The sequence below is a fragment of the Variovorax guangxiensis genome (genome assembly GCF_003952165.1).
Classification (GTDB): domain Bacteria; phylum Pseudomonadota; class Gammaproteobacteria; order Burkholderiales; family Burkholderiaceae_C; genus Variovorax; species Variovorax guangxiensis.
In genome coordinates this window covers 168639-224114 of the sequence record NZ_RXFT01000006.1, presented here as the reverse complement: position 1 = coordinate 224114, position 55476 = coordinate 168639, and the positions used below count along the sequence as shown (strand labels likewise).

The following is a 55476-nucleotide window of genomic DNA, read 5'->3' as shown; positions in this document are numbered from 1 at the left end:
GCAGCAGCAGCACGGCCGGTGCCGTAGGGTCACCGCATGCCGCGTAGTGCACCTGCCCCACCGACAGGTCGGCGAATGCGCGGCGGATGCTGCTCATGACAGGGTCCGGTCGGCAGGTGCGCGCCACAGGCCCGCATGCCGCAGCTCGCCGAGCGTGCGCGAGAGCACGTCGCGCCGGTAGGCTGCGACGTCGCGGCCCTCGTAGTCGTAGAAGCCGCTGCCGCTCTTGAGGCCGAGCCGGCCCTGCTCAACCATCTTCCCGACGATCGCCGGCGCGGTGTAGCGGCCCGCATCGAGCGAGGCCGACATCTCGCGGCTCGCGTGGTGCAGGATGTCGCAGCCGCCGAAGTCGATGAACTCCACCACGCCCAGTGCCGCGAAACGCAGGCCCAGGCCGTAGCGCGTGGCCTTGTCGATTTCTTCCGCGGTGGCGGCGCCCTCCTCGATCATCCGCGCGGCCTCGTTCATCACCAGTGCCTGCAGGCGGGGCACGATGTAGCCGGGCGACGCGCCGCAGACCACGGGCAGCTTGCCGATCTCTTCCATCAGCGCCTTCGTGCGAGCGAGCACCGTGGCGTCGGTGCCGGGATGGCAACTGAGCTCGACCACGGGGATCACGTAGGCCGGGTTGAGCCAGTGCATGTTGAGAAAGCGCCCCGGCAGCCGCACCAGCGACGCGAGCTGGGTCACCAGGATGCTGCTGGTGGTCGAGGTGAGGATCGCGTCGTCGCGGCAATGGCGGTTGAGCTGATCGAAGGCTTCGCGCTTGGCTTCCATGGTTTCGGGCACGCCCTCGAACACGAGCTCGGCGGCGGCCAGTGCCTGCGGGGCGGCAGCGGCATCGACCAGATCGACGCGCGCGGCGATGTCGGCGATCTTCGACTCGCCGATCACGCCGAGCTGCGCGAGCCCTGAGAGGCTGGCTTCGATCTCGGCCTTGGCTTCGTCGCGCAGCCGCGCCCATGCTTCGTCGGTGCGCTGGCGCAAGTCGATTAGCGAGATGCGGTGGCCGGCATACGCGAAAGCAATGGCGATGCCGCGCCCCATGCGGCCCGCGCCCACGGCCGCGAAGCGAGGCAGCGAGGTGGTTTCATTCACCATCGTGGAGCCTCTGCTTGAGCTGCGCGGTACTCAGGCCGGCGAAGCCCAGGCTCTCGAAGGTACGGGGGCCGCGCCGCAGGTCGCGCCCCAGAAAGCCGCCGACGATGGCCAGCAGGCCGTGCGCGATGGGCGCATCCACGCCCGCATGGCGCGCGGCCGAGGCGAGGAAGGCGAGGCCGAGTTCGGTGTCCTCGGTGATGTAGCGGTGCGTATGCAGGTCGATGTTCTCGCGCCAGTCGCCCGACTTGACGAGCTGCTTGTGCGCATCGCCGTACATCCACTGGTCATTGTTGTAGTGGTCGGCCAGCGGATAGTGCGGCGAGCCCTGCCCGAAGGCTTCGCGCACCGCGATGCGCTCCTGGTCGAGCCGGTCGGTCACGTCGCGCACGGCGCGCTGCGTGCCCTCGTTGTGGATGTCCCAGCGCTCGAAGTGCTGCAGCGGCGCGGCGTTCATCACCATCAGCGGCGGGTGGATGACGGGACCCGCGTTCATCAGCGCGCCCGAGAGCGCGTCGCCGCAGCCATGCACCGCCGGATAGGCCCTGCGGATCACCTCGATGGCCTGCGCCTCCTTGCGGGCCGGGTAGACGCCGGTCGGCAGGCGGATCGCGCGGATGGTGACGTTGACTTCGCGCTCGCCGTGCTTGCGCGCCAGGTAGGGCAAGGTGCCGGTTTCGGCCCAGGCCACGTCGGCGCGGCTGCCGGCGTCCTTCACGGTGCGCGCCATCACGTAGCTGCCGAATGTGCCCGGCGGCAGGAAGACGACCTGGCCGTCGACCAGGTGCGGCGCCATGGCGAGCGCGATGTCGTGCTGGGCGATGGCAGGAGTCGGTATGACGATCAGCTCGGCGCCCTGCATGGCGGCGCCGATGTCGGCGGTGGCGAGCGCGATGGGCACCTCGCGCGAGCCGTCGGCGTCCTTCAGCGTGATCGCGCCGGCGCGCAGCAACGGCTGCAGCGCTTGGGCATCGCGGCGCCACAGGCGCACTTCATGACCGGTTTCAGACAGGTCCGCGGCAGCCGCGTAGGCGCCATGGCCACCCCCAAGAATCGCAATTTTCATGTCGAAAGTCGAAAAGCAGGTGTCGATGAACCGGCAGTCGAGATACGACTCCGGGGAAGCGATGCGCCATTACATTACTTTTCATCGATTCAGATGTCAATCAAACTCGACAGGGGCGGCGTGCTCGGAAACCCGGAACGCGCCCGAAATGAAAAAACCCGCGCTCGTGAGAACGCGGGCTTTCGCAAGGATGGGAGGGCGCAGCCGTCAGGCTGCGTTCCCGGAAGGTCAGCGGCCGGGCTTGAACGCGCGCTTCTGCGCATCGCGGGGCACGAACACCTTGCCCGGGCCGCCATGGCCGGCGCCATTGCCGCGGGGCGCGAAACCGCCGTCGCCGCGGCCGCCGCCGTGACCGTGGCCGCCGCGCGGAGCGCTGTCGCCCCAGCCCGGCTTGCGGCCATAGCCGCCGCCGTTGCCGCCTTCGTCACGGCCGCCGCCGAAGCCGGCGTTCTGGCCCTGGTAGCCGCCACGCGAGCCCGATGCACCGGGGCCGCGCGAGTTGCGGTCGTTGAAGCCGCTGGCGCCGGCATAGCCGCCGCCATTGCCGCCACGGTAGCCGCCGCCACCGCCGAACTTGCGGTCACGCGAGTGACCGTCGCGACCGCCGCGGCCACCGAAATCAGGGCGCGACTGCGGCATGCGTTGCTGCGGTTCCATGCCGGGGATCACCTCGGCCTTGAACTGCTGGCGGCTGTAGTGCTCGATGTCCATGATCCGGCGGCGATCGCGAAATTCCGCGAAGGTGACGGCGATGCCGTCCCGGCCCGCGCGGCCGGTGCGGCCGATGCGATGGGTGTAGTCCTCGGCCTTCATCGGCAGGCCGAAGTTGAAGACGTGGGTGATGGTCGGCACGTCGATGCCGCGCGCAGCCACGTCGGTGGCCACCAGGATCTGCACCTGGCCGTTGCGCAGCGCCATCAGGCGGCGGTTGCGCAGGCCCTGGCTCAGGGCGCCGTGCAGCGCGACGGCGCTGAAGCCGTCCTGCTGCAGGTCGTTGGCGAGGCCGTCGCACTCGACCTGCGTGCTAGCGAACACGATGGCCTGGTTGATGCTGGTGTCGCGCAGCCAGTGGTCGAGCAGCTTGCGCTTGTGCTGGGCGTTGTCGGCCCAGAACAGCACCTGCTTGATGTTGGCGTGCTTTTCCTGCGGGCTGTCGATGGTCACGCGCTGCGGCTCGCGCATCACGCGGGCAGCGAGCTGCTGGATGCGCGGCGCGAAGGTGGCGCTGAACATCATGGTCTGCTGGCGTTCGATGGTGAGCTGGTTGATCTCGGCCAGGTCATCGGCAAAGCCCAGGTCGAGCATGCGGTCGGCCTCGTCGACCACCAGGAACTTGACCTGGTCGAGCTTGATCTGCATCGAGCGCTGCAGATCGAGCAGGCGGCCCGGCGTGGCGACCACGAGGTCGGCGTTCTGCAGGCGGGCGATCTGGAGCTGGTAGGGCATGCCGCCCACCACGTTCGCGATGCGCAGGCCGCGGCAGTGGCGAACCAGCTCGATGGCGTCGTGTGCGACCTGCTGCGCGAGTTCGCGCGTGGGGCACAGCACCAGGGCGCCGGGCGTGGCGGCCTTGAAATGGCGCGCGTTGGTCGGATCCTTGCGCTTCGGCTTCTTGGGCGGGGCTTCGCCGCGGGCGGCGGCCTCTTCGGCCAGGCGCTGGAACTCGGCCCGGGCAGCCGCCTCGGCTTCGGCCTGGCGCTTGATGAGGGTGTGCAGCACGGGCAGCAGGAAGGCTGCGGTCTTGCCCGAACCGGTCTGGCTGGAGACCATCAGGTCGACGAATCGCGTCGACTTGGCTGCGCCGTCCTGATCGCCCATGGCGATGGGAACGACCTTTTCCTGCACGGCGGTGGGTTGGGTGAAGCCCATGTCCGCGACGGCGGCGATCAGCTCGGGAGCGAGGCCCAGCTTGGCAAAGCCGTTGGGCGCGCTCGGTTCCTCGGCTGTGGCTGCTTCGGGAGCGGCGCCGTCCAGCGCTTCGAGGATGGGAGCCTCGGACACGGTGTCCGTGGCGGCGGTGAATTCGTTGTGGGTAGCGGATTGCACAGGCGCGAACTCGCCCTGCGCTTCAAAAGCGTCGGTCATGAATTTCAATCTCAAACGCGAGCGCCGCCGTGGACGGCGCCCCGTTGGGTGGTTAAAAACATCAACCATCCAACGACATTCAACTCCGGGCGGGTGCCCGAGGCTGCGGCCCTTTTTGATCAGCAGATGCTGCGATCGGGCGCGGTGTGCAAGATAGGGAGATGCGAGAAACGCTCACCGGGCTCAAATTTGCCCGCCCGGCCAGCGAAGCCTGCGATTATGGCACGGATTCGGGGTTTTACCTAATTCCGTGCCTCACTCAATCTGCCAGGCGCAGGAAGGTTTCTCGGTAGTGCGCCAGCTCCTCGATGGATTCGTGCACGTCGGCCAGCGCCGTGTGGGCCTGCTGCTTCTTGAAGGCGTTGTAGGCCGCCGGTTTCCAGCGCTTGGCCAGTTCCTTCAGCGTGCTCACGTCGAGGTTGCGGTAGTGGAAGTACGCCTCGAGCTTGGGCATGTACTTGACGAGGAACCGTCGGTCCTGTCCGATGGTGTTGCCGCACATGGGCGAGCCGCTGCGCGGAACGTACTTTGCGATGAATTCCAGCAGTTGCTGCTCGGCGGCGGCCTCGTCGAGGGTCGATGCCTTGACCTTGTCGATCAACCCGCTGCGACCATGGGTTCCCTTGTTCCAGGCGTCCATGCCGTCGAGCACGGCGTCGCTCTGGTGGATGACGAGCACGGGGCCGTCGATACGGGGCGTGAGGTCGGGGCCGGTCACGACCACGGCGATTTCGAGCAGGCGCTCTTTCTCGGGGTCCAGACCGCTCATTTCGCAGTCCAGCCAGACCAGGTTCTGGTCGCTTTTCTTCAGGGTCGGGGCGGCTGCGGAGGGCGTCGGGTCAAGGGATTCAGGCATCGCAGGATTGTCGTCGAAGGGCTGCGGCCCCGGATAGCGAGGGCTAAACTCGCCGATCCATGTCCTATTCGCTCATCTTCACCATCGCTTTCGCGGCCGCGATCGTCGCGGGCCTGCTCGTGAAGTTCTGGCTGGCCACGCGACAGGTCCGCCACGTGGCGCAGCACCGCGGCACCGTCCCTGCAGCCTTCGCGCAGACCATCACCCTCGCCGCGCACCAGAAGGCGGCCGACTACACGATCGCCAAGGCGCGATTCGGCCTGGTCGAGATGGCATGGAGCGCGGCGCTGCTGCTCGGCTGGACCCTGCTCGGCGGCCTCGACCTTCTCAACAAGCTCCTGCTGGGCTGGATCGGCGGCGGCATGGTGCAGCAACTGGTGCTGCTGGCAGCCTTCGCGGCCATCGGCGGGCTGCTCGAGTTGCCCTTCACGCTCTGGCAGACCTTCAGGCTCGAGGAGCGCTTCGGCTTCAACAAGATGACCTGGAAGCTCTGGCTGGCGGACACCCTCAAGTCCACGCTCCTGGGCGCGGTGATCGGACTGCCCATCGCCGCCCTGATCCTCTGGCTCATGGGCGCAGCCGGCCAGCTGTGGTGGCTGTGGGCCTGGGGCGCCTGGATGGGCTTCAACCTGCTGCTGATGCTGATCTACCCGACCTTCATCGCGCCGCTGTTCAACAAGTTCCAGCCGCTGGACGACCCCACGCTCAAGGAACGCGTAACGGCCCTCATGAAGCGCTGCGGCTTCGCGGCCAAGGGCCTGTTCGTGATGGACGGCAGCACGCGCAGCGCCCATGCCAACGCCTACTTCACTGGCTTCGGCGCCAGCAAGCGCGTGGTGTTCTATGACACGCTGCTGCGCCAGCTGAATGCCGGCGAGGTCGAAGCAGTGCTCGCGCACGAGCTGGGGCACTTCAAGCACCGTCACATCGTCAAGCGGCTGATTGCGATGTTCGCGCTGAGCCTGGCTGGTTTCGCCCTGCTGGGCTGGGTGTCGACGCAGGTCTGGTTCTATGCCGGCCTGGGCGTGCAGCCCAACATGACGGCGCCCAACAGCGCGCTGGCGCTGCTGCTGTTCATGCTCGCCGTGCCGGTGTTCGGCTTCTTCGTAGCGCCGCTGCCCGCGCTGCTGTCGCGCAAGCACGAGTTCGAGGCCGACGCCTATGCGGTGGCCCAGACCAGCGGCGCCGACCTGTCGGCCGCCCTGCTCAAGCTCTACCAGGACAACGCTTCGACGCTCACGCCCGACCCCGTGTTCGTCAAGTTCTACTATTCGCATCCCCCGGCCTCCGAGCGCCTCGCGCGCATGGCAGCCCCGGCCTGACCCGGCCGCGCCCCTCACTCGAAGAAGCCCATCATGAGCAGCATGTTCAATCCCAAGGACTGGAAGAACCTCCCTCCCCGCAAGGCGCTGAGCGCCACCGAGATCGTGTCGGGCCTGGCGCGCCTCGACGGCTGGAAGCTCACAGGCGACGGCGCCGATGTCGCCATCGAAAAAACCTTCAGCTTCGCCAACTACTTCGAGACCATCGCCTTCGTGAACGCCCTCGCCTTCGTGGCGCACACGCAAGATCATCATCCCGACCTGTCGGTGCACTACAACCGCTGCGTGGTGCGCTTCAACACGCACGACGTGGGCGGCCTGTCGACCACCGACTTCGACTGCGCCCGCCAGGCCGACGCGCTGGTCGGCGCCGCGCCCGCCGCCTGATGGAAGGCGCCCTTGGCTAAGCCCGGCCGCGCCGCGCCCGCAGCCGCCGCTGCGAAGGCACTCCACGAAGGCCTCGTCGTCGCCAGCCACGGGCGTCACTGCCTCGTCGAAACACCCGCAGGCGAACGGCTGATCTGCCATCCGCGCGGCAAGAAGAGCCAGGCCGTGGTCGGGGACCGCGTCCACTGGCAGGCCAGCGAGGACGAAGGCACCATCGAGCAGGTGCTGCCGCGGCGCAATCTCTTCTACCGGCAGGACGAGATCCGCACCAAGTCATTCGCGGCCAATCTCGACCATGTGCTGATCCTGATCGCCGCGGAGCCGGAGTTCTCCGAACATCAGCTGGCCCGCGCGCTGATCGCCGCCGAGGCCGAGCGCATCGCGCCGATCATCGCGTTGAACAAGAGCGACCTGGTCGAGCCCTTCGAGCGCGCCTGGGCCAGGCTGGCGCCCTATCGACGCATGCACCACGGCGTGCTGCCGCTGTCGCTGAAGGCTTCGGCGGAGGCGGACCGCGCCTCGCTGATGAAGCTGCTCGCCGGCAAGTCCACCCTGGTACTGGGCCCGTCCGGCTCGGGCAAGAGCACGCTGACCAACCTGCTGGTGCCTGGCGCGGCCGTGCTGACGCAGGAGATCTCGCAGGCGCTCAACTCCGGCAAGCACACCACCACGAGCACCACCTGGTACTGGATCGACGAGGCCCGCACCACCGGCCTGATCGATTCGCCGGGCTTCCAGGAATTCGGCCTGAACCACATCGCGCCGATGCAGCTCGCCAGCCTCATGCCCGACATCGCCGAGCACGCAGGCGACTGCAAGTTCTACAACTGCACGCACCTGCACGAGCCGGGCTGCGGCGTGATCGCGAACGTGGAAACCGCCGACGTGCCGGGCGCCATCAGCGCGAGCCGCTACAGGATCTACGGCGAGCTGTTCGAAGAACTCAGCCAGAAGCGCTACTGAGCGCAGCCGGCCGCAGGCTCAGCCGAGCCAGACCCGGTACGACTGCCAGGTCGGGTCGAAGACCAGTTCCATCGTCGCAGCCAGATCCATGTCGTCCTGCAGCGATTGAGCCTGCGTGATCGCGCTGTCCGGATCGGTCACCTGGAAGTGGATGGTGCGCACGCCCTCCTCCAGCACCACGTGAGTGCAGCAGCCGGCCTCGTGCACCTGCAGCCGCGCCGTCAGCCGGTCTTCATAGCCGCGAGCCTCTTCCAGCTCCTCGCCCGATTCGACCGGAACCGCCACGGACAGGCGATGGCACAGGTCGGCACGGCCCACCAGCGCGGTGGCGCTGTCGTTGCGCATCACGATCATCTCGATCTCGCGGCCGTCCTCGGCCGTGCGCGTCGCGCTCACACCCGACCAGGCATGCTCGCCCGGCGCGAACACGCCGGTGTGGCCCAGTTCGTCCCGCCAGCAGGCGTCGAACAGGGGGACGAAATCGTCGAGCGGCACGCCCTTGAAACCAGCCTGCGCATCGGCCTCCACGTAATCGACCGCGCCCACCTTCACAGCGAAGTCGTACTCGCCCAGGACGTGGTCGAGCATGATGAGGCTCATGTGGCGTGCGTGGTCCTGCATGTCCATCGGGATCGGCTTGGCGAAGCCGATCTCCAGCGCCACCCGCCCGCGGTAAGGCTCGTGCTTGACCAGCACCTCGGAGTTCGCCAGTTCGAAGTTGTTCATGCGCATGCCGAAGCCATCGCTCGCGCGCTGGCGGAAGGCTTCCACCTCCACACGCGGCAGCCTGGGGCTGGACTGCACCAGCATCATCAGGTCCTCGAAGTCGTCCACCGAGCCATGGGCGGTCAGCACGAGCTTGAAGACGGGCGGATCGCCGGCCACCTCGGCCGCCAGCCTCGGGAAATGGGGCTCCAGCAGCTGGTTCAGCCCCTCCATCAGCTCACGGGCAGGCAAGGCCCGCAGGCTTTCGAGCCGGGTGCTCACGGCCTCCCAGAAGGCGGCGCAAGCCTCGGCGCGCGGATCGGAGTCCTGGACCGGCATGGGTTGGGAATCTTTCATGGAGTCGAGTCGAGGATGTCCTGCAGCCGCTGCACTAGCACGCTGCATTGCTCCCGCGTACCGATGCTGATGCGCAGGTACTGCGCGATGCGCGGCTGCCTGAAGTGCCGCACCAGCACTGCGCGCTCGCGCAGCGATGCGGCCAGTTCGGCCGCATCGCGCTTCGGGTGGCGCGCGAAGACGAAGTTGGTCTGCGAGGGCAGCACCTCGAAGCCCAGGTCCTCGAGCTGGAGGGTCAGGCCCTCGCGGGTGTCGACGATCTTGCCGCAGGCCTCGCGGAACCAGGCTTCGTCCTCGAGCGCGGCGACGGCGCCCGCCGAGGCCAGCCGGTCGAGCGGGTACGAATTGAAGCTGTCCTTGACGCGGACCAGGGCGTCGATCAGGTGCGCCTGCCCGCAGGCAAAGCCCACGCGCAAGCCGGCCAATGCGCGCGACTTCGAGAGGGTTTGGACCACGAGCAGGTTGGGGTACTTGCGGATCAGCGGCAGCGCGCTCTCGCCACCGAAGTCGACATACGCCTCATCGACCAGTACCACGCGATCGGGGCAGGCTTCGAGCAATTGCTCGATGCGCGACAGCGGCAGTCCGATGCCCGTCGGCGCGTTCGGATTCGCGATGACGATGCCCGCGCACCCCCGGCGCGCACGAACCGCGAGTGCATCGACGTCGATGCCCAGGCCCTCGTCCACGGGCTGCTGCTCGCAGGCGATGCCGTAGAGCTGCGCATAGACCCTGTAGAAGCTGTAGCTCACGTCCGGCATCAGCAGGGGGGCGGCCTGCTGGAAGAACGCGAAGAAGGCGTGCGCGAGCACCTCGTCGGAACCATTGCCGGCGAAGACCTCGCCGGGCTCCAGGCCATGCCGGCGGGCGACGGCCTCGCGCAGCGCGAGCGAGGTGGGATCCGGGTAGCGCTCCAGGCCGTCTTCGGCGGCGCGGCGGATGGCTTCCACCGCAACCGGCGATGGCGGATACGGGTTCTCGTTGGTGTTGAGCTTGACGAGGTTCGCGATACGCGGCTGCTCGCCGGGCACATAGGGCTCGAGCGCGGCGATCCGGGGGCTCCAGAAGGCCGGTACCGGCTGCTGCTGTTGCTGGGTCATGGCTTCGCTTTCGCTCAGCCGAGCAGGCGAGCCAGGGTCAGCAGGGCCAGCAGCACCATCCACATCACCACCGAGCGCCAGACAAGGCCCACGACGCTGCGCAGATGGCCTGGCTCGGGTTCGCGGCCCGGCGTGCTGCCGCTGTCGGTGCGGCGGCCATCGGCCAGCGATTCACCGGCCTGGGCGCGCGGCAGCGGGTCGGCAACCGGGATCGGCCGCAGCGAGCCGCCGCCCAGACGCACATTGACCGCTCCCGAGGTGGCCGCGAGGATCACCCCGTCGTTCTCGTTGGGAAAGCGTTGCGCGTCGTTGCGCCAGCAGTCGATCGCTTCCTCGAAGCTGCCGACCACCGCGAAGCCCAGCGCAGTGATGCGCGCGGGCAGCCAGTCGATGGCGTGCCAGGCGCGGTCCGCGGCCTCTTGCACCGAAACACTGGAAGGCTGGACCGCGGCGCCGTTCTTGTGTGCCCAGTAGCGCGAGACGAACTCGCTCATCCGGTAGAACACGGCGCCTGCGGGCCCGAGGCCGACGGCCGCGATGATCGAGAACCATGCGAGCACGCCGAACACGTGGCGGTGCGCGGCGATCACCGAATGCTCGATGACGTGGCGCACGATCTCGCTGCGCGGCAGATCTGCCGCGTCGACACCCTGCCAGTGCGCCAGCAGCGAGCGCGCCAGGGGCTCGTCGCCTTCGTCGAGCGCGTCGCGGATGTCGGTGAAATGGTGGCTGAACTGCCGGAAGCCCAGCGTGACGTAGAGCACCGCGATGCTCCAGAGCACCGCGAAAGGAAGGCCGAGCGTAAGTACCAGAAGCCAGTGCACGCCGAGTGCGCCAATCGTGGGCACGAATACAGCGAGCCCCCATGCGATCCATCCGTGATGCGGCTTGCCCGCGTCGAAGTTGCGGCTGGTCCAGCGCGTCCACGCAAGCACCGCGCCGTACACGGGGTTGTGCGGGCCCAGCGGCCGCACCTGCTCGATCAGCAGCGCGCACAGGATGGCAAAAAAGCTCATCCTTCGATGATAGCGAGAGCGCCTGAAGGTTCAGGCCGCATTCAGGCTGGGCTCAAGCCGCCAGAAAACGGTAAAGATTGCGCAGCATGCCGGCGGTCGCGCCCCACACGAAGCGCTCGTCCGGGCCGTCCTGGTAAGGCATGGAGTACCACTGGCGCCGGGTGCCGTCGGGTGCTGGCACGGTGTGGTGACGATGATTGGCCGGATCCATCAGCCAGGCGAGCGGCACCTCGAAGGCATCGGCAACCTCGTAGGGGTTGATGGTCAGCTCGAAATCGGGCTGCACCAGCGCGACAACCGGCGTCACGATGAAGGAGGTCACGGTCGTGTACGTCGGCAGGCTGCCGAGCACCTCGATGTATCGGGCCGAGAGGCCGACTTCCTCCCAGGCTTCGCGCAAGGCGGCGGCGGCGATGTTGGCGTCTTCCGGATCGACGCGGCCGCCGGGAAAGGCGACCTGGCCCGAGTGGGTCGACAGGTTCGAGGTTCGCTCGGTGAGCAGCACGGTCGCGCCCTCCGGACGCTGCACGATCGGCACCAGCACTGCAGCCTGGGCCGGAACGCGATCGGTCATGCGCGGCTCGCGGCGCAACTCGGGCGTCCAGGCGGGAGGGGTGGCGAAACGCGTGCGCAGCGCCTGTGCCGTCAGCTGCTCCGCAGCCACCGGCGGCAGTCCCTCGACCTCACCAGCCACGAAGGGCACCTTGCGCGGGTCGAATTGCATCAGCGTGGGCGGCGCCACGGCGTTGACGATTTCGGCGGAGGCGGCCTGCGGGGAAATGGATGAGTTGGTCAAGAGATGAAAGGTACCGGGGTCGGGGTTGAGTGAAACAGAGCGGAAGTAGAGCGGAAAAACGGAAAGTTGTCGCTGAGCGGGGGCAACAACGCAAAAAGCCGCCAGAACGGCGGCTTTTCTTGCACGACAGGAAGGCTGCTTTACGCGGCCGTCGCAGCCGTCGACTTGCTCGGCAGCTTTTCCTTGATGCGTGCCGAACGGCCGCTGCGGTCGCGCAGGTAGTACAGCTTGGCGCGGCGCACGTCGCCACGGCGCTTGACTTCGATGCCGGCGATCAGCGGGCTGTAGGTCTGGAAGGTACGCTCCACGCCTTCGCCGCTGGAGATCTTGCGCACGGTGAAGCCGCTGTTGAGGCCACGGTTGCGCTTGGCGATCACGACGCCTTCGTAGGCCTGCACGCGCTTGCGGGTGCCTTCGACGACGTTCACGCTGACGATGACCGTGTCACCGGGCATGAATTCGGGGATGGTCTTGCCGAGACGGGCGATTTCTTCCTGCTCGAGGGTCTGGATGAGGTTCATGATTTCCTGAAATTCGATCGTGCCGGGCTACACAAAAGGCGCCTTTGGCTTCCATGGGAAGACCGGGCGCGGCCGGACAGAGGATCGGGGAACCCGGGATTATAGCTTTTTTTTCAGCGCGGCCTCATCGGCCTTGCCAAGACGTCCCGCCGCACGGGCCGCGTCGATGATCTCGGGGCGCCGCCCGGCCGTGATGGCAAGGCGCTGGTCGCGCCGCCAGCGCTCGATCTGCGCGTGATGGCCCGAGAGCAACGGCGCCGGCACGCCCTGCCCGTTCCATTGCTCGGGCCGCGTGTAATGCGGGCAGTCGAGGAGGCCGTCGAGTGCCGGATTGAAGCTGTCCTGCACATGGCTGGCCTCGTCCCCGAGCACGCCCGGCTGCAGCCGCGCCACCGCATCGAGCAGCGCCATGGCCGCGATCTCGCCACCGGAAAGCACGAAATCGCCAAGACTGATCTGGTGGGTGACGCGCGCATCGATGAAACGCTGGTCGATGCCCTCGTAGCGGCCGCACACCAGCACGGCGCCCTCGCTTGCCGACCAGCGCTCGACCACCTCGTGCCGCAGCACCTCGCCGATGGGAGAAAACAGGATGACCGGCGCTTCGGTTCCACGCGCGGCCAGCGCCGCGTCGAGGCAGTCGGACAGGGGCTCGGCCATCATGACCATGCCGGGACCACCGCCGAACGGCCGGTCGTCCACGCGCTTGTAGTTGCCCTGCGCGAAGTCGCGCGGATTCCACAGCACCACTTCGACCTGCTTCGACTCGTAGGCGCGGCGCGTCACGCCGCTGGCCATGAAGGGCGCGAAAAGTTCGGGAAAGAGCGTGAGAACGTCGAAGCGCATGCCGCGCGGGGCGCCGGTCAGTAGTCCGGCTGCCAGTCGACGGAGATGAGGCGCCCGGGCAAGTCGACCTTGTCGACGAAAGCCGAGACGAAGGGCACCATCCGCTCGATGGCCTTGCCGCCTTCTTCGGCGGCAAGCACCAGAGTGGTCTGCGGGCCCGTTGCGAGCAGCTCGCGCACCGTGCCGAGCGCCACTCCTTCGCGGTTGACCACGGACAGGCCGATCAGGTCGACCCAGTAGTACTCGTCGTCGCCGGCCGTCGGAAAGCTGGAGCGCGGCACGAACACGCGCGCGCCGCGCAGCGCCTCGGCGGCGTTGCGGTCGGGCACGTCTTCGGACGTGGCGACGATGCAGTCGGAATGTTCCTTGGCTTCGCGGATCGCGAGCCGGAAGGCTGTGCTCGCCGAGGCTCCGGGAGCCTGCAGGAACCAGCGCTTCGATGAGAAGAGCGCCTCGGGCTGGGCGCTGTGGGGCAGGACCTTGAACCAGCCCTTGATGCCCCAGGCATCGGCGATGCGCCCTACTTCGATCGCATCCGCCGGCAATTCGGCGGCTTCGAGTGCGGGCAGCATCGCCGTGCGGGCGGCTTAGGCCGCCGCCTTGGGAGCTGCGGCTGCAGCTTGCTTGATCAGGCGCAGAACGGTCGGCGAAGCTTGTGCGCCGACGCTCTTCCAGTACGCCAGACGGTCCTGGGCGATACGGATGCTTTCTTCGTTTTCCTTGGCGATCGGGTTGTAGAAGCCCAGACGCTCGATGAAACGGCCATCGCGGCGAACGCGCTTGTCCGACACGACGATGTTGAAGAACGGACGGCCTTTGGAGCCGCCGCGGGAGAGTCGAATGACGACCATGATTTATCCTTGGGTGGTCAGCAGGCCTCGTGGATTGGAAAAGGCCCGCTCACAATGTTCTTCCAGCGTCGAGACACGCGACTGGCCACCCGGCCAGCGACACGCTGAAAAGCCCGCGATTATAGCCCGACCCGCGTTTTTGTCCGAATTCCGGCCTCACGCCATCCGTTTCACCCGCATGCCCCTCGCCATCCGCCCCTGCACCGAAGCAGACATCGCGGCCGTCACGGCCATCTACGCCCACCACGTGCTGCACGGCACCGGCACCTTCGAAACAGAGCCTCCCTCCCCCAGCGACATGGCCGCCCGCCGCGCGGACGTGCTCTCCAGGAACCTGCCGTACCTGGTTGCCGAGGAAGACGGAAAAGTGTTGGGTTTTGCCTACTGCAACTGGTTCAAGCCACGCCCCGCATACCGTTTCTCTGCAGAAGACTCGATCTACGTGTCGGAGTCAGCACGCGGCAAGGGTCTGGGCGCCAAGCTGCTGGCGGCGCTGTCGCAGGCAGCCGAGGCAGCGGGCGTGCGCAAGCTGATCGCGGTGATCGGCGACTCGGCCAACGCGGGCTCCATCGGCGTGCATCGCAGCCAGGGCTTCTCGCACGTCGGCGTGCTGAAGGACTGTGGCTGGAAGTTCGGCGAATGGCGCGACGTCGTATTGATGGAAAAGGTGCTCGGCGAAGGCAGCACCACCAGACCCGAATGAAAAACAAGACCGTTGCCGCCTGGCTCTCCTTCCTCGGCGGCCCCCTGGGGCTGCACCGTTTCTACCTGCGCGGCATGGGCGACTGGCTCGGCTGGTTGCTGCCCATTCCCACCGCGCTGGGCGTCTACGGCATCGAGCGCATGCGCATGTACGGCGTGGACGACGGATTGAGCTGGGCGCTGATCCCGCTGCTGGGCTTCACCATCGCCGGCTGCGCGCTGATGGCCATCGTCTACGGCCTCATGACACCCGAGAAGTGGAACGCCCGCTTCAACGCCAGCGCCCCGGCGGATGCCGAACCCGGCCGCACCAACTGGTTCACCATCGGCGCCGTCGTGCTGGCCCTCTTCTTCGGCAGCACGATCCTGATGGCCAGCATCGTCTTCAGCTTCCAGCGCTACTTCGAGCACCAGATCGAAGAGGGGCGGAAGATTTCGCAGTAGCCGCCGTCAGAACAGCTGCATGCTGATCCAGTAAGCAATAGCCGCCACGAACGCCGAAGCCGGGATCGTGAAGATCCAGGCCCAGACGATGTTCCCCGCCACGCCCCAGCGCACCGCGCTCGCGCGCTGCGTGGAGCCCACGCCGACGATGGCGCCGGTGATGGTGTGGGTGGTCGACACCGGAATGCCCAGCGCGGTGGCCAGGAACAGGGTCAGCGCGCCGCCGGTTTCGGCGCAGAAGCCGCCCACGGGCTTGAGCTTGGTGATCTTCTGGCCCATGGTCTTCACGATGCGCCAGCCGCCGAACATGGTGCCCAGCGCGATCGCGGCATAGCAGCTCACGATGACCCAGTTCGGAGGCGCCGATTCGCCGGCGGAAGCGTAGCCCGTGGCGATCAGCAGCATCCAGATGATGCCGATGGTCTTCTGCGCGTCGTTGCCGCCGTGGCCCAGGCTGTAGGCGCCGGCCGAGACCAGCTGCAGCCGGCGGAACCAGCGGTCGATGCGCGACGGAGTGGCGCGGCGGAAGCCCCAGGCCACCACGACCATCATCAGCGAGCCCAGCAGGAAGCCCAGCAGCGGGGAGACAAAGATGAACGCCACCGTCTTCCAGATGCCGGAGGCGACGAGGCCGCTGGTGCCGGTCTTGGCGATCACGGCACCCACGATGCCGCCGATCAGCGCATGCGACGAGCTGCTCGGAATGCCGTAGTACCAGGTCACTAGGTTCCAGCTGATGGCGCCGACGAGCGCGCCGAACACCACGTGCACGTCGACCACCCCGGGCTGGGCGATGCCCTTGCCCACCGTGGCGGCCACGCTCAGATGAAAGATGAAGATCGCGACCAGGTTGAAGAAGGCCGCGAAGACCACGGCCTGCCCCGGCCGGAGCACCCCGGTGGAGACCACCGTCGCAATCGAATTGGCGGCGTCGTGGAATCCGTTCATGAAGTCGAACAGGATCGCCAGAGCGACCAGCACCACAACCACCCAGAGGGCGACCTGAACCGTTGCCATCGGTCGCTGCCCGCTTACGAATTCTCGAGGACGATGCCCTCGATCACGTTGGCCACGTCCTCGCACTTGTCGGTGATCGTCTCCAGCAGCTCGTAGATCGCCTTGAGCTTGATCACCTCGCGCACGTCGGGCTCCTCGCGGAACAGCTTGCTCATGGCGCTGCGCATCACACGGTCGGCGTCGGACTCGAGGCGGTCGATCTCCTCGCAGGTCTTGAGGGTGGCCTCGGCCACCGCCGGGTCGGCGATGCGGCCGAGGAACTTCACGGCGTCCTTCAGGCGGTCGCAGCACTTCACGCTCAGCGACGTGAGGCGCACGATTTCCTCGGTCATGTGGCGCACGTCGTACAGCGCCATGGTCTCGGCCGAGTCCTGGATCAGGTCGGCCACGTCGTCCATCGTGTTGATGAGCTTGTGGATCTGCTCGCGGTCGATGGGCGTGATGAAAGTCTTGTGGATCAGCCGGTTGACGTCGTGCGTCACGCGGTCGGCGGCGCGCTCGGCGTTGTCGACGTCGCGGTTGTACTGCTCGCGCAGGTGCACGTCGCTGTAGTTGGTCACCAGTTGCTCGAACGCCCGCGCCGCCTCGACGATGCGCTCGGCGTGCTGGTTGAACATCTCAAAAAAATTCCCCTCGCGGGGCAGCAGCTTGCCGAACATGGGTGGCGCTCTCCTGGGATCTCGGGACTTGCCTGCCACAAGCGTGTGACAGCGTGATGAAAAACCGTGCAAGTGTACCGGGAGGGCGGTATCGGGCCGGCCGGGCGGGCTCTCGCCCGGCCGCCGGTCAGCCGCGGATGCGCTCGATGACCTGGTCCGAAACCCGCGCCAGCGCCGCGCGCGGCACCTTGTCGGGGGCGATTTCGGCCAGCGGCTTGAGCACGAAGGCCCGCTCCCGCATGCGGGGATGCGGCAGGCTCAGCTTGGGTGTGTCCTTCACCGAATTGCCGTGCATCAGCAGGTCGAGGTCGAGCGTGCGCGGCGCGTTGGGAAAGGGCCGCTCGCGGCCGGCCTGCTCTTCGAGCAGCTGTAGTTCCGAGAGGAATGCCTCGGCCGTCAGGCCGGTGCGCACCGCCACCACGGCATTGATGTAGTCGGGCCCCGAGGATTCGATGGGCGCGCTGCGGTACAGCGACGAGCGCGCCGTGACCACGGTGCGCTCGATGGTGCCGATGGCCTCCATGGCCGCCTTCACCGCCGCCTGGGCGTCGCCCAGGTTGGCGCCGATGGCGATGAAGGCCTGCACGGTCGGGTAGTCCTCCTTCGGACGGCGCGCAGGCGAACCGCCAGAGGGCCGGGCCGGAGGGCGCTTCGCGGGTGGCATCGCAGCGCGCTTGCCCGCGGGAGCGCGGGGCGCGCTCCCTTTCCTGCCGTCGCCCCTGGACCGGTCGGGCTTGTTCGTCATGCGCCTGCAGCGCTTGCGCCGCCCTCACCACCGCCGCCACCTCCGGTGCGCGGCTTGCGCCGGCGCCGGCGCTTGCGCGGCGCCACGGCTTCCCCATCGGGCGGCACGGCCGCGGTCTCGACCTCGTCGCCCTCGTCATTCCGGCCCGCATCCCGACCCGCATCGGCGGCGCGGCGTCCCGCCAGCTCGCCGCGCGGCTTCGGGGGCTGGGGCGTCTCGCGCACCCGCACGCGCTGGCGCACCTTCTGCTCCTCGCGCACCTGCTCCAGCAGGTCGGTGCGGCGCACGTCGTCGGCGGTGCTGAATTCCTGCCACCACTCGGCGATGGCTTCGCTCACCTCGCCCACGTCGGCGCGCAGGCGCATGAAGTCGAAGGCGGCGCGAAAGCGCGCCTGCTCGACCAGGCTGTAGGGCGTGGAGCCGGTGCGCTTGTCGAAGCGCGGCTGCATCATCCAGATCTCGCGCATGTCCGCCGCGAGCTTGCCGCGGCCCGACACGTCGCCGATGCGCGCATTGAACACGTCGTCGATGGCGTCCTGCAGCGCCGGGAACGGCGGCTGCGCGCGCTGGCCGTTGCGGCCTTCCTGGCGCTGGGCCCAGCCGTCGCGCACGTCGGCCCAGAGCACGCAGGCCAGCAGGAAGCTGGGCGCCACGGGCTTGCCCTCGCCCACGCGGCGATCGGTGTCCTGCAGGGCGGCCTTCACGAAGGGCTGGTCGGCGCGTTCCACCACCACGTCGAGCAGCGGATAGATGCCGCGGGCCAGGCCGAGCTTCCTGAGCTGCTCGACCGTGGCGATGGCGTGGCCGGTCTGCAGCAGCTTGAGCATCTCGTCGAACAGGCGGCTTTGCGGCACGTCGGCCAGCAGCTTGCTCGACTCGACCAGCGGGGCGGCCGTCTTGGCCTCCAGCTTGAAGCCCAGGGCCGCGAGCTTGGCCGAGAAGCGGATGGCGCGGATGATGCGCACCGGGTCTTCGCGGTAGCGCGTGGCCGGGTCGCCGATCATGCGCAGGGTGAGCTTCTGGGCGTCCTTGATGCCGTTGTGATAGTCCACCACCACCTGGTTGGCCGGGTCGTAGTACATGGCGTTCACGGTGAAGTCGCGGCGCGCGGCGTCTTCTTCCTGCGGACCCCAGACGTTGTCGCGCAGCACGCGGCCGCTGGCGTCCACCGCGTGCTTCATGCTCGCGAGCTCGCCCTTGCTGGTGCGCTCGTTGCCGGCCACTTGCTCGGCGGCAGCGTTGTCCATGTAGGCACGGAAGGTCGAGACCTCGATCACCTCGTGCTCGCGCCCGCGGCCGTACACCACGTGCACGATGCGGAAGCGCCGCCCGATGATGAATGCGCGGCGGAACAGCGCCTTCACCTGCTCCGGCGTGGCGTTGGTGGCCACGTCGAAGTCCTTGGGGCGCAGGCCCAGCAGCAGGTCGCGCACCGCGCCGCCCACCACATAGGCTTCGTAGCCTGCCTGCTGAAGCGTCGTCACCACGTTCTTCGCACGCTCGTCGACCAGGGCCGGATCGATTCCGTGGACCTCGGCCGGCACCTCCTGGCGCTTGCCGAAGCGGCTCTTGCCCTGCGTGCCGCCGGCACCCTTGCCGAGCAGCTTGTCGATGAATTTCTTGATCATTTGTTGTTGGAAGCCTTGTTCGCTCTTCTATTCGTTCTCGAGCATGGAGCGGATCAGCGGAATGGTGATCGCGCGTTGCGTCTGCAGGGCGTAGCCGTCGAGCTGCGTGAGCAGCTCCATCAGGCTGCCGAGGTCGCGGCTGAAGCGGTGGAGCATGTAGTCGAGCACGTCGTCCGACAGCATCACGCCGCGCGCGTCGGCGGCCTGGCGCAGCACCGCGCGGCGTTCGCTTTCGCTGAGCACCTGCATGTGGAACACATGGCCCCAGCCGAGGCGGGTGCGCAGGTCCTCGCGCAGCGGCAGGTCGGCCGGCGGCAATGCGCCGGCGGCGACCACGCCGCGCTGCAGCGTCTGGGCGTTGACGAACCAGTTGAAGGCCGCGTGCTGCTGCACGGCGGTGTAGAGGTGCACGTCGTCGAGCAGGACGGCGCCCCAGCGCTCGTCGAACTCGGGCGGCTCCAGCAGACCGGCGTGCAGCCAGCCCACGCTGGCGCCCTGCTCGCGCAGTGCGACACGCACCGATTCGAGCAGATGGGTCTTGCCGCTGCCGCCGTCGCCCCACAGGTAGGTGGGCACCGGCGAGTGCAGCGCGGGGCTGCCGGCGCCGCCCACCCACACTTGCAGGTGCCGCAGAGCCGCCTCGTTGGGGCCGGCGAAAAAGGCGTCGAAGCTGGGGCCCGTCGCAATGCCGATATCGAGCGCGAGCTGTTTCATCCCGGGAAGGTTCATGGAGGGGGCCGCGGGGGCCCTTAAAATCATCGGGAATTCTATCGGCCCGGCCACCATGGTTGCCGGCGCCCCTTTCGCCCCACCCTTCACGTCCTTTCGCGTCCTTCCCGACACCGACCACCCATGACCTCCTCCACGCCCACCCCGCTCAGCTACAAGGACGCCGGCGTCGACATCGATGCAGGCGACGCCCTGGTCGACCGCATCAAGCCGCTGGCGAAGAAAACCCTGCGCGAAGGCGTGCTGGCCGGCATCGGCGGCTTCGGTGCCCTGTTCGAGGTGCCCAAGCGCTACAAGGAGCCGGTGCTCGTGAGCGGCACCGACGGCGTGGGCACCAAGCTCAAGCTGGCCTTCGAATGGAACATGCACGACACGGTCGGCATCGACCTGGTGGCCATGAGCGTCAACGACGTGCTGGTGCAGGGCGCCGAGCCCCTCTTCTTCCTCGACTACTTCGCCTGCGGCAAGCTCGACGTGGACACGGCCGCTGCGGTCGTCGGCGGCATCGCCCGCGGCTGCGAGCTCTCGGGCTGCGCGCTCATCGGCGGCGAGACGGCCGAAATGCCCGGCATGTACCCGGCCGGCGAATACGACCTGGCGGGATTCGCGGTCGGTGCGGTCGAGAAGTCGAAGATCCTCACGGGCCAGAACGTCAAGCCCGGCGACGTGGTGCTGGGCCTGGCCTCGGCCGGCGTGCACTCCAACGGCTTCAGCCTGGTGCGCAAGGTGATCGAGCGCGCCGGCAGCGGCCTGCCCGCCACCCTCGACGGCAAGCCCTTCCGCGAAGCCGTGATGGAGCCCACCCACCTCTACGTGAAGCCGGTGCTCGAGGCGCTGGGCAAGCACCCGATCAAGGCGCTGGCCCACATCACCGGCGGCGGCCTGCTCGAGAACATCCCGCGCGTGCTGCCTGAAGGCACGGCCGCCCACCTGAAGAAGGGCAGCTGGCCGCAGACCGAGCTGTTCGCGTGGCTGCAGAAGGTGGCCGGCATCGACGACATCGAGATGAACCGTACCTTCAACAACGGCATCGGCATGGTGGTGGTCATCGACGCCGCCGAAGCCGCTACCTGCGCCGCCACGCTGCGTGCCGCCGGCGAGACGGTGCACGAGATCGGCGTGATCGCCGAGCGCGGCGAAGGCGCGGCCGTGGTCGTCGGCTGACCGCCGGCCGCTGCGTCCACTTTTTTCGAAGAACAGAGCACGCACCCGCACCGGATGGCCAACAAGCCGCAGCCCTCGCCCATCGCCTCATCGGCGTCCTCCACCATCCGCCCCGCCGCCCCGCGCGGCGTGACCATCGCCAGCTACCTGCTGATGCTGGGCGCCCTGATGCTGGTGATGTGGGAGCACCTGCTGCCGGGGCTTCTGTGCGTTTGCATCGGCTTTCTCGTCACGCGCTGGTTCGCGCGCCTGCTCGCCTCGGGGCTGGGGCGCATTCCGGCGCTGGCCAGGCGGCCCGGCAGCGCCCAGGGCTGGGCCGGCGTGGTGGCCGTCACGGTGGTGCTGCTGGCGCCCATCGCGCTGATCACGCTGGGGCTGTCGCAGGCCCGCGAATACATCGTCGATGCGCCCGACCAGTACCGCGAGCTGCTCGACTACACCGCGCGCACCGTGCTGGAGCTGCGCTCCAAGCTGCCGGTGGAGATCGCTGTCTACCTGCCCGAGGGCGCGGCCGAGGTGCAGCGCGTGATCGCCAACTACCTGCGCGCGCAGGCCGGCTCGCTGGCCGTGGCCGGGCGCGCGTGGCTGCACGGCATTCTTTTCTCGTATGTGGGCCTGATCATCGGCAGCCTGGCCGCCGTGGCCCACGCGCCGCTGCGGCGCCTGCCGCTGGCCGAACAGCTGCACCGGCGCGTGCAGACTTTCGGCGAGGCCTTCGCCCAGATCGTGGCGGCCCAGTTCTGGATCGCGGCCTTCAACACGCTGCTGACGGCCATCTTCCTGCTCTTCGTCATGCCGCTGTGGGACGCGCACCTGCCCTACACGCCGGCGCTCATCACCCTCACCTTCCTGGCCGGCCTGGTGCCGATCGTGGGCAACCTGGTCTGCAACTCGGTGATCACGCTGGTGGGGCTGTCGGTGTCGCCGGTCACGGCCGCGGCCTGCCTGATCTTCCTGATCGTGATCCACAAGGCCGAGTACGTCATCAACGCCAAGGTGGTGGGCGCGCGCACGCAGATGAGCGTGTGGGAGCTGCTGGCGGTGATGTTCGTGGCCGAGGCGGTCTTCGGGCCCGCGGGGCTGGTGGCGGCGCCGCTGTACTACGCGTACCTGAAGAAAGAGCTGCAGGCGGCTTCGCTGGTCTGACGGGCTTGCGCCTCGCCGATGTCCTGATCTGATCGATTCCGGTCCGGCGCCGAGCGGACCGGAAGCTGGCGCGCCGCAAGAATGAGCGGCATCATCCACTCCGCTCCCGCCCGCGAGCCCCGCCATGAAAACCTGTCTGATAGTGATCGACGCCCAGGAGTCGTTCCGCCAGCGCGCCTACTGGAACGAAAGCCAGGCCGCGCCCTACTTCGCGGCGCAGAACGCGCTGATCGAAGGCGCCGCCGCCGCGGGCCTGCCCATCGTGCGGATCTTCCACACCGACGAGCCCTCAGACGCCAGCAACCCCTTCGCGGTCGAATCGGGCCATGTTCGCCCCATCGGCGGGCTGGCCGCCTTCGACGCCGCCGCCACCTTCACCAAACACCGCCACAGCGCGCTGGTCAACAGCGGACTGGACGTGTGGCTCACGCAGAATGGCATCGGCCGGCTGATCGTGAGCGGCATCCGCACCGAGCAATGCTGCGAGACCACCACCCGCCACGCCTCCGACCTGGGCTGGGAGGTGGACTACGTCACCAACGCCACCCTCACCTTCGACATGAAGCATCCGGACGGCAGCCCGCTGGCCGCCGCCGACATCAAGGCCCGCACGGCCGCCGTGCTGCATGGCCGGTTCGCCACCGTCTGCACCGTGGCGCAGGCGCTGGAACGGGCGGCGGCATGAGCGACAGCGCCAGCCTGCGCGTGCTGATCCTCGCCTTCGACGGCGTGGAAGCGCTGGACTTCGCCGGCCCCTTCGAGGTGTTCACCACCGCGAGCCGGGTCGGGCAGCGGATGCGGCCGGACTCGGCGGCACCGTTCGAGGTCGCCTCGGTAGCGCTCGCCGCCGCAGGCCAGCCCGTACAGGCGCGCGCCGGCCTGCAGCTGCTGGCGAACCACGCACTGGCCGGCAGCCCGCCAGCCGACGTGCTGATCGTCCCCGGCGGCGTGGTCGACGTGCCGATGGCCAGCCCCGAGACGCTGCGCTGGATCGCCCGCGCCGCCGCCGAAGCGAAGATCGTCGCGTCCGTCTGCACCGGCGCCTTCCTGCTTGCCGCCAGCGGCGTGGTGACGAACGACGCCGTCACCACCCACTGGGAAGACATCGCCGATCTGCGCGAGCGCTTCCCCTCGCTCGACGTGCGCGAGGGCGTGCGCTGGGTCGACAACGGCCGCATCGTCAGCTCCGCGGGCATCAGCGCCGGCATCGACATGAGCCTGCACCTCGTCGAACGGCTGGCCGGGCTCGAACTCGCCGAGCGCACCGCGCGCCAGATGGACTACGAATGGAACCGCAGCAACCCGAGCCCGCCCCAATCCGCGTAGTCTTCGTCCTTCTGCCCGGCAGCCTCGTGCTCGACTGGGCCGGGCCGGCGGAGGCGCTGCGCATCGCCAATCAGCGGCTGCGCGCGGCGGGGCGGGCCGAGCGCTTCGCCATCGAATTCGCCAGCCCGCGGCCGACGGCCATGGGCTCGGTGGGCGTGGCTCTGGCCGGGCTCTCGCCGCTGCCCACGGCCTGGGACGGCCCCGGCTGGGTCGTGCTGGTGGGCCTGCCCGGCGACGCCATCGCCATCGACAACCCTGAGACGCAGGATCTGCTGCACTGGCTGCGCGGCCTGCGCTTCGAGCGCGGCCGGCTGGAGCTGGTGACGGTGTGCGCCGGCGCAGTGCTGGCGGCGCACGCCGGGGCACTGGCGGGCCGGCGCGCCACCACGCACCACCATCACCTGGGCGAGCTGCGCGAGGTGGAGCCGCGCTGCGAGGTGGTGAGCAACCGGGTGTTCGTGATCGATCCGCCGCTCTACAGCAGCGCGGGCGTGACCACCGGCATCGACCTGATCCTGCATCGCATCGGCGAGTTGTGCGGCGAGGCGCTCGCGGCGCAGGTCGCGCAGTCGATGGTGATGCCGCTGCGCCGGGGGCCACACGATCCGGAACTCTCGCCCTTCCTCGCCCATCGCAACCATCTGCACGCCGCGCTGCACCGCGTGCAGGACGCCGTGAGCGAGCAACCACAGGCCGACTGGAACGTGCCGCGCATGGCCGAGGTGGCGCATACGTCGGCGCGGCACCTCACACGGCTCTTCGTCGAGCATGCGGGCGTGGCGCCGCTGGCCTACCTGCGGCGGCTGCGGCTCGCGACGGCCCAACTGGCGCTGGCCTCGGGTGCCAGCGTGACGCGGGCGGCGGAGCAGTCGGGCTTCGGCTCCGACACGCAGCTGCGCCGCGCGTGGCACCAGTTCGGGCTGCCGGGTTCGCCTTCGGAAGCGGGCCCCTCTTCCCGCGCCTGACACCGCTCAGTGCCAGACACCCGCAGGGGCCGGCCCCGGCACTCGCAGCAGCCTGTCGTCGCCGATCTCCAGCAGCCGGTTGGCGGCATAGCTGTTCTGCGAATCGGGCTCCAGCGCCGCGCTGACCAGCGGCGACAGCGGCTGTGCCAGCGACACGTAGAAGCTGCCCGGCTGCACCACCGCACGGCCATGGCGCAGCCGCACGCGGAAGGCGCGGATCGCCTCGCCATCCTCGATGGCGCCGCGCGCGTCCTGCCGCTGGCCGTCGGTCTGCGAAAGGATTTCGTAGCGCTCCACCGACCACGGTGCCGCGCTGTCGATGCGCTCCACGCGCACGCCCAGCATCTGCAGGCGCTGCACGGCCACAGTCTCGCTCGAAGCGAGCAGGTAGCCGCAGGGGCGCGGGCGCGCATTGACGATCTTCAGCGGCTCGGCGGCGCGCCAGTCGACGTCGACGGCCTTGTCCTCGCCGGTCCTGGCATCGAGGAAGTCGAGGCGCTGCCGCGTCGGCGTCTGCCAGGCCTCGACCACCACGTCGCCCTGGCAGGCTTGGGCCTTCGCGCGCTGGCCGGCCTGGGCGGTGAGCTGCATCAGCGCCGGCCCCTGCCGCGCCGCCGTTTCGATCACGGTGGTGGCCGCCAGTACCTGCGTATGCACGCGGCGCGCGAAATGCGCGCGGCCGAGCCCCACGCCGCGCACCTCGAGCAGCAGGCTCACGGCCTGGCGCAGCGCGCTCACGTTGCGGCCGGTGTCGGGCTGCACGCCGCCCATCGACACGGTGCGGTCGTCCGCCTTGCCGCCGGAAGTGGTGTGGTACTTGAAGCCCTGCAGGCCCGCGCGCGCGAAGGCGGCCTGGATGGCGTCGACGTAGTCGCGCTGCGCGCTCGCGGCGATGGCGGCGTCGAGGTTGCCCACGGTGGCCGGCTGCAGCAGGCCGTCGTATTTCATGACGGCGCCGAACTTGTCGATCCAGCGGCCGCCGACTGTGAACTCGTGCAGGTCGAGCACCACCTGCGGCGCGTAGCGCAGGGTGGCCGCCGCGATCACGCGGGCCTCGGGCGTGCGCAGCAGCAGGTGGTCGCGGTTCACGTCGATGCCGTTGGCGGTGACGCGGGTGAAGCGCTCGGCGCCGTCGGGGTTGCCGCGCGGCACCAGGACCAGATTGACCTTCTTCAGCAGCGCCGAGCCCGGCTCGGAGGCGAACTGCTGCGCCAACGCCAGCACCGCCTCGCCGCCGGCCGGCTCGTTGCCATGCTGCTGGCCGATCACCATCACCGTGGGCCGGGCCGGGTCGACGCGGCCCTGTTCGGCCAGCACCACCAGCGGCATCTCGCGGCCCTGCTGCGATGTCCCGATGCGCTCGACGCGCACGTTGGGCGACTGGCGCGCCAGCTCGTCCAGGAAGGCCAGCATCTCGGCATGCGAGGGGAAGTCGGTGCGGCCCGGGCGAAAGCCAGGCGTGGCGTAGCTCACCGGCGGATCGGGAAAGCGCGCGGCAATGGCCGGCGGCTCGGTCCACACCTTGGCGGGATCGAACTGGGCCAGGGCCGAGGCGGTCGGCAGCAGGGCCAGGCCGGAAACGCACAGGAAGCGGAGGGAGGGGGTGCGCAGCATGGCGCGCATTGTCCTCCGGCGCGACTCGCAGCAGATTCAGGTGTGGTTCAGTTCAAGCGCGCCCCTTTCTTCCAGAGATACCGCGGAACCGGCTCCGCCAGGCCGCAGGTATCGCCCCCGGAAGGGGGTTGGCGCAGCGACACGAAGTGCGCGAAGCCTTGGGGGCGAGTCAAGTACAAGCCCGGGCGCGCGCCAGCAGCAGCGCACGTTCGCGGGTGTTGCGAGTGAGCGCCGCGGCGCGGTCGAACTCCCGGCGCGCCTCGTCGAGGCGGCCGAGCTTGAAGAGCAGGTCGCCGCGCACGGTCGGCAGCAGGTGGTAGCCCCTGAGCGCGGGCTCGTCCAGCAGCGCATCGGCCACATCCAGCCCGGCCGCCGGGCCGAAGGCCATCGACAACGCCACCGCGCGATTGAGCTCGACGATGGGCGACGGTGTGAGTTCGGCCAGCGCATCGTAGAGCGCGGCGATGCGGCCCCAGTCGGTTTCGCCGGCGGTGCGCGCGCGGCCGTGGCAGGCGGCGATGGCGGCCTGCAGCGCATAGGGGCCGAGCGCCCCGCCCAGCGACTCGGCTCGCGCGAGTGCGGCGAGCCCGCGGCGGATCAGCATCTGGTCCCAGCGCGCGCGGTTCTGCTCCAGCAGCAGCACCGGCTCGCCCGAGGGCCCCATGCGCGCGGCGGTGCGCGAGGCCTGGATTTCCATCAGCGCGACCAGCCCGTGCACTTCCGATTCCTTCGGCACCAGCTCGGCTACGATGCGGCCCAGGCGCAGCGCCTCTTCGCACAATGCGGGGCGCATCCAGTCGTCGCCGGCGGTGGCCGAGTAGCCTTCGTTGAAGACCAGGTAGATCACCTCCAGCACCGAGGCCAGCCGCGCCTCGAGTTCGTGCCGGCGCGGCACCTCGAAGGGCACGCGCGCCTCGGCCAGGGTGCGCTTGGCGCGCACGATGCGCTGCGCCACCGTGGCCTCGGGCACGAGGAAGGCGCGCGCGATCTCGTCGGTGGTCAGGCCGCCCATCACCCGCAGCGTGAGCGCCACCCGCGCCTCGGTCGAGAGCACCGGGTGGCAGGCGGTGAACACCAGCCGCAGCAGGTCGTCGCCGATGTCGTCGTCCAGCGCGGCATCGACGGCCTCGGCGAAGTCGTCCTGCGCCATCTCGTGCCGGGCGTCGAGCTCGCGGCCGATCTCGCCGGCCTTGTGCTCGGCCAGCTGCAGATGGCGCAGGCGGTCGAGGGCGCGGCGCTTGGCCACGGCCGTGAGCCAGGCGGCGGGGTTGTCGGGCACGCCCGATTCGCTCCATTGCTCCAGGGCCGAGACCAGCGCGTCCTGGGCCAGCTCTTCGGCCAGCCCCACGTCGCGCACCATGCGCGCGACGGTGGCGATGATCTTCGCGGACTCGATCCGCCACACCGCCTCGATGGTGCGGTGGATCGCGGCAACGTCGGCGCGGCCCTCGCCCAGGTTCATGCCCCGGGCTTCTTCACCGTCTGCATCGACGTGAATTCGCCGGCCACCGCCTGCACGTCGGCCGGAAAGTCTTCCATCTCCTGGATCTGGCGCACCTCGATGACCTCGTTGTCGCCGCCGGGGCAGCGGCTGGCCCATTCGATGGCGGCGGCGCGCGAGGGCACGTCGATGATCCAGAAGCCGCCCAGCACCTCCTTCGCCTCGGCGAAGGGGCCGTCGACGACCTTGGGCTTGCGGTTCTTGAAGCTCACCCGCGCGCCCATGGAGGGCGGGTGCAGGCCGTCGCAACTGACCAGCACGCCGGCCTTCTGCAGCGACTCGTTGTAGGCCATCATGGCCGACACCGCCTCGACGTCGTCGGGGATGGTGCCGGGCGCGGCGGTCTCGTAGCCGTGGGGAATCATCAGCAGCATGAATCGCATGGTGCGTCTCCTTGGGTTCGGTCGGGTTGCACGGGCGGCCGGTTCAGCCACCGGCCTTGGTGCGGGCCTCGGTCTCGGCGCGCAGGCGGTCTTCCTGGGCGAGCAGTTCGGGGGTCATGGAGTCGCCGAAATCGGCGGCCTCGAACACCTGGCGGATCTCGATCTCGCCTTCCTGGAAGGGGCTGCGCTTGATCCACTCGATGGCCTCCTCCTTCGACTTGCACTGGAACAGCCAGAAGCCGGCCAGCAGCTCCTTGGTCTCGGCGAAGGGGCCGTCGATGACGGTGCGCTTGGTCGGGCCCTCGCAGCGCACGCGCACGCCCTTGGAACTGGGATGCAGGCCCTCGCCCGCCAGCAGCACGCCGGCCTTGACCAGTTCTTCGTTGAACTTGCCCATGGCGGTGAGGATTTCGGTGCTGGGCATCACGCCGGCTTCGGAATCGGCGTTGGCCTTGACCAGAATCATGAATCGCATGTCGTTTCTCCTGAAGGTTGATGGTGGTGAAGCGGCATCGGAATCTGCCTGCTCCTGTTCACACGTCGGACGAGCGGAAGCCGGATCGACGCGATTGCATCGATCCATTTGTAATTTTGTGTTTCTGAAATTGAGGTTTCAGGGCAGATAGCCGCAGAAGCGCAGCACATGGCCGTCCGGCTCCCGGATCGCGAATTCGCGCAGCCCCCAGGGCTGGGAGGCAGGCGGCTCGATGACCACCACGCCGCGCTTCACGTAGGCGGCATGCAGGCCGTCGATGTCCTTGCCGACGTGGATCACGATCTCGCCGCGCCAGGGTTTGGCCTCGCGCGCGTTGCACTGCCACAGGCGCAGATAGACCGGGTCGCCGTAGCTGCGATCGCCCTTCTTCACCCTGGCGTAGCTGGGCGGCTCGCCGGCGATGAAGTCGAGCTCGAAGCCCAGCACGTCGCGGAACCAGCGCGCGGCGCGGGTGACGTCGGACACCGGCAGCACGGGCTGCACGCCGTGGAATTCATGCAGCGTGCCCAGGTCGGGCGCGGGGCTCACGCCGGCCTGCATGCTCATTTCAGTTCGCCATGCGGCGCAGGGCGGCGACGCGCTCGGCGATCGCGTCGATGTCCAGGGCGTCCTCGGCCTTCGCCAGGTAGGTTTCGAGGTCGCGCACGGCCGATGCCGTGTTGCCCTGCTCCGCGTGCGCGATGCCGCGGTCGCGGTACTCGCCCCAGGCACTGGGCAGCAGCGCGATCAGGCGGTCCTGCACGGCGATGACACGCTGCCAGTCTTCCTGCGCGTGGTGCACTTCCTTCAGGTTGCGCAGCATGCGGGCAATGATTTCGCGCGAACTGGCGGGCTGCAGGTACAGGCCCAGCGGCACGTCGAAGTCGCCGACCAGGCCGTTGCTGCGCTTGTAGGGCTCAAGCCGCTCGCCCAGCTCCTCGCGCGACAACGACTTGCCGGTGAACGGGTCGATCACCACCTGCCCCTTGGGCAGCGTCACCTTGAGCATGAAGTGGCCGGGAAAACCGATGCCGCGCGCCTGCAGGCCCAGGCCCTGCGCCAGCTCCATCCAGAGCACGGCCAGCGAGATCGGGATGCCGCGGCGGGTGCGCAGCACGGCGTTCAGGTAGCTGTTGTCGGGGTCGTAGTAGTCGTTGACGTTGCCGCCGAAGTTCAGGTCGTTGAAGAAGAACTGGTTCAGCGCCCGCAGACGGGCCAGCGGCGCGGCGTCTGCCGGCAGGCGGCGGCGCAGGCGCGCCAGGAGCTGGTCGACGTCGCCCAGCACCTGCTGCACGTCGAGATCGGGGTATTCGTCCTGCGCCAGGCTGGCGGCGGCTTCGAGCAGCGGAAACTGTTCGTCGCTGCGGACCAGCGACTCGAAATACTCCAGGGCGGTTGGAACCTGAAAGCTGAACGTCATGTGGCTTTGTAGAGGAGCATTTCCGGAGCGTCAAGAAGGGGCACACGCGGATTGCGCCCGCCTGGAAAGCCCGGCGGGGCCTCAGCGGCGGATGAAGCTGCGCAGCCGCACGCCGACCGCCGCCAGCACGCCGAAATACAGCAGCGCCGAGCCGGCGATCAGCGCGGCCAGCAGGCCGATGCGCAGCAGGCGCTGCTCGCGCAGGGCAACCCAGTCGAAATGCGCCGAGCCCCAGACCAGCAGGCCCGCGAGCACCGCCGTGCCCGCGACGACCTGCAGCGCGAACCGCCCCCAGCCCGGCTCGGGCTTGTAGCTGCCGCGGCGGATCAGCCCGACCAGCAGCCAGGCCGAATTCACCAGCGCCCCGATGGCGATGGTCAGCGTGAGCGCCGCGTGCTGCAGCACCGGCACCAGGAACACGTTGAGGATCTGCGTCAGCACCAGCACGCCCACCGCGATGAGCATCGGCGTGCGCGTGTCGTGCTTGGCGTAGTAGCCCGGCGCGAGCACCTTCACGGCCACGATGCCGACGAGGCCGACGCCGTAACCCATCAGCGCCAGGGTGGTCCGGCCCACGTCCTCGCCCGAATACGCGCCGTTGTGGAAGAGCACCGCCACCAGCGGCTTGGCGAAGAGCAGCAAGGCGATGGCGCACGGCGCCGACAGCAGCACCACGAGGCGCAGGCCCCAGTCGAGCAGCGAGGAATAGCGCGCGTCGTCCTTGGCTGCGCGGGCGCCGGCCAGCTGCGGCATCAGCACCACGCCCAGCGCCACGCCGAGCATGGCGGTGGGGAATTCCATCAGCCGGTCGGCATTGGTGATCCAGGTGACGCTACCCACCGCCAGATGGGAGGCGATCTGCGTGTTGATGAGCAGCGAGATCTGCGCCACGCTCACGCCCAGCAGCGCGGGCAGCATCAGTTTGAGCACCTTGCGCGTGTTCGGATCGGTCCAGGCGGTGCGCAGGGCCCGCAGGCTCAGGCCCAGGCGCGGCAACAGCCCCAGCTTGCGCAATGCGGGAATCTGCAGGGCCAGCTGCAGCACGCCGCCGGCCATGACGCCCACGCACTGGGCGTAGATCGGCTCGATGCCCCAGTGCCTGAAGAGCGGCGCGCCGACCAGGATCGACAGGATCAGCGCCACGTTCAGCAGCACCGGCGACGCCGCCGGCACCGCGAACTTGCGCCAGGTGTTGAGAATGCCGCCCGCCAGCGCCACCAGCGACATGAAGCCGATGTACGGGAACATCCACCGCGTCATGACCACGGCCGCCTCGAAGCCCGGCAGCCCGCTGGCCATGGCCCAGACCAGCAGCGGCGCGCCGACCACGCCGGCCACGCACACGATCACCAGCGTCCAGGTCAGCAGCGTGGCGACATGGTCGATGAGCTGGCGGGCGCCCTCGTCGCCCTCTTCGGTCTTGCGGGCAGCCAGCACCGGCACGAAGGCCTGGCTGAAAGCGCCTTCGCCGAAGACCCGCCGGAACAGGTTCGGGATGCGGAACGCGACGTTGAAGGCGTCGGTGAGCGCGCTGACGCCGAAAACCGAGGCGAAGAGCACGTCGCGCACGAGGCCCGTGATCCGCGAGGCGAGGGTCAGCAGGGAGACGGTGGAGGCGGATTTGAGCAGGGACACGGAGGCCGAGTTTAGGCCCCGTCGGGGCCCCGAAACGCCCGGATTCGCCGGAAAAGCCGACCCGGCCTATAATGGAGGGCTTTGCTGCATCATCCTCAGACACCTAAGGACATAAATCATGGCATCCGCCAAGCCCAAGAAAAAGAACCCGCGCCTCGCCTCCGGCCGTAAGCGCGTCCGCCAGGACACCAAGCTGAACGCAGCGAACACCTCGCTGCGCTCCAAGTACCGTACCGCTGTCAAGAACGTCGAAAAGGCTGTTCTGGCTGGCGACAAGACCAAGGCAAGCGAACTGTTCGCGAAGGCCCAGAGCATCGTCGACGCGATCGCCGACAAGGGCATCTTCCACAAGAACAAGGCAGCCCGCGACAAGAGCCGCCTGTCGGCCAAGGTCAAGGCCCTCGCCCTCGCGCCTGCAAAGGCCGCCGCCTGACACCTGTCAGGCAAGCCCGGACCGGAATCCTCCGGTCCGCCGTTTGATCGGGGTGCGCTGCAGCAAAGTGAAAAACCGCCTTCGGGCGGTTTTTTCATGCCCGATCGGTTTGCAGTTCCTGGCGAACCCGGATTACGGGCAAAGAAAAAGGCCTTGTCAGGCCTTTTTGGGGGGGATCGGTGCGTCGGGCACCAGGCAGGCTTCGGCCACCTGAAGATCGTTGTCCCTTGCGAAGTTCACGCAGAAGTCCCAGGCCATCGGCTCGGCATCGCGCAGCGCGCGGTTCACGACCACGCATTTCACGCCGTTGATGGTCGTCGGAATGCACCAGGGCGAATAGCTCAGGTGGCTGCCCGGGTAGGCGCCACCGGGTCGGAAAGAGCACATGACACCGGCCAGACGCTCGGCCCAATCGCTCGGGCGGAAGGTCCGGCCATCCTTGGTGATGCCCTGGATGAAGATTTCTTTGGCTGTGGGGGAAATCATCGTTGAATGAAGCGACCGGAGCAGGTGCTGCGGTGCAGCAAGCGATTCTATCCGCGCCCCTTTTTGCATCCTGAACATGGGGCATTGCTGTGATGCGCAATCCTCAACGAAGCCGTCAAACCACGCGCCTAGAATCCGCCTTCCCTATCTGGAGAACCCGAATGAGCGCTACCGCCCAGCCCACCTCGCCCCACGTCATGAACACCTACGGTCGCCTGCCGATCGCACTGTCGCACGGTCAGGGTTGCCGAGTCTGGGACACCGCGGGCAAGGCCTACCTCGACGGCCTCGGCGGTATCGCGGTGAACACGCTGGGCCACAACCACCCCGAGCTGGTGCCGGCCCTGCAGGACCAGCTGACCAAGCTGATCCACAGCTCCAACTACTACCACGTGCCCGGCCAGGAACAGCTCGCCACCAAGCTGACCGAGCTCTCGGGCCTCACCAACGCCTTCTTCTGCTGTACCGGCCTCGAAGCCAACGAAGCCGCCCTGAAGCTGGCGCGCAAGTTCGGCCACGACAAGGGCATCGAGCGCCCCGAGATCGTCGTCTACGAAGCCGCGTTCCACGGCCGCAGCATCGCCACCCTCTCGGCCACGGGCAATCCCAAGGTGCAGGCCGGCTTCGGCCCGCTGGTCGAGGGCTTCATCCGCGTTCCACTGAACGACATCGAGGCGCTGAAGAAGGCGACCGAAGGCAACCCGAACGTGGTCGCCGTGTTCTTCGAAACCATCCAGGGCGAAGGCGGCATCAACCCGATGCGCTGGGAATACCTCAAGCAGGTGCGCCAGCTGTGCGACGAGCGCGACTGGCTCATGATGATCGACGAAGTGCAGTGCGGCATGGGCCGCACCGGCAAGTGGTTCGCCCACCAGTGGGCGGGCATCAAGCCCGACGTGATGCCGCTGGCCAAGGGCCTGGGCTCGGGCGTGCCGATCGGCGCAGTGGTGGCCGGCCCCAAGGCCGCCAACATCTTCGGCCCGGGCAACCACGGCACCACCTTCGGCGGCAACCCGCTGGCCATGCGCGCCGGCGTCGAGACCATCCGCATCATGGAAGAGCAGAACCTGCTCGAGAACGCCGCCACCGTGGGCGCCAACCTGAAGGCGGCGCTGGAGCGCGAGCTCGGCGGCCTGCCCGGCGTGAAGGAAATCCGCGGCCAGGGCCTGATGATCGGCATCGAGCTCGACCGTCCCTGCGGCGTGATCCTCAACCGCGCCTGCGACGCCGGCCTGCTGCTGAGCGTGACGGCCGACAAGGTGATCCGCCTCGTGCCGCCGCTCATCCTGAGCATCGCCGAGGCCGACGAGATCGTCGCGATCCTCGCGCCCATCGTCAAAAACTTCCTCTCGGAGCCTGCAGCCCAATGACGACGACCGCGCCCGCAGCCATCCGGCACTACCTGCAGTTCTCGGACTTCACGGCCGACGAATACGCCTACCTCTTCGATCGCATGGCGATCATCAAGAAGAAGTTCAAGACCTACGAGAAGCACCAGCCGCTGGTCGACCGCACGCTGGCCATGATCTTCGAGAAGGCCAGCACGCGCACCCGCGTGAGCTTCGAGGCCGGCATGTACCAGTTGGGCGGCAGCGTGGTGCACCTGACCACCGGCGACAGCCAGCTCGGCCGCGCCGAGCCCATCGAGGACAGCGCCAAGGTCATCAGCCGCATGGTCGACCTGGTGATGATCCGCACCTACGAGCAGACCAAGATCGACGCCTTCGCGGCGCACTCGCGCGTGCCCGTCATCAACGGCCTGACCAACGAGTTCCACCCCTGCCAGATCCTGGCGGACATCTTCACGTACATCGAGCACCGCGGGTCACGCGGTGCCGGAGGCGACGCACTTTCCTGCCTGAAGGGCAAGACGGTGGCGTGGGTCGGCGACGGCAACAACATGGCCAACACCTGGCTGCAGGCGGCCGAAATTCTGGGCTTCACGGTGCACGTGAGCACGCCCAGCGGCTACGAGGTCGACCAGTCGATCGCCGGCATCCGCTCGGGCGACAGCTACAAGGTCTTCAAGGACCCGATGGAAGCCTGCCGCGGCGCCGACCTCGTCACCACCGACGTCTGGACCAGCATGGGCTACGAGGCCGAGAACGAGGCCCGCCGCAAGGCTTTCGCCGACTGGTGCGTCGACGAGGAAATGATGCGCGCGGCCCAGCCCGACGCCCTCTTCATGCACTGCCTGCCCGCCCACCGCGGCGAGGAGGTGCAGGCCGAGGTCATCGACGGGCCGCAGTCGGTGGTGTGGGACGAGGCGGAGAACCGCCTGCACGCCCAGAAGGCCCTCATGGAGTTCCTGCTGCTCGGCAGGCTCTGATCCGGCAAAGGCGCCGCAACATGTCCGATTGCCAGCAATGCGGCGCCTGCTGCGCCAGCTACCGCGTCGACTTCAGCGTGCATGAACTCGACGACAACGGCGGCAAGGTGCCCTCGGGCCTCGCCGTCGAGGTGAACGACGCCATCTGCCGCATGCGCGGCACCGACCATGCCTCGCCGCGATGCGCGGCACTCACCGGAAAGGTCGGCCAGTCCGTGGGCTGCGGCATCTACGAGTGGCGCCCCAACCCTTGCCACGAGCTGGAGGCCGGCAGCGATGCCTGCGAGCGCGCGCGGGCGCGGCACGGCCTGCCCGCACTGTCTTCGCTGCACTGATCGCGGCCCTGGCTTCAACTCGTCACGCCTGGTGTTGGAAATAACCGACACCACGACCCCTCGCCCGGCGCTAACTTCGCGCCATGCGTTCACAGCAACCCCGCCTCCAGATCTGGGACATCTCGCCGCCCGTGCATGAAGGCGCGCCGGTCTTTCCCGGCGACACGCCCTACCAGCAGCGCTGGGCCGCGACCATCTCGCCGGGCTGCCCGGTCAACGTCAGCGAGATCAAGCTCTCGCCCCATGTCGGCGCCCATGCCGACGCGCCCCTGCACTACGACCCCGAAGGCCAGACCATCGGCGACGTCGACCTCACGCCCTTCCTCGGCCCCTGCCGCGTGATTCACGCGATCGACAAGGGGCCGCTGGTCGAGTGGGACCACATTGCCCACGCCGTCGACAGCACCCTGCCCCCGCGCGTGCTGGTGCGCACCTACACGACCATGCCGGTCGGCCGCTGGGACCCGCAGCTCGCGGCCTATGCTCCCGCCACAGTCGAGCGCCTCGCCGCCATGGGCGTGAAGCTCATCGGCATCGACACCGCCAGCATCGACCCGGCCGACAGCAAGACGCTGGAAAGCCACCAACGCATCCGCCGCCTCGACCTGCGCGTGCTCGAGAACCTCGTGCTCGACGACGTGCCCGAAGGCGACTACGAACTCATCGCGCTGCCGCTCAAGCTGGTGAGCGCCGATGCCTCCCCCGTTCGCGCCGTGCTGCGCGAACTCCCTCGCTGAAACCTCCACCATGACGACTCTTGCAGATTGCCGCGCGCTAGACGCGCAAGACCCGCTGCGCGCCTTGCGCGACCAATTCACCATTCCCGAGGGCGTGCTCTACCTCGACGGCAACTCGCTCGGCGTGATGCCCAAGGCCGCGCCGGCGCGCATCGCCGAAGTGGTGACCCAGGAATGGGGCGAAGGCCTCATCCGCTCGTGGAACACCGCGAGCTGGTTCGACCTGCCGCAGCGCCTGGGCGACAAGGTGGCCCGCCTGATCGGCGCCGCGCCCGGCGAGGTGGTGTGCACCGACAGCACCTCGGTCAACCTCTACAAGGTGCTGTTCGCGGCGCTCTCGCAGCAGAAGGACAGCGGGCGCAAGCTGGTGATCAGCGAGCGCAGCAACTTCCCGACCGACCTCTACATCGCCGAATCCCTGTGCCGCGAACGCGGCTTCACGCTGAAGCTGATCGACGCGAGCGAGTTGCCGGCCGTGCTGACAGACGAAGTGGCCGTGCTGATGCTCACCCACGTCAACTACCGCACAGGCGCCATGCACGACATGAAGGCCGTCACCGCCGCCGCGCATGCCGTGGGCGCGCTCACGGTATGGGACCTCGCGCACAGCGCGGGCGCCGTGCCCGTGGCCTTGAACGACAGCAATGCCGACTACGCCATCGGCTGCGGCTACAAGTACCTCAACGGCGGCCCCGGCGCGCCGGCCTTCGCCTGGGTGCATACGAAGCACGCGGGCCAGTTCGAGCAGCCGCTGTCCGGCTGGTGGGGTCACGCGGCGCCCTTCGAGTTCACGCCGCACTATCGCCCTGCCCCGGGCGTGGGCCGCTATCTGTGCGGCACGCAGCCGATCATCGCGCTGGCCGGGCTCGAATGCGGCCTCGACACGGTGCTCGCGGCCGAGTCCTTCAACGGTGACTTCGGTGCGATGTCCGCGCTGCGCGCCAAGTCGCTCGCGCTCACCGACATGTTCATCAGGCTGGTCGAGGAGCGCTGCGCCGGCCAGGGCCTCTCGCTGGTCACGCCGCGCGAGCACGCGCAACGCGGCTCGCAGGTGTGCCTCAGTCGTGAGGAAGGCGCCTACGCCATCGTGCAAGCCTTGATCGCGCGCGGCGTAATCGGCGACTACCGCGCCGGCGACTCGCAGATGCCCGACATCCTGCGCTTCGGCTTCACGCCGCTGTACATCGGCTTCGAGGACGTGTGGAACTCGGTCGAGCACCTCGTGCAGGTGCTGGAGACCGGCGAGTGGAAACGCCCCGAATTCAACCGCAAGAACGCGGTGACCTGAGTTGCGCCCGACCATGAAACATCGACTGCTCACCCTTTCGGCCGCGCTGCTGATGCTGGCGGTGCCCGCCTTCGCACAGCAGCCGGCCTTCACGCTGCCGCAGCTCAAGGCCTTCGCCGAGCAGGCGCCCGACGCCTTCCGCGCGCAGGTCAAGAGCCAAGGCTTCTCGTATGCCGACAAGACCGTGACCGACCAGGTCAGCATGATCGAGTACGAGAAGTTCGTCGACGGCCAGACCACGCGCCTGATGAAGTCCACCTACGTGGCCAGCCGCAGCGGGGAAGACGGCATACAGCTCACCCTCACCGACAAGGCCGCCTTCGAGCACCTCGTGAAGGAAGCGCGCGACACCGGCTACAAGCCCGGCGAGAAAGGCCGCATTCCCGGCGGCGAGACCTACCAGGAGTTCAAGCGCGGCAACGAAGTCGTGCGATTCGTCTATCCGAAGAAAGATACCGGCATAGGCCTGCCCTCCTACACCGCCGTGGTCTGGCGATGACCACCTGCCAGCAAGCATCATGAGCACCGAAAAGACAACGACCGAGAACATCGTCCACGAAGAGAAGGCCCAGCTGGACTTCAGCAAGTCCATGAGCTACGGCGACTACCTGCACCTCGACGAGATCCTCAGCGCGCAGCATCCCCTGTCGCCCGCGCACGACGAGCTGCTGTTCATCGTGCAGCACCAGACCAGCGAACTCTGGATGAAGCTGATGCTGCACGAGCTGCACGCCGCCATCGCCTGCATTTCCGAAGAGAAGCTGCCCGACGCCTTCAAGATGCTGGCGCGCGTGAGCCGCATCATGGAACAGCTGGTCAACGCATGGACCGTTCTCTCGACCATGACGCCGCCCGAGTACACGGCGATGCGCCCCTACCTCGCCAATTCCAGCGGCTTCCAGAGCGCGCAGTACCGCTGCATCGAGTTCGCGCTCGGCAACAAGAACGCCGCCATGCTCAAGCCGCACGCGCACCGCGCCGACCTGCTGGCACAGGTCGATGCCGCCTACCGAGCGCCGTCGCTGTACGACGAGTCGCTGCGCCTGCTCGCGCGCCACGGCCTGCCCGTGCCCGCCGACCGGCTGGAGCGCGACTGGACCCAGCCCTACGAACCCAGCGACGGCGTGGAGGCCGCCTGGCTCACGGTCTACCGCAACCCGCACGACCACTGGGACCTCTACCAGCTCGGCGAGAAGCTCACCGACCTGGAAGACGCCTTCCGCCTCTGGCGCTTCCGCCACGTGACGACGGTGGAACGCGTGATCGGCTTCAAGCGCGGCACCGGCGGCACCGGCGGCGTGAGCTACCTGCGCAAGATGCTCGACGTGGTGCTGTTTCCCGAGATCTGGAAGCTGCGCACCGACCTGTGACCCACAAGAACGGCACGGGCGTACCCGTCAGCCAAGCGCGGCCAGTGCGTCTTTGACCCAGTCGAAGCCGACTCTTTCCTGCTCCAGGCGCAGGTGTCTGCCCAAGCGGTTGTCGCGCAAGTCGTCATAGAGCGCCCGCTCCTCCGGCCGAAGGCGCGTCAGCTCGCGCCCGGTCGGCGTCGCCTCGTCGCCCCATTGCATCTTGAATGCCATCAGGGTCTCACGGTCCATCAGGAACGACTCGACGTGATCGAAGCGAGCGCGCAGCTGATCGAGAATCGCGAAGCCGTGCGTGTCGATATCGCCCCAGTAATGAATGGCGCAACGCGCAAGCCAGGGAACATCGTTCAACATCTCGAAACCATAGCCGGAGCCGAAGATGACGATGCTTCCCTTGATGGGAGGAAAAGCGAGGAAGTTGATCTCGTTCTCGGTCACGAAGACACGAGAGCAGCCCAGGTCCCACCGCGCAAAGCCTGGCGCATCCACTGTGATGTCCTGCGCGGGGAAAGCCGCGCGAGACGCCAGTTCCGGGTCCAGGATACGGAACCGGACCCGGAACGGCTTGCCCAGAAAGCCATACCGCCGCGCGAATTCGCCCGTGCCAGTCGCCGTCTTGTCTATGGCTTCGGGCGCAAGGGTGAGGTCCAGCAATTCCATGAGAGTGCTGCGATGCGTTTCCATGAACTTGCTGTGCACGCCCGGAATATCCACCTGCCGCAGGTACACGCCGGGCCGAGGGCGCCTCTGCAGCCAGGCAATGATCTCCAGAAATCGAGGCCACTGGCTCTGTACCTCCAGCACCCGCAGCGGACGCCTGGCAAGCCACGGCAACAGCAGAGGCTGGCTGGCGCGCGTGAGTTCGATCAACGCCGCAAAGCGGACAGCCTCCTTCTGCTTTCCAACCACTGCAAGCGCCTGATCCAGGCTGTCGACCCAGACTTCGCCAGGAATTGCGTTGGGTCCCAGCACACGATGTCTGAACTCCCGCATGACGATGCGGTAGCCCGCTGCAGCACGGAGATCTCGGCTCCAATCGCGCACCTCATCGAAATGATCCGTCATTTCAGCCGACGTCGGGTCTTTCAATGCCAGCCGTCTTGGAAACAAGGTCTCGCCGGTGACCAGGCTCGCAAGCAGGTCACCGCGATCCCACAGCTTCAGTAGCTGGTCTCGCAAATCGGAGGGGCGCGTCCACTTCATACTGCAGCCTTCGCCTTTTCCGCACGATATTCGTCGATGGAAAGATTGCGCAGCCTCGATGAGCGCCCTTCCTCGTTGTGAACGAAGCCCACACTGGAGACAAATGGTTCGATGATGTGAATCTTCTGCAAGGGCGTCACGATCAGCAATTGCAGGTTGAGCTGCGCGAAAAGGCGCAACCCGTATTGCGCCGATTCGTCCGAACCACGCCCGAAAGCCTCGTCGATCACAACGAAACGGAAGGTACGAGACTTCACCTCTCCCCACTCCAGGCCGAATTGATAGGCCAGACTCGCCGCCAGGATCGTGTACGCGAGCTTTTCCTTTTGACCACCCGACTTCCCTCCGGAATCGGAATAATGCTCGTGTTCAGTGCCGTCCTCGCGCCAACGCTCGCTGGCAGCGAACACAAACCAATTGCGCACGTCGGTCACCTTGCCGGTCCAACGGCGGTCTTGTTCAGACACCCCTTCGCGCCCCCGCAATCGTTCGATGATGTGCTTGACCTGCAGAAACTTGGCTTCCGAGTACTGGGCATCTTCGGACCCGGTGAGGGTGCCCTCGGTGCACGCCCGCAACTCGGTCTGGAAGTCGCGCACGTCGGCATCCGGCGCAGGCTGTGCTTCGAGCACGATGTAGCGCCCCGTGTTGTAGTCGATCTGCGTCAGCGACTCGTTGATGCGCGCAATCCGGTCCTTGATGGTTTCGCGCTCTCTGTCGAGCTGGGATTTGAAATTCGCGACTTCGCGGATGGTGTTCTCGTTGAGCAGTTCTTTGAACCTCGCCTCGAAGCGTGGCAAGTCATCTGCTTCGAGGCTGTTCAGCATTTCCCTGTACTCGGATGCAGCTTCGACATTCGCATCGACCTCGGCGGTTTCGAGCTTGTAGGCATCCTTGTAGGCGACCATGGCCTGAATGATCTTGTCGCGCAATCTCTTGAGCTTGAGGTCTTCGGCATCAATCCTTGCCTGAAGCCAGTCGCGCATCTCGCGTTCGCGGTTGTCGCATGACTCGACGGTGAGTTGGTGTTCGCCCAGAGCTTCGGCTCTCGCACCGTCAAGGCGCTCGAAATGCATGGCGTGCAAGCTCAGTAAGGGGTCATCCAGCAAGACCTGAGTCTGTGCGTGCTGAGCCTCTGCATCGACTTTCTTCTGTTCGGTCTTGGAACGTCTGTCGCGGTGCCCGTCGAACTCGCTTTCAGTCCTTGCAAGAGCCTTGAGAAGTTCTTCCAGTTGCGAAGCCAGGGTTTTCAACATGTCGGAAGCGGACTCCAGTGCCACCTTGTCCTGCTCCAGCCTCGCCACCTCCTTCGCAAGCGACTGCCAGTCCAACTCGCCAAAGTTGTCATAGACATCAAGCTTGGACAAAGCATCCCAGCGCAGCTTGAGCGTGCTCCGCTCGCCCATCAGTCCGGCAACGACGCCCGCCTCGTCCGCCAGCCGCGTTTCCAGCGATCTGAGTTTTGCCTCCAGCGCCGCAATCTTGGCCGTGTTGGTCCAGCCGAGAACGTAACGGCTGCGCTCATCAAGCCGATAGCGGTCGTCCTTCTCGTGCCGCTCTCCCTTCGCCTTGATCTGCCCCGTGCGTGTAATGGCATGGGTTTCGCGGCGAAATTGCTCCTGGGTCAGACAACAGGCGACATCGAAGCGATGCGCAACTTCGCGCTCCAGCCAATCGTAGAAGGAGGAGTCGGGCTTGATCGATAGCTTGCGCGCCAGCGAGTCGCGATGCAGACCCGGCATGTCGCCGCGCTGTACGGCACGGACCCGGTAGTAGACGATACGCCCCCGAAGATGCGTTCTATCGACCCATTCGGATACGTCGGCATAGCTACCGTCCGGCACCAGCAGCGACAAACCAAAGCTGCGCATCAAGCGCTCGGCCGCGCCCTCCCATTCGCGCTCATCGTCCCGAATCTGCAGCAGCTCGCCTGCGAATGGCATGGCGTCCTCCTCAAGACCCAGTGCCTCGCACAGGGTGGCGCGCATCGCGATCTGTTCAGCCGGGATATTGCTGCGCCGCGCTTGCAAACTTCGGATCTCGGCCGTCAGCTCACCGTGTTCCAACCTTCCTTGGCGCAGCGTCACCTCATGCTCAGTCAAATCGTTCTGCAGCGCGGCCTCCCTCGCCTGGATGCCCTCTTTCATCCCGGCCAGATTCTGGCGCTGCGTCAAAAAATCGGAAGCCGACTCCATGTGGAGCAGCCCCACTGAACGCGCCAGCTCGTTGTAGTTCCTGGCCTTGATGCGCCGCCGCTCGACTTCGGCTTGCTTGCTGCGGATGGACTCGCCCAGTTGCTCCAGCCGATCGCCGCCGTTGTCGGAAATGCTCTTTCGAAGTTCCTTTTCCTGGGTGCGTTGACCGCCACGCAGTTCCTCCCATCGCTGCACCTGAGCGTTCTGCCGCGTCCATTCTTCAGTCAGGGAGGCAATGCGCCTGTCGAGCAGCTCCAGTTTCAGGCCAGCAAAATAGGGCCTGAGCGCCTCTCGGCATGCGCGCAAGTCGTCCGTCTGTTTGAGCAGATCCCCATGCCGATCGCAGTCGGCAATCAGAGGCGTCAACAGCTTCACCTGTTGCTTTGCCTTGAGCACGGCCTCATGCGCACGGTTCAAATCGTCGAAGTGCCCGATCAATGCGGCGATGCGCGGCGCCACATCGAAGGGCTCCAGCATGTGACTGCGCACGAAGTCAGTCAGGTTGCCCACCTGCTTCATCGACACGGTCTGATGAAACAGATCGAGTGCCTGCTCGTTTTCGATGCCGAAGCGCCGACGAAACCAGGCCCCGTACGGAGGAAAACTGGGAAGCACTTCGGCGCCCGTAGCACGAAGCTTCTTTCGCAGGGCAGAAATGTCGGCGCCGAAGTTCGCGAAGTCCTTGGCAATGGACAGATTTCCCTCCGCAACGACGAAGAAGCGCTCCGGTTGCCCCTGGGCGTCCTTCATCCAGAACACCTGTGCAAGCGTGACGGTCTGGTCGTACCCCGCGTTGTGAAACACGCCGAGGATGACCGAGTAGCTGTTATGACCTCGCAGCGCAACGGGTTTGGCCGAGCCGCTGCTTTCATTGCGCTCCGACTTGTAGTGTCCCAGCACATAAGAGCGCAAGCTGCGCTCCTTGTTGTCGGCCCCCGCGGCCTTGTTGTAGGCAACGCGATGCGCCGGCACCAGCAACGTGGTCACGGCATCGACCAAGGTCGACTTTCCGGAGCCGATATCACCGGTCAGCAGGGCATTGCGGCCATCCGGATGCAGTGCCCACACACGCGCGTCGAAGGTTCCCCAGTTGAAGACTTCCAGTCTGTGCAACCGAAAACCCGAAAGCGCCTCGTCGGCAACGAAATCCAGGGCGACGGTCTGTTCTTCACTCATCGGCCGCGGCCTCCGACCCGGTCAGAAGCTGCAAACGGTAGCTTGCCAGCCGCGCGTCCAGGTCGGACAGCCATTGCGCGTCGACAAAAGCCTTGAGGATGCGGCGAACTTCGAAAGCTGCGATTTGCCCGTCATGCGTGCCGCCGCCCGGCTTCAATCGACGCAGAAAGCCCAGCTCCACGATCTTGGCCAGATGGCTCTCGAGCTGATCCACGAACTTGGCTTCGTTGCTCTGCTCGGGCAAGAACACCCTCATCAATTCCACGATCTGGTCGCGCGAAAGAACGAGCCGGGTGTCGCCACCACCCGCATCGAACTCCGCCAGCTTCTTGCGCAGGAGTGCCAACAGCAGGCTCACAGGAAAGGACAACGGACGCCTGACGATCAACCTGGGCAATTTCACTGCGGAAGGATCTTCCGTTTCTTCGGCAAGACGCGTGCGAGAACGAAGAAAGGCATAGCCTTCCGCATCGTCCAGCACCAGTTCCAGGTCTAGCACCGCGACATAGTCACGAACGCGAGCCTGAAGGTTGTAGAGCAAACTCCACAATCCACTGTCGACCTCTCGATAGATCACACCCCTCAGCAAGGGAATAACTACTACCGATAGATCGCGCGTCTCGGCGCCACCGAGCGGCAACGGTGTTTCAACATTCTCGTCCATCCTCTTCGCCTCCCTATTGGACTATCGAACAAAAATGACGCGCGGCAGCCGCGCCTTTCGGGATCTCGCAAGGCCGTCATGTCCAGCGACCTGCCAGAAAACAGCGTCCGTGGTCGCCTCGTCGATGACGGCCGCGAACGTCTGATCGGCCAGTTGCAGGTAAGCAACCAGCTCCGCCAGACCGTGCCGCAGCGGCTGCATCTGTGTCAATTCCTGCAGCGTCACCTGCGTGCGGTCCTGCAGCGCATGGCGCACGTGGCGCTCCAGCTGCGCCTTGTCGATCACCACCTGGGAGAAGAGCGCGCCCGCATCCACATCGCTCTCGCCGGACTCCAGCGCCGTATCGACAATCGACGGCTTGAACGCGGGCGTGTAGAGCGGTCGCTCCATCGGCAGTTCCAGATCGACAACCGGCACTGCAATGCGCATCGTCTCGCCAGCGGGCGGGGACTCGCGCAATGCCAGGGCCTTCGCCTCGATACCACGCAGAATGTCCATGATGCGGCGATTCTCCAGCCAGGCCTGATCGTCGAGGAAGCGCCGCAACTGCTGGGAAAGTTGAGACACCGTCCGCTGTGCATGCTCGCCCGCCTCAAGCCAATCGTAGTGAACGCGGCGGGTGCGGGTGTCTGGCTTGAGGTCCGAAACGGCCGGAAGACTCAGCACGCGCTCCAGCATCGCCGAGAGCTCCTCCTGCCGGCGACTCGACATGAGGAAATCCCAGAAAGCCCGAAAGCTGCGTCCCTGATCCGAATCGGCAATCGCATCGCGCTCACCCATGATTTCTTCCAGCAAGAGACCTTTCGCACCATCCCACAGCGCAATGCGCTCCCGGACACGCCGATCGAGGCCGCGAAAATTTTGCTCCACTTCGCGAAAATCGGTCATCAGCTCGCGCGCCAGCGCGATGAATTGCTGAAAGCGTTCCTTCAGCGCCGTGTCATCCAGCAACGGAACATCTCCGCCGAGAATCTTTGCGATCTCGGCATCGATCTCGTCCCGCCGTTTGTGCAGTTCGGCAATGCGTGCCGCGGGGTCGGCCTCGCTGCCCTGGCTCATCTGCTTGAGCAGTTCGAACAACGTCAGCAGCCTCGACTCTGTCCCCACAAAGGCTCGCGCCGTCAAGGTTCCAAGCCACGCGATAGCCCTTTCAGCCGGAGGCGTCAGATCGAACTGAGGCTCATCCGAGCCCAAGGCGTAGAACTTTCGCAGCCACCCTTTGTCGTTGCCGGCCCAATCGTTGAGATATTCGACGGCCGCCTTAGGAAAGGAGTTCGGGCCCACGCGCTCGCGCAGTTCAAAAAGTTCATCCTCCAGCGCTTCGGCAAGATCTGCCTGCGACATCACTCGCACATTCGGCGCGACGAAGACACGGTGCAAGAAACTCGCCACCAGAGGTGCATGGTCCGAACGCAGCAGACGCCACGCGGGATGGCTCTGCCGAAGCAAATCCAAGGTGACGTAATCGAAGCTCACGCATCCTCCCCATTCTTCTGATATCGCTCCAGCTCCTGCTCGATCTGCTCGATGGTCGGCAAGTTCGTCTGCAATTCCTTCGGCAGCGACTCGACCAACTGGTATTCAGCGATGCCGATGGGCTTGTTGGAGTCGCGAAGCGCATATTCGGCAACCACGCGATTTTTTGTCTTGCATAGCAACAAGCCGATGGTCGAGGCATCCTGATCAGACTTGAGTTGAGCATCGACCGCCGTCAGGTAAAAGCTCAACTGACCAGTATGCTCAGGCTTGAAAGCTCCTGCCTTCAGCTCGATGACCACATAGCAGTGCAGTTTCAGGTGATAGAAAAGCAGGTCGATGAAGAAATCATCGCCGCCGACTTCAATGGGCACCTGTCGTCCCACGTATGCAAAACCAGCACCGAGCTCCAGCAAGAATCGGGAAATGTGCTCGACCAGCGCGGCTTCGATTTCGCGCTCCCCCGCTTCTTGGCCAATACCCAGAAAATCAAATACATAGGGATCTTTGATCGCTTGCAGCGCAAGATCCGAGCGCGGCGCGGGAAGTCGGGTCGAAAAATTGCTGACCGCTTTCCCCTCTCGCTCCAGAAGACGGGTTTCGATGTGGATATTGAGCGCATTGCGCGACCAACCCTGCTCGATCGCTCTTTGCGCATAAGCCAGGCGCAACTGTGCTGTCTTGAGCTTGGTCAGTAAGACCAGGTTGTGGCCCCAGGGCAAATGTCCAACACCCTGTTGGACTATTTCCCCGTCGGGCCATGCCTCGGCAAAAGCGCGCATGTACATGAGGTTGGCGCGAGAAAACCCTTTCATCTCGGGAAAGGCCGTACGCAAATCGTGGGCCAACCGCTCAATTACCCTGGCACCCCACCCTTGCTTGGCCTGCCGTGCGAGGATGTCCCGGCCAATCTGCCAATACAGACATACCAACTCATGGTTTACAGCAGTCGCCGCGCGCTGCCTGGCAGCATGGACACGCAATTTCAGTTCAGTTAACCAATCGGCGTAGCCTGTAGGCACATCCGTGAGTGACGGAGGTCCGGAATTTTTCATTAACACTGGATCCTGTTGCAGATATAGGCTGGCACAAGCACCGTCGAAGCGACGTGGCAGATTATTGAAGGTATTGAAATCGAATGACTATCTCTCGTTTGCCGCAGGCCATTCTTTTCTCTGAAATTCAGGCACTTCTACAATCCGCCCGGCACCGGCACTTCAAGACTCGACAAGGCCCTGCGATCCGTCGCCCGGTCTTGTGCTGCGGGGTAACCCCGTGGCGGATGGATGGCTTCGCATTCCGGCGCGCAAGCGGCGCTGCGCATCCGCGCAGACCAGCTGGCGCATCACCGGCTGGTTGAAGGGCCTGGTGCCACCACCTTCATCGGCTTCGCCGCCTCGGGATTCATGACGCGTGAACTGAGCTACAGGGAGTGGATCGCACGCAGCCTCGCACGTGCATTGCTCGCCGACGCTAAGCAGCCCGGCGGCACCGACCCGGGCGCGCTGCGGGCGCGGGCCGCGGCGACGCTGGGCGCCGATGCGCCATGGCTCAAACCGCTGGCGCAGGCCCTGGGCAACAGATCGCAGGCCACCTGGCGGCGCACCGACCTGCCGGCGCTGGCCAGGGCGATCCACGACATGCCCGAGTTCGATGCGGCCTTCGAGCAGAACGAGCCGCCGCGCGTGCGGCGCATCATCCTGCGGCCCGCGCAGATGCTCCCGCGCCCGATGGGGCTGGACCATTTCGCGCTGCCGCACATCCCCACGCTGGCCGAGCTTGCGCAATGGCTGGAGCTCGATGCAGACCGGCTGGCGTGGCTCACCTCCGCTGCGCAGGCCTTCCGCGCTCCGACCGATCCGGACACCCGGCAGCCCGCGTCGCACTACCGCTACCAGCTCCAGCCCAAGCGCCTCGGCGGCATGCGCCTGCTCGAGATTCCAAAGGCCGACCTGAAACGCGCGCAACGCCGCATCCTCGACGACCTGCTGCGACACGTACCCGCACACGAGGCGGTGCACGGCTTCGTGCTGGGTCGCTCGGTCGCAAGCCATGCGGCGGCGCACGCGGGCAAGGAAGTGGTGATCGGCTTCGACCTGCGCGACTTCTTCCCCGGCATCCGCGCCTCGCGCGTGCACGCGACGTGGCGCACGCTGGGCTATCCCGAGGGCGTGGCGCGCGCCCTCACCGCCCTGTGCACGCACCGCACCGACGACGCGGTGATCGAGCGGCTGCGCGACGACGGCGGGCTCGACTGGATCGGTGCCAGGCGCCTTGCCGCGCCGCACCTGCCACAGGGCTCGCCCTGCTCGCCCGCGCTGGCCAACCTGTGCGCCTTCAGGCTCGACCTTCGGCTCGAAGGCCTGGCGTGGGTCTTCGGCGCCAGCTACACGCGCTATGCCGACGATCTCGTGTTCTCCGGGCCGGCCTCGCTGCGCGCGCAGTTCAACGCCCTGCGCGCCTGGGTGAGCGGCATCGCGGCCGACGAGGGATTCGAGCTTCATCCGCGCAAGATTCGCTGCATGCCGCGGCACCGCCAACAACGCGTGACCGGCGTGGTGGTCAACGACAAGGCCAACACGCCGCGCGAGGACTTCGACCGGCTCAAGGCGGTACTCCATCGCTGCGCAACGCAAGGCCCGGCCAGCCAGAACCGCGCGAAGGTCGACGACTTTCGCGGCCACCTGCTGGGCAGCATCGCATGGATCGGCCAGTTCAGCGCGACGCGCAAGACAAGGCTGATGCGACTCTTCGATCGCATCGACTGGACGGACGCCACGCAAACGCCCTCATGAAGCTGGGGTGGACCGGATTGCTCCGCGAGCGCAAAGCGCTACATTTTTGAAAACGACGGAGGCCCCTGCAATGAACGACATCCGGTTCACACCCGACGAGCTCTCCACCCTGCGCGAACACGGCATCGTGCTGTTTGCCGACCGCGTGATCTTCGACGCGCAGCCGCCGATGCCGCAGCAGCAGATCGATGCCGTGCAGGCCCTGTGCGCAGGCCCGATCCCCGAAGCGCTGGTCGCGCTGTGGCAGCAGACTGCGGGCGGGCGGCTCGACTACGACCTGTCGCTGCAGATGAACGGCAACCTGGAGAGCATCAGCTGGAGCGAGCTCTTCTGGGACGGCAGCGACGGCTACCACGACCTCCAGGGCTGGATCGAGCACGAGCAGGAACTGGCCGGCGAGGCCGCCGAGGAAAGCGGCACGCCCTGGAGCGGCAAGCTCACGCACCTGCCCTTCGGCGGATTCGAGTACACCGACCGCGTCTACGCCGTGGTCGAGCCCGGCGCCGGGCATGGGCAGATCGTCGCCTGGAAGAAAGGCCTGCCGCCGGCCTGGACGCACGCGCTGCACGAAGACACCGTGAACACCATCGCGCCCGACCTGCTCGGCGCCTTCGCGGCGCTGCACCTGGACGAAGACCCGCTCGCGCCGACCAGCGACTACTTCTCGGGCCAGACGCTGCTCGGCTACCTCGACGACCGGCACGAGGACCACGAGCTCGACCTCGACCTGATGGACAAGCTGGTGACCTTCTATTGCCGCGCCGTCGTCGACTGGCGCACGCCGCTGGCCGAGGGCACGCTGCGCCACAAGCCGCAGCTGGCGCGCGTGGCCCTGCGCCATGCGATCGGAACGGACGATCCCCGGCTGGTCGCCGAACTCGCCGCGGCGGGCGTGGACTTCGGCGGACCGCACCAGGGAAGCGCGCTGGCCACCGACGTCGCAGTGGGCCACGGCGCCTTCGCCGCCGCAGCCGCGCTGGTGCGCGCGGGCGCGCCGGTGGCGGCCGATGCGCTGCGCAACATCGACGGGCAGATCGCGCCCGAACTCACGGCCGCGCTGCTGGACAACGGCGCGGAGCCCAACGTGGCGGCCATCGTCAAGTGCGCGGCCTGCGGCGCGCCCGCGAGCGCGCACCTGATCGCGGATGCATGCGCGAAGGCGGGCATCGACGTGCCGCCCGCGTTCGTCGCGGAGCGCGACGCGATGCTGCTCGAACTGGAAACCGCGCTCGCGAAGATGCAGGACGGCAAGTACGGGCACTACCTCGGGCAGGAAGGACTGGCCGAGCGCATCGAGCATCTGCAGACCTTCAGGCTATAGACCGGATCTCCCCCAGGCTTCGCGCACTTCGTTTCGCTGCGCCAACCCCCTCACCGGGACAACACCTGCGGTCCGGCAAAGCCGGTTCCGCGGTTTTCCTGGCATCGGTGCCCGCTCCACGGGCACCGACAGGCATCTCAGCCGCCGTACAGCCAGGGCTGGTCCAGCAGCTTCGCGCCGAGCAGGCGCATCGCCATGTCGCGGCCCAGCCGCACAGGACCGGTGGCATGGAAGATCTCGCCGTTGCGGCGCGCGCGTGCCTGCACCTGCGCGTTGCGCGCCCAGCGTGCCTCGGCGTAGCGGGCGAAGGCAGCGGGCACGTCGGCCGCGTCCGCATCGGCCATCGCATCGGCCAGCGCCACGGCATCCTCTATGGCCATGCCCGCGCCCTGCGCGAGGTACGGCACCATGGGGTGCGCCGCGTCGCCCACCAGCGCGACGCGTTCGTGCGCCATGTCGGCAGGGCCCGTCATCGGCGCGCGATCGCCCAGCGACCATGCGCGCCAGCCGGGCATGGCATCGAGCAGGGATTGCAGGCTGGCGCAGCTGCGGCCCATGGCCTGCTTCAGCGCGGTGATGCTGGTGGACTGGTCCCAGTCGCGTGCGTCGCCGGCCGGGGCGGATTCGGCGATCACGACCACATTGAGCCATTCGCCGCCGCGCACCGGATACGCCACCGCATGCAGGCGCGGGCCGAGCCAGACATCGACGCGGCCGCGCCGCAATGCGGCCGGCAAGGCGGGCTGCTCGACCAGCCCGCGCCAGGCCGTGTGGCCGGTGACGCGCGGCGGCTGCGCCGCCGAGGGGCTGTCGAGCTGCCGCCGCACCATGCTCCAGAGGCCGTCGGCGCCGACCACCGCCTCGCCCTCCCAGGCGCGCGCGTCGGTGCTCGAGAGGCAGACGAGATCGTCGCTGGTCTCGACCTGCCTGATCTGCGCGCCGGTCACCAGCGCGCCGGTGCCGCGCGCGCGCACGGACTCCAGCAGCAGGCCGTGGAGGTCGGCTCGATGAACGCAGAAGTAGGGGGCGCCGTAGCGCTGCTGCATGGTGTCGCCCAGCGGCATGCGGGCCAGCTCGGAGCCGCTTTCGGCGCTGTGGACCACCAGCGCCTCGGGCCGCGCCGCGATGGCCGCGAGCCCGGTGCCGAGGTCGAGTTTCCGGAGTCGCCGCGTGGCGTTGGGCCCCAGCTGCACGCCGGCGCCGATTTCACCGAAGGCCGGAGCCTGTTCGAAGACGTCGGCCCGGTGCCGACCTTGTGCGAGTGCCAGCGCGGTAGCCAGCCCCCCGATGCCGCCCCCGGCGACGAGGATGTGCGCGGGCATCGGTCTCAGCGGCCGTGCATGGACGGGCTGCTGGCGACCTGTTCGGCTTCCGGTTGTTTGAGGGGTGCCTTGGGAGCGCAGCTGCCGCAGGTGTCGCACGAGCCGCAGCCCGATGTCTTGGCAAGCGAGGCCGCCAGTTCCTTGGCGCGTTCTTCGTCGATCAGGCCCGCGCGCTGCGTGCCGGCCGCGAGCTTCTGCGCGGCGCCACGGCGCCACCCTGCGGGCATCCAGCGCCAGACCGCGTAGAACGCGGCGGCCGCGACGATCAATCCGACGATCAGTTGTTGCGTCATATCTCAAATACTCCAATCCCGAAGCCTACACCGCGGGGAATACCGCGGAACCGGCTTTGCCGGGCCGCAGGTATTGCCCCCGGAGAAGGGGGGCGGCCACACGAAGTGGGCAAGCCTGGGGGTGTGCTTTTTTACCCCGCCCCGAGTGCCACTGCAACGTGGTAGGTGATGAAGCAGGCCATGTAGGCCAGCGCGAAGAGGTAGCCGGCCATGATCCAGACGTACTTCCAGGAGCCCGTCTCGCGCTTCACCGCCGCCAGCGTCGAGATGCACTGCGGCGCGAACACGTACCAGACCAGCAGCGACAGCGCGGTGGCCAGCGTCCAGCTGCCGGCGATGAGCGGCTCCAGCGCGCCCGCCACGTCGTCACCGGTAGCCGACAGCGCATACACGGTGCCCAGCGCGCCCACGGCCACTTCGCGCGCCGCCATGCCCGGCACCAGCGCGATCGAGATCTGCCAGTTGAAGCCGATGGGCGCGAAGATGTGCTCCAGGCCGCGGCCGATCATGCCGGCCAGGCTGTACTGGATGGCCGGGCCGGTCGCGCCTTCGGGCGGCGACGGGAAGGTCGAGAGGAACCACAGCAGGATCGTCAGCGTCAGGATGATCGTGCCCACGCGCTGGATGAAGATCCATGCGCGCTCGTACAGGCCCAGCGCCAGGTTGCGCAGGTTGGGCCAGCGGTAGGCCGGCAGCTCCATGAGCAGCGGCGAGTGCTGCGTGCTGTCGCGGAAGCGCTTCATGACCCAGGCCACGGCCATCGCCGAGACGATGCCGAACACGTACAGCGCGAACAGCACCACACCCTGCAGGTTGAAGATGCCGCCCACGGTACGCGCCGGGATGAAGGCCGCGATGAGCAGCGCATACACGGGCAGCCGCGCCGAGCAGGTCATCAGGGGCGCGATCATGATCGTCGTGATGCGGTCGCGCCAGTTGCTGATGGTGCGCGTGGCCATCACGCCCGGAATGGCGCAGGCGAAGCTCGACAGCAGCGGAATGAACGAGCGGCCCGACAGCCCCACGGTGCCCATCACGCGGTCGAGCAGGAAGGCCGCGCGCGGCAGGTAGCCCGAGTCTTCCAGCGCGAGGATGAAGAGGAAAAGAATCAGGATCTGCGGCAGGAAGACGATGACGCCGCCCACGCCCGCGATCACGCCGTCGACCAGCAGGCTCTGCAGCATGCCCTCGGGCATGTAGGTCTTCAGCAGGTTGCCCAGCCCCTCGGTGCCGGCCTTGATGGCGTCCATCGGCACGTTTGCCCAGCTGAACACGGCCTGGAACATCAGGAACATGGTCACGGCCAGCACCAGCATGCCCCACACGGGGTGCAGCACCACGCGGTCGATGCGGTCGCTGGTGGCGAGGCTGCCGACCGGCTCCTTCACCGCGAGGCCGAGGATGCGGCGCACCTCGCGCTGCGTGGCCAGCACGTCGTCCAGGCCCGGTGCCTTCCAGGGCTGGGGCGTGGCAGCGGCCACGGGGGTGTCGAGGGCTTCGAGCAGGCCCTGCGCGCCGCCGGTGTGCACGCCGACGGTCTCGATGACCGGCACGCCGAGTTCGCGCGCGAGCACGGCCGTGTCGACCGCGATGCCCTGCTTCTTCGCCATGTCGGTCATGTTGAGCGCCACCACCATCGGCAGGCCGAGGCGCCTGGCTTCGAGCACCAGCCGCAGGTTCAGGCGCAGGTTGGTGGCGTCGGTGACGCACACCAGCAGGTCGGGCAGCGCTTCCTTGCTCTGGCCGGTGACGATGTCGCGGGTGACGGCCTCGTCGGCGCTCAGCGCGTTCAGGCTGTAGGCGCCCGGCAGGTCGAGCACGAAGACGCGGCGGCCCGAGGGCGTGCGCAGCGTGCCCTCCTTGCGCTCGACGGTCACGCCCGCGTAGTTGGCGACCTTCTGGCGGCTGCCGGTGAGCAGGTTGAACAGCGCGGTCTTGCCGCAGTTGGGATTGCCCAGCAGCGCGATGCGGCCCGGCTGTGCGGTAGGCGCGAGGCGGCCCGGCCCCTGGATGACGGCTTCAACCATGGTTGGCGGCTCCCGGCGTGACGTGGATCAGCGCGGCCTCGTGGCGGCGCAGCGCGAAGGTGGTGTGCCCCAGGCGCACGGCCAGCGGCTCGCGTCCCGGGATGCCGCTGGCGACGATGCGCACCGCCTCGCCCGGCACGAAGCCGATTTCGGTCAGGCGCAGGACGAGCTCGCGGTCGTCGGCGCTCTCGGGGCGCGCCACGTCGAGCACGGTGGCCCACTGGTTGTTGGGAAGCTGGTCGAGGCGCAGGGCGACGGCGGTGGTCGGCGCCGCGCCGAAATCGTTGGTTCGCACGGTGGGGGCGGAGGCGCCCTGAATATCGGGCGCATCTGTAAGCAAAACCCAGATGCTAGCAATTCTCACTCGCGAAAACCTGACCAACCCCTCAGAAATGCGGGCTGCAGGGCCAGAAACACCGCGGAACCGGCTTTGCCGGGCCGCTGGTGTTGCCCCGGAAGGGGGTTGGCGAAGCGACACGAAGTGCGCGAAGACTGGGGGCGAGCCTAGTTCAGCCCCAGCATGCCGCGCAGTTTGGAGAGGTCTTCGGCCAGCGTGTTGACCCGCCCGGCCAGCAGCTTGCGGTCGCGCTCGCTGAGCTTCGAATAGGTTTCGAAGCCGCCGTCGGCCGTGCGGTACTTGGCCAGCGTGTCGAAAACCACCTTGAAGTTGGCCTCGGCCTTGTCCGAGAAGGCCTTGTTCTCCTTCACGACCAGCGGGCGCAGCAGTTCGACGATCTTGTAGGCGCCCTCGAAGTTCGACTGGAAGTCCCACAGGTCGGTGTGGCTGTAGCGGTTCTCCTCGCCGGAGATCTTGGTGGCCGCCACCTCCTCCATCAGCACGGCGGCGCCGCCCACCACCTTCTCAGGCGGGAAGGTCAGCGCGGCCAGGCGCTTCTGCAGTTCGAGCACGTCGGCCAGCAGCTTGTCGGCCACGAGGTTCAGCCCCTTGGTGCTCTTCTGCACCCACAGGCCGTGTTCGATGCGGTGGAAGCCGCCGAAATCCGGGTCCTTCTCGGCCTTCTCGTGGTCGTCGGCGCGCGAATCGATCGCTTTGTCGAGATCGTTGAAGAGCTCGGCCACCGGCTCGATGCGCTCGTAGCTGGTGCGCGTGGGCGCATAGAGCTTCTTCGCCTTCTCGACGTCGCCGGCCTTCACCGCGGCGGTGAAGGCGCGCGTGTCCGCCGCCAGCTTGCGCACGTTCTCGGCGACGTAGATCTTGTAGTCGGAGATCGGGCCGACCAGTTCGAGCGGCGACACGGCGGCCTGCGCGCCGGCGACATGAAGCCCGGCGAAGCCTGCGACGAGAGTGGTGAGGAAGTGGCGGCGGAACTGCACGGTCATGGATCTCCTTGTTCTGGGCAGTGATGAAAATCTTGCGGGCCTCTGGCAGACCGGCCTTCAGGCGGACATCAGCGAGCGCCCGAGCCAGTCGCGCTCGTCCCGCACGCCCGGCAGCGTGAAGAAAAAGCCGCCGCCGATGGGCTTGATGTATTCCTCGAGCGGCTCGCCGTCGAGGCGCTTCTGCACGGCGATGAAGCCGTTCTCGAGGTTGGCCTGGTAGCAGATGAACAGCAGCCCCATCTCGAGCTGGCCCGACTTGGTGACGCCGTTCGAATAGTTGAAGGGCCGGCGCAGCATCAGGTTCTTGTCCGAAGCCCTGGTGCGCGGGTTCGCCAGGCGGATGTGCGCATCCATCGGCGTGACCTTGCCTTCGGGGTCCTTCGTGTAGTCGGGCACGTCGTGCTCGGTCTTGCCGCCGTCCATCGGCGCGCCGGTGGGTTTCAGGCGGCCCATGATGGCCTCCTGCTCCTGCAGCGGCGTGCGGTCCCAGCGCTCGACGAAGTTGCGGATGATGCGCACCGCCTGGTAGCTGCCGCCCGCGGCCCAGGCCGGTTCGTCGCTGCCGGGCTGCACCCAGACGATGCGGTCCATGAGAGCGCCGTCGGCCGAGTCGGGGTTGGCCGAGCCGTCCCTGAAGCCGAGGAAGTTGCGCGCACTCTCGGCCGGCTTGCCGGGCACGGCCGGAATCGGCGGCACCGTGCCTTCCTGCTTCCAGTGCAGCACCAGCAGGTCGGGCGTGTTCTTGATGATGTCGCGCAGCGCGTGGATGTTGGTGTCGGGCGTGTTGGCGCAGAACTGGATCGACAGGTCGCCGTGGCACAGCGCGGCATCGAGCGCGTCGTTCGGGTGGCGCTGCATTTGGCTCAGCCGCAGCGGCTTCTTCTTCGCGAGGCCGAAGCGCTCGTCGAACAGCGATGCGCCGACCGACACGGTCACGGTCAGCGCATCGGGCTGAACCACCGGCCCGAGGATGCCCGAGCCCGCCGGCGGGAGCCTGGGGTCGGGGTCCGTCTGCGGCCCGCCCTGCGTGAGGAAGGCGATGCGCTCGGTGAGCGTGCGGAACAGGCGCTCCAGGTCGGCGCGGTTCTCGGCCAGCACGTAGAACGACGCGATCATCCCGGCCGTCGGGCGCGGCGTCACGATGCCGGCCTGGTGCCTGCCGA

57 protein-coding genes (2 of these 57 running past the window's edge) are annotated in these 55476 nt (G+C 67.3%); 20 read left to right on the top strand and 37 right to left on the bottom strand.

The genetic code is table 11. The features are described from left to right. From EJP67_RS16275 to orn, 5 genes are all read right to left on the bottom strand, one after another. Positions 1-97 carry the 5' end (the start) of an alpha/beta fold hydrolase gene (locus EJP67_RS16275; protein ID WP_126022755.1) on the bottom strand. Its footprint begins 704 nt before the window's first position, so the window shows 97 of its 801 coding nt (coding positions 1-97); the start codon lies at positions 95-97; the stop codon falls past the left edge of the window. Next, entirely contained in the window at positions 94-1101 is a 1008-nt protein-coding gene (locus tag EJP67_RS16270; RefSeq protein WP_126022753.1) for a 3-hydroxybutyryl-CoA dehydrogenase, read from the bottom strand. The genes EJP67_RS16275 and EJP67_RS16270 overlap by 4 nt, the downstream gene beginning before the upstream one ends. Further along, on the bottom strand, positions 1091-2164 hold the full coding sequence (locus EJP67_RS16265; RefSeq protein ID WP_126022752.1) for an NAD/NADP-dependent octopine/nopaline dehydrogenase family protein: 1074 nt from the start codon (positions 2162-2164) through the stop codon (positions 1091-1093). The genes EJP67_RS16270 and EJP67_RS16265 overlap by 11 nt, the downstream gene beginning before the upstream one ends. Positions 2165-2392: 228 nt before the next feature. Further along, positions 2393-4249 carry a DEAD/DEAH box helicase gene (locus tag EJP67_RS16260; RefSeq protein ID WP_126022750.1) on the bottom strand — a complete coding sequence of 619 codons (1857 nt, stop codon included), beginning with the start codon at positions 4247-4249 and terminating at the stop codon, positions 2393-2395. Positions 4250-4508: 259 nt separating this feature from the next. Next, positions 4509-5105 carry an oligoribonuclease gene (gene orn / locus EJP67_RS16255; RefSeq protein WP_126022748.1) on the bottom strand — a complete coding sequence of 199 codons (597 nt, stop codon included), beginning with the start codon at positions 5103-5105 and terminating at the stop codon, positions 4509-4511. Between the two features lie 59 nt (positions 5106-5164). Between orn and EJP67_RS16250 the strand changes: the two genes are divergently transcribed. The 3 genes from EJP67_RS16250 to rsgA are packed head-to-tail and all read left to right on the top strand — an operon-like array spanning position 5165 to position 7777. Continuing rightward, entirely contained in the window at positions 5165-6427 is a 1263-nt protein-coding gene (locus EJP67_RS16250; RefSeq protein ID WP_126022746.1) for a M48 family metallopeptidase, read from the top strand. 33 nt (positions 6428-6460) lie between these two features. Next, positions 6461-6814 (top strand): 4a-hydroxytetrahydrobiopterin dehydratase, encoded by a 354-nt coding sequence (locus EJP67_RS16245; RefSeq protein WP_126022745.1) that lies wholly within the window; start codon positions 6461-6463, stop codon positions 6812-6814. A 12-nt stretch (positions 6815-6826) separates the two neighbouring features. Further along, entirely contained in the window at positions 6827-7777 is a 951-nt protein-coding gene (gene rsgA / locus EJP67_RS16240) for a ribosome small subunit-dependent GTPase A (RefSeq protein ID WP_126022744.1), read from the top strand. Between the two features lie 18 nt (positions 7778-7795). Here the strand turns inward: rsgA and EJP67_RS16235 are convergent, their stop codons facing one another. The 8 genes from EJP67_RS16235 to rpsP all read right to left on the bottom strand — a co-directional run bounded on the left by EJP67_RS16235 (position 7796) and on the right by rpsP (position 13969). Further along, the gene (locus EJP67_RS16235; RefSeq protein ID WP_240650678.1) at positions 7796-8839 is read right to left on the bottom strand and encodes a hypothetical protein; all 1044 of its coding nucleotides are present in this window, start codon (positions 8837-8839) and stop codon (positions 7796-7798) included. Further along, positions 8836-9939: a histidinol-phosphate transaminase gene (hisC, locus tag EJP67_RS16230; RefSeq protein ID WP_126022742.1), complete on the bottom strand. Its 1104-nt coding sequence runs from the start codon at positions 9937-9939 to the stop codon at positions 8836-8838. Before hisC ends, EJP67_RS16235 begins: the two co-directional genes overlap by 4 nt. A 14-nt stretch (positions 9940-9953) precedes the next feature. Continuing rightward, positions 9954-10955 (bottom strand): CobD/CbiB family protein, encoded by a 1002-nt coding sequence (locus EJP67_RS16225; protein WP_126022740.1) that lies wholly within the window; start codon positions 10953-10955, stop codon positions 9954-9956. A gap of 52 nt (positions 10956-11007) precedes the next feature. Beyond that, complete coding sequence (locus tag EJP67_RS16220) at positions 11008-11751, bottom strand: CoA pyrophosphatase (protein WP_126022739.1); 744 nt, start codon at positions 11749-11751, stop codon at positions 11008-11010. Between the two features lie 140 nt (positions 11752-11891). After that, positions 11892-12272: a 50S ribosomal protein L19 gene (rplS, locus tag EJP67_RS16215; protein WP_026346370.1), complete on the bottom strand. Its 381-nt coding sequence runs from the start codon at positions 12270-12272 to the stop codon at positions 11892-11894. Positions 12273-12371: 99 nt separating this feature from the next. After that, positions 12372-13118, bottom strand: a complete 747-nt coding sequence (trmD, locus tag EJP67_RS16210; RefSeq protein ID WP_126022738.1) for a tRNA (guanosine(37)-N1)-methyltransferase TrmD — start codon at positions 13116-13118, stop codon at positions 12372-12374. 17 nt (positions 13119-13135) lie between these two features. Next, complete coding sequence (gene rimM / locus EJP67_RS16205) at positions 13136-13690, bottom strand: ribosome maturation factor RimM (RefSeq protein WP_126022737.1); 555 nt, start codon at positions 13688-13690, stop codon at positions 13136-13138. A 15-nt stretch (positions 13691-13705) separates the two neighbouring features. Further along, positions 13706-13969, bottom strand: a complete 264-nt coding sequence (gene rpsP, locus EJP67_RS16200) for a 30S ribosomal protein S16 (protein ID WP_028259818.1) — start codon at positions 13967-13969, stop codon at positions 13706-13708. 178 nt (positions 13970-14147) lie between these two features. On the opposite strand from rpsP, the gene EJP67_RS16195 reads away from it, so the two are divergent. Together EJP67_RS16195 and EJP67_RS16190 are read left to right on the top strand one after the other, a co-directional pair. After that, complete coding sequence (locus EJP67_RS16195) at positions 14148-14672, top strand: GNAT family N-acetyltransferase (RefSeq protein WP_126022735.1); 525 nt, start codon at positions 14148-14150, stop codon at positions 14670-14672. Further along, entirely contained in the window at positions 14669-15115 is a 447-nt protein-coding gene (locus EJP67_RS16190; RefSeq protein ID WP_126022733.1) for a TM2 domain-containing protein, read from the top strand. Before EJP67_RS16195 ends, EJP67_RS16190 begins: the two co-directional genes overlap by 4 nt. 6 nt (positions 15116-15121) lie before the next feature. Here EJP67_RS16190 and EJP67_RS16185 read toward each other — a convergent pair whose 3' ends face one another. From EJP67_RS16185 to hda, 5 genes are all read right to left on the bottom strand, one after another. Continuing rightward, positions 15122-16132, bottom strand: coding sequence for an inorganic phosphate transporter (locus EJP67_RS16185; RefSeq protein ID WP_126022732.1), 1011 nt, complete (start codon positions 16130-16132; stop codon positions 15122-15124). Positions 16133-16146: 14 nt separating this feature from the next. Beyond that, positions 16147-16791: a DUF47 domain-containing protein gene (locus tag EJP67_RS16180; RefSeq protein ID WP_126022731.1), complete on the bottom strand. Its 645-nt coding sequence runs from the start codon at positions 16789-16791 to the stop codon at positions 16147-16149. Between the two features lie 127 nt (positions 16792-16918). Next, positions 16919-17377 carry a 2-amino-4-hydroxy-6-hydroxymethyldihydropteridine diphosphokinase gene (folK, locus tag EJP67_RS16175; protein WP_126022933.1) on the bottom strand — a complete coding sequence of 153 codons (459 nt, stop codon included), beginning with the start codon at positions 17375-17377 and terminating at the stop codon, positions 16919-16921. 155 nt (positions 17378-17532) lie between these two features. Beyond that, a complete protein-coding gene (pcnB, locus tag EJP67_RS16170) occupies positions 17533-19164 on the bottom strand; it encodes a polynucleotide adenylyltransferase PcnB (RefSeq protein ID WP_126022730.1) in 1632 nt (543 codons plus the stop codon). 27 nt (positions 19165-19191) lie between these two features. After that, positions 19192-19878, bottom strand: coding sequence for a DnaA regulatory inactivator Hda (gene hda / locus EJP67_RS16165; RefSeq protein ID WP_301506698.1), 687 nt, complete (start codon positions 19876-19878; stop codon positions 19192-19194). A gap of 138 nt (positions 19879-20016) precedes the next feature. Between hda and purM the strand changes: the two genes are divergently transcribed. The 5 genes from purM (at position 20017) to EJP67_RS16140 (ending at position 24494) form a co-directional block, all read left to right on the top strand. After that, complete coding sequence (gene purM, locus EJP67_RS16160; RefSeq protein ID WP_126022728.1) at positions 20017-21057, top strand: phosphoribosylformylglycinamidine cyclo-ligase; 1041 nt, start codon at positions 20017-20019, stop codon at positions 21055-21057. A gap of 54 nt (positions 21058-21111) precedes the next feature. Beyond that, positions 21112-22203 carry an AI-2E family transporter gene (locus tag EJP67_RS16155; RefSeq protein ID WP_126022727.1) on the top strand — a complete coding sequence of 364 codons (1092 nt, stop codon included), beginning with the start codon at positions 21112-21114 and terminating at the stop codon, positions 22201-22203. Positions 22204-22327: 124 nt separating this feature from the next. Then, positions 22328-22888: a cysteine hydrolase family protein gene (locus tag EJP67_RS16150; RefSeq protein WP_126022726.1), complete on the top strand. Its 561-nt coding sequence runs from the start codon at positions 22328-22330 to the stop codon at positions 22886-22888. Then, a complete protein-coding gene (locus tag EJP67_RS16145) occupies positions 22885-23529 on the top strand; it encodes a DJ-1/PfpI family protein (RefSeq protein WP_126022725.1) in 645 nt (214 codons plus the stop codon). The genes EJP67_RS16150 and EJP67_RS16145 overlap by 4 nt, the downstream gene beginning before the upstream one ends. Beyond that, positions 23490-24494, top strand: coding sequence for a GlxA family transcriptional regulator (locus tag EJP67_RS16140; protein ID WP_126022724.1), 1005 nt, complete (start codon positions 23490-23492; stop codon positions 24492-24494). Before EJP67_RS16145 ends, EJP67_RS16140 begins: the two co-directional genes overlap by 40 nt. Before the next feature lie 6 nt (positions 24495-24500). Here EJP67_RS16140 and EJP67_RS16135 read toward each other — a convergent pair whose 3' ends face one another. The 7 genes from EJP67_RS16135 to murJ all read right to left on the bottom strand — a co-directional run bounded on the left by EJP67_RS16135 (position 24501) and on the right by murJ (position 31522). Continuing rightward, on the bottom strand, positions 24501-26108 hold the full coding sequence (locus EJP67_RS16135; protein ID WP_165909636.1) for a M14 family metallopeptidase: 1608 nt from the start codon (positions 26106-26108) through the stop codon (positions 24501-24503). 169 nt (positions 26109-26277) lie between these two features. Beyond that, positions 26278-27570 (bottom strand): RNA polymerase sigma factor, encoded by a 1293-nt coding sequence (locus EJP67_RS16130; RefSeq protein ID WP_126022722.1) that lies wholly within the window; start codon positions 27568-27570, stop codon positions 26278-26280. Further along, positions 27567-27992, bottom strand: a complete 426-nt coding sequence (locus EJP67_RS16125) for a YciI family protein (protein WP_126022721.1) — start codon at positions 27990-27992, stop codon at positions 27567-27569. Before EJP67_RS16125 ends, EJP67_RS16130 begins: the two co-directional genes overlap by 4 nt. A 43-nt stretch (positions 27993-28035) precedes the next feature. Beyond that, positions 28036-28467 carry a YciI family protein gene (locus EJP67_RS16120; RefSeq protein ID WP_019654629.1) on the bottom strand — a complete coding sequence of 144 codons (432 nt, stop codon included), beginning with the start codon at positions 28465-28467 and terminating at the stop codon, positions 28036-28038. Positions 28468-28605: 138 nt separating this feature from the next. After that, a complete protein-coding gene (locus EJP67_RS16115) occupies positions 28606-29034 on the bottom strand; it encodes a bleomycin resistance protein (protein WP_126022720.1) in 429 nt (142 codons plus the stop codon). Between the two features lies 1 nt (position 29035). Further along, complete coding sequence (locus EJP67_RS16110) at positions 29036-29887, bottom strand: SirB1 family protein (RefSeq protein WP_126022719.1); 852 nt, start codon at positions 29885-29887, stop codon at positions 29036-29038. Positions 29888-29968: 81 nt separating this feature from the next. Then, positions 29969-31522 (bottom strand): murein biosynthesis integral membrane protein MurJ, encoded by a 1554-nt coding sequence (murJ, locus tag EJP67_RS16105; RefSeq protein ID WP_126022718.1) that lies wholly within the window; start codon positions 31520-31522, stop codon positions 29969-29971. 118 nt (positions 31523-31640) lie between these two features. On the opposite strand from murJ, the gene rpsT reads away from it, so the two are divergent. Then, positions 31641-31955: a 30S ribosomal protein S20 gene (gene rpsT, locus EJP67_RS16100; RefSeq protein ID WP_019654625.1), complete on the top strand. Its 315-nt coding sequence runs from the start codon at positions 31641-31643 to the stop codon at positions 31953-31955. 156 nt (positions 31956-32111) lie between these two features. Here rpsT and EJP67_RS16095 read toward each other — a convergent pair whose 3' ends face one another. After that, positions 32112-32441 carry a DUF3579 domain-containing protein gene (locus tag EJP67_RS16095; RefSeq protein WP_093124243.1) on the bottom strand — a complete coding sequence of 110 codons (330 nt, stop codon included), beginning with the start codon at positions 32439-32441 and terminating at the stop codon, positions 32112-32114. Between the two features lie 161 nt (positions 32442-32602). On the opposite strand from EJP67_RS16095, the gene EJP67_RS16090 reads away from it, so the two are divergent. From EJP67_RS16090 to kynA, 7 genes are all read left to right on the top strand, one after another. Next, entirely contained in the window at positions 32603-33811 is a 1209-nt protein-coding gene (locus EJP67_RS16090) for an aspartate aminotransferase family protein (protein WP_126022717.1), read from the top strand. Continuing rightward, positions 33808-34770, top strand: a complete 963-nt coding sequence (gene argF, locus EJP67_RS16085; protein WP_126022716.1) for an ornithine carbamoyltransferase — start codon at positions 33808-33810, stop codon at positions 34768-34770. The genes EJP67_RS16090 and argF overlap by 4 nt, the downstream gene beginning before the upstream one ends. 20 nt (positions 34771-34790) lie before the next feature. Further along, on the top strand, positions 34791-35105 hold the full coding sequence (locus tag EJP67_RS16080; RefSeq protein WP_126022715.1) for a YkgJ family cysteine cluster protein: 315 nt from the start codon (positions 34791-34793) through the stop codon (positions 35103-35105). 83 nt (positions 35106-35188) lie between these two features. Continuing rightward, on the top strand, positions 35189-35842 hold the full coding sequence (kynB, locus tag EJP67_RS16075) for an arylformamidase (protein ID WP_126022714.1): 654 nt from the start codon (positions 35189-35191) through the stop codon (positions 35840-35842). A 10-nt stretch (positions 35843-35852) separates the two neighbouring features. Beyond that, on the top strand, positions 35853-37130 hold the full coding sequence (gene kynU / locus EJP67_RS16070; protein ID WP_126022713.1) for a kynureninase: 1278 nt from the start codon (positions 35853-35855) through the stop codon (positions 37128-37130). Between the two features lie 13 nt (positions 37131-37143). After that, complete coding sequence (locus tag EJP67_RS16065) at positions 37144-37629, top strand: type 1 periplasmic-binding domain-containing protein (protein ID WP_126022712.1); 486 nt, start codon at positions 37144-37146, stop codon at positions 37627-37629. A gap of 19 nt (positions 37630-37648) precedes the next feature. Continuing rightward, positions 37649-38500, top strand: coding sequence for a tryptophan 2,3-dioxygenase (kynA, locus tag EJP67_RS16060; RefSeq protein ID WP_126022711.1), 852 nt, complete (start codon positions 37649-37651; stop codon positions 38498-38500). Positions 38501-38527: 27 nt separating this feature from the next. Here the strand turns inward: kynA and EJP67_RS16055 are convergent, their stop codons facing one another. From EJP67_RS16055 to EJP67_RS16035, 5 genes are read right to left on the bottom strand one after another with little or no spacing between them, the layout of a single operon-like run. After that, on the bottom strand, positions 38528-39703 hold the full coding sequence (locus EJP67_RS16055; protein WP_126022710.1) for a Wadjet anti-phage system protein JetD domain-containing protein: 1176 nt from the start codon (positions 39701-39703) through the stop codon (positions 38528-38530). Continuing rightward, positions 39700-43074: an ATP-binding protein gene (locus tag EJP67_RS16050; protein WP_126022709.1), complete on the bottom strand. Its 3375-nt coding sequence runs from the start codon at positions 43072-43074 to the stop codon at positions 39700-39702. The genes EJP67_RS16055 and EJP67_RS16050 overlap by 4 nt, the downstream gene beginning before the upstream one ends. Continuing rightward, a complete protein-coding gene (locus EJP67_RS16045) occupies positions 43067-43738 on the bottom strand; it encodes a DUF4194 domain-containing protein (RefSeq protein ID WP_126022708.1) in 672 nt (223 codons plus the stop codon). The genes EJP67_RS16050 and EJP67_RS16045 overlap by 8 nt, the downstream gene beginning before the upstream one ends. Before the next feature lie 21 nt (positions 43739-43759). Next, positions 43760-45214: a DUF3375 domain-containing protein gene (locus EJP67_RS16040; RefSeq protein WP_126022707.1), complete on the bottom strand. Its 1455-nt coding sequence runs from the start codon at positions 45212-45214 to the stop codon at positions 43760-43762. Beyond that, a complete protein-coding gene (locus EJP67_RS16035; protein ID WP_126022706.1) occupies positions 45211-46269 on the bottom strand; it encodes a PDDEXK nuclease domain-containing protein in 1059 nt (352 codons plus the stop codon). The genes EJP67_RS16040 and EJP67_RS16035 overlap by 4 nt, the downstream gene beginning before the upstream one ends. A gap of 231 nt (positions 46270-46500) precedes the next feature. On the opposite strand from EJP67_RS16035, the gene EJP67_RS16030 reads away from it, so the two are divergent. Both EJP67_RS16030 and EJP67_RS16025 read left to right on the top strand, forming a co-directional pair. After that, positions 46501-48009 carry a reverse transcriptase family protein gene (locus tag EJP67_RS16030; RefSeq protein ID WP_126022705.1) on the top strand — a complete coding sequence of 503 codons (1509 nt, stop codon included), beginning with the start codon at positions 46501-46503 and terminating at the stop codon, positions 48007-48009. Positions 48010-48079: 70 nt separating this feature from the next. Continuing rightward, on the top strand, positions 48080-49330 hold the full coding sequence (locus EJP67_RS16025) for an SMI1/KNR4 family protein (RefSeq protein WP_126022704.1): 1251 nt from the start codon (positions 48080-48082) through the stop codon (positions 49328-49330). 137 nt (positions 49331-49467) lie between these two features. Here EJP67_RS16025 and EJP67_RS16020 read toward each other — a convergent pair whose 3' ends face one another. From EJP67_RS16020 to efeB, 6 genes are all read right to left on the bottom strand, one after another. Continuing rightward, a complete protein-coding gene (locus tag EJP67_RS16020) occupies positions 49468-50652 on the bottom strand; it encodes an FAD-dependent monooxygenase (protein ID WP_126022703.1) in 1185 nt (394 codons plus the stop codon). Between the two features lie 5 nt (positions 50653-50657). Continuing rightward, positions 50658-50945: a DUF6587 family protein gene (locus EJP67_RS16015; RefSeq protein WP_126022702.1), complete on the bottom strand. Its 288-nt coding sequence runs from the start codon at positions 50943-50945 to the stop codon at positions 50658-50660. A 131-nt stretch (positions 50946-51076) separates the two neighbouring features. Beyond that, a complete protein-coding gene (gene feoB, locus EJP67_RS16010) occupies positions 51077-52972 on the bottom strand; it encodes a ferrous iron transporter B (protein ID WP_126022701.1) in 1896 nt (631 codons plus the stop codon). Continuing rightward, positions 52965-53267, bottom strand: coding sequence for a FeoA family protein (locus tag EJP67_RS16005; protein WP_126022700.1), 303 nt, complete (start codon positions 53265-53267; stop codon positions 52965-52967). Before EJP67_RS16005 ends, feoB begins: the two co-directional genes overlap by 8 nt. A 209-nt stretch (positions 53268-53476) precedes the next feature. Then, the gene (gene efeO, locus EJP67_RS16000; RefSeq protein ID WP_126022699.1) at positions 53477-54313 is read right to left on the bottom strand and encodes an iron uptake system protein EfeO; all 837 of its coding nucleotides are present in this window, start codon (positions 54311-54313) and stop codon (positions 53477-53479) included. A 57-nt stretch (positions 54314-54370) separates the two neighbouring features. Beyond that, a protein-coding gene (gene efeB, locus EJP67_RS15995) for an iron uptake transporter deferrochelatase/peroxidase subunit (protein ID WP_126022698.1) crosses the window boundary here: on the bottom strand, positions 54371-55476 show its 3' portion. 178 nt of this gene lie beyond the right edge of the window; the window shows 1106 of its 1284 coding nt (coding positions 179-1284); its start codon lies beyond the right edge, outside the window; it ends in the stop codon at positions 54371-54373.

Bases quoted from the DNA above. Each gene is read 5' to 3' on its own strand.
- EJP67_RS16260 (WP_126022750.1), bottom strand. From the start codon at position 4,249: ATGACCGACGCTTTTGAAGCGCAGGGCGAGTTCGCGCCTGTGCAATCC.
- EJP67_RS16115 (WP_126022720.1), bottom strand. From the start codon at position 29,034: ATGAGCATGCAGGCCGGCGTGAGCCCCGCGCCCGACCTGGGCACGCTG.
- EJP67_RS16140 (WP_126022724.1), top strand. From the start codon at position 23,490: ATGGAACCGCAGCAACCCGAGCCCGCCCCAATCCGCGTAGTCTTCGTC.
- EJP67_RS16180 (WP_126022731.1), bottom strand. From the start codon at position 16,791: ATGTTCGGCAAGCTGCTGCCCCGCGAGGGGAATTTTTTTGAGATGTTC.
- EJP67_RS16130 (WP_126022722.1), bottom strand. From the start codon at position 27,570: ATGAACCTGGGCGAGGGCCGCGCCGACGTTGCCGCGATCCACCGCACC.
- kynU (WP_126022713.1), top strand. From the start codon at position 35,853: ATGACGACTCTTGCAGATTGCCGCGCGCTAGACGCGCAAGACCCGCTG.
- hda (WP_301506698.1), bottom strand. From the start codon at position 19,878: ATGAAACAGCTCGCGCTCGATATCGGCATTGCGACGGGCCCCAGCTTC.
- EJP67_RS16065 (WP_126022712.1), top strand. From the start codon at position 37,144: ATGAAACATCGACTGCTCACCCTTTCGGCCGCGCTGCTGATGCTGGCG.
- EJP67_RS16245 (WP_126022745.1), top strand. From the start codon at position 6,461: ATGAGCAGCATGTTCAATCCCAAGGACTGGAAGAACCTCCCTCCCCGC.
- EJP67_RS16225 (WP_126022740.1), bottom strand. From the start codon at position 10,955: ATGAGCTTTTTTGCCATCCTGTGCGCGCTGCTGATCGAGCAGGTGCGG.
- EJP67_RS16015 (WP_126022702.1), bottom strand. From the start codon at position 50,945: ATGACGCAACAACTGATCGTCGGATTGATCGTCGCGGCCGCCGCGTTC.
- purM (WP_126022728.1), top strand. From the start codon at position 20,017: ATGACCTCCTCCACGCCCACCCCGCTCAGCTACAAGGACGCCGGCGTC.
- EJP67_RS16090 (WP_126022717.1), top strand. From the start codon at position 32,603: ATGAGCGCTACCGCCCAGCCCACCTCGCCCCACGTCATGAACACCTAC.
- EJP67_RS16265 (WP_126022752.1), bottom strand. From the start codon at position 2,164: ATGAAAATTGCGATTCTTGGGGGTGGCCATGGCGCCTACGCGGCTGCC.
- EJP67_RS16080 (WP_126022715.1), top strand. From the start codon at position 34,791: ATGTCCGATTGCCAGCAATGCGGCGCCTGCTGCGCCAGCTACCGCGTC.
- argF (WP_126022716.1), top strand. From the start codon at position 33,808: ATGACGACGACCGCGCCCGCAGCCATCCGGCACTACCTGCAGTTCTCG.
- hisC (WP_126022742.1), bottom strand. From the start codon at position 9,939: ATGACCCAGCAACAGCAGCAGCCGGTACCGGCCTTCTGGAGCCCCCGG.
- kynB (WP_126022714.1), top strand. From the start codon at position 35,189: ATGCGTTCACAGCAACCCCGCCTCCAGATCTGGGACATCTCGCCGCCC.
- trmD (WP_126022738.1), bottom strand. From the start codon at position 13,118: ATGCGCTTCGACGTTCTCACGCTCTTTCCCGAACTTTTCGCGCCCTTC.
- EJP67_RS16120 (WP_019654629.1), bottom strand. From the start codon at position 28,467: ATGCGATTCATGATTCTGGTCAAGGCCAACGCCGATTCCGAAGCCGGC.
- EJP67_RS16235 (WP_240650678.1), bottom strand. From the start codon at position 8,839: ATGAAAGATTCCCAACCCATGCCGGTCCAGGACTCCGATCCGCGCGCC.
- EJP67_RS16045 (WP_126022708.1), bottom strand. From the start codon at position 43,738: ATGGACGAGAATGTTGAAACACCGTTGCCGCTCGGTGGCGCCGAGACG.
- EJP67_RS16185 (WP_126022732.1), bottom strand. From the start codon at position 16,132: ATGGCAACGGTTCAGGTCGCCCTCTGGGTGGTTGTGGTGCTGGTCGCT.
- EJP67_RS16190 (WP_126022733.1), top strand. From the start codon at position 14,669: ATGAAAAACAAGACCGTTGCCGCCTGGCTCTCCTTCCTCGGCGGCCCC.
- EJP67_RS16145 (WP_126022725.1), top strand. From the start codon at position 22,885: ATGAGCGACAGCGCCAGCCTGCGCGTGCTGATCCTCGCCTTCGACGGC.
- orn (WP_126022748.1), bottom strand. From the start codon at position 5,105: ATGCCTGAATCCCTTGACCCGACGCCCTCCGCAGCCGCCCCGACCCTG.
- EJP67_RS16150 (WP_126022726.1), top strand. From the start codon at position 22,328: ATGAAAACCTGTCTGATAGTGATCGACGCCCAGGAGTCGTTCCGCCAG.
- EJP67_RS16035 (WP_126022706.1), bottom strand. From the start codon at position 46,269: ATGAAAAATTCCGGACCTCCGTCACTCACGGATGTGCCTACAGGCTAC.
- EJP67_RS16050 (WP_126022709.1), bottom strand. From the start codon at position 43,074: ATGAGTGAAGAACAGACCGTCGCCCTGGATTTCGTTGCCGACGAGGCG.
- EJP67_RS16250 (WP_126022746.1), top strand. From the start codon at position 5,165: ATGTCCTATTCGCTCATCTTCACCATCGCTTTCGCGGCCGCGATCGTC.
- efeO (WP_126022699.1), bottom strand. From the start codon at position 54,313: ATGACCGTGCAGTTCCGCCGCCACTTCCTCACCACTCTCGTCGCAGGC.
- EJP67_RS16270 (WP_126022753.1), bottom strand. From the start codon at position 1,101: ATGGTGAATGAAACCACCTCGCTGCCTCGCTTCGCGGCCGTGGGCGCG.
- EJP67_RS16030 (WP_126022705.1), top strand. From the start codon at position 46,501: ATGGCTTCGCATTCCGGCGCGCAAGCGGCGCTGCGCATCCGCGCAGAC.
- rimM (WP_126022737.1), bottom strand. From the start codon at position 13,690: ATGCTGCCCGCACTCGAAGCCGCCGAATTGCCGGCGGATGCGATCGAA.
- EJP67_RS16135 (WP_165909636.1), bottom strand. From the start codon at position 26,108: ATGCTGCGCACCCCCTCCCTCCGCTTCCTGTGCGTTTCCGGCCTGGCC.
- EJP67_RS16110 (WP_126022719.1), bottom strand. From the start codon at position 29,887: ATGACGTTCAGCTTTCAGGTTCCAACCGCCCTGGAGTATTTCGAGTCG.
- feoB (WP_126022701.1), bottom strand. From the start codon at position 52,972: ATGGTTGAAGCCGTCATCCAGGGGCCGGGCCGCCTCGCGCCTACCGCA.
- EJP67_RS16125 (WP_126022721.1), bottom strand. From the start codon at position 27,992: ATGCGATTCATGCTGCTGATGATTCCCCACGGCTACGAGACCGCCGCG.
- EJP67_RS16025 (WP_126022704.1), top strand. From the start codon at position 48,080: ATGAACGACATCCGGTTCACACCCGACGAGCTCTCCACCCTGCGCGAA.
- rpsT (WP_019654625.1), top strand. From the start codon at position 31,641: ATGGCATCCGCCAAGCCCAAGAAAAAGAACCCGCGCCTCGCCTCCGGC.
- kynA (WP_126022711.1), top strand. From the start codon at position 37,649: ATGAGCACCGAAAAGACAACGACCGAGAACATCGTCCACGAAGAGAAG.
- pcnB (WP_126022730.1), bottom strand. From the start codon at position 19,164: ATGATCAAGAAATTCATCGACAAGCTGCTCGGCAAGGGTGCCGGCGGC.
- EJP67_RS16055 (WP_126022710.1), bottom strand. From the start codon at position 39,703: ATGAAGTGGACGCGCCCCTCCGATTTGCGAGACCAGCTACTGAAGCTG.
- EJP67_RS16095 (WP_093124243.1), bottom strand. From the start codon at position 32,441: ATGATTTCCCCCACAGCCAAAGAAATCTTCATCCAGGGCATCACCAAG.
- EJP67_RS16020 (WP_126022703.1), bottom strand. From the start codon at position 50,652: ATGCCCGCGCACATCCTCGTCGCCGGGGGCGGCATCGGGGGGCTGGCT.
- rplS (WP_026346370.1), bottom strand. From the start codon at position 12,272: ATGAACCTCATCCAGACCCTCGAGCAGGAAGAAATCGCCCGTCTCGGC.
- rpsP (WP_028259818.1), bottom strand. From the start codon at position 13,969: ATGGTCGTCATTCGACTCTCCCGCGGCGGCTCCAAAGGCCGTCCGTTC.
- EJP67_RS16155 (WP_126022727.1), top strand. From the start codon at position 21,112: ATGGCCAACAAGCCGCAGCCCTCGCCCATCGCCTCATCGGCGTCCTCC.
- EJP67_RS16195 (WP_126022735.1), top strand. From the start codon at position 14,148: ATGCCCCTCGCCATCCGCCCCTGCACCGAAGCAGACATCGCGGCCGTC.